The sequence below is a fragment of the Rhodanobacter sp. OR87 genome (assembly GCF_000473345.1).
Lineage (GTDB): Bacteria > Pseudomonadota > Gammaproteobacteria > Xanthomonadales > Rhodanobacteraceae > Rhodanobacter > Rhodanobacter denitrificans.
The window spans coordinates 220722-276191 of sequence record NZ_AXBJ01000003.1 but is presented as its reverse complement, the minus strand read 5'-3'; the positions used below and the strand labels follow the sequence as shown (position 1 = coordinate 276191).

The following is a 55470-nucleotide window of genomic DNA, read 5'->3' as shown; positions in this document are numbered from 1 at the left end:
CGGATGAAGCGAGGCTTCATCGAAGAGTGCGGCCATGGATGGCCGCTTCTTGATCTTCGCATTCACGGACGAATGCACAAGCATCACCGCACAAATACCGCTATGGATTCGACGTGCGAGGTATGCGGGAACATATCCATGACGCCGGCCGAGGCCAGCCTGAAGCCATGCCGCTCGACCAGGATGCCGGCGTCGCGCGCCAGCGAGGCGGGATGGCAGGAGACGTAGACGATACGCCGCGTCTGCTTGTGCGGCAGGTATTCCAGCACCTTGTCCGCGCCGGCACGCGGCGGATCGAGCAGCAGCTTGTCCCATGGCTGCTTCGCCCAGTCGGCGGCGCGCTGGTCCTCGAACAGGTTCGCCACGTGGAAGCGCGCGTTGCCGATGCCGTTGCGCACGGCGTTCTGCGCGGCGCGCTCGACCAGGCCGTGCTCGCCTTCCACGCCGACCACCTCGGCCACGCGGCGGGCGATCGGCAGGGTGAAGTTGCCGAGGCCGCAGAACAGGTCCAGCACGCGGTCGCCCGGCTGCGGGTCGAGCAGTTCCAGCGCGCGCGCCATCATCAGCTGGTTCATGCCGGCGTTGACCTGCACGAAGTCGAGCGGCTGGAACTCCAGTTCGACGTCGGCAAAACGCGCGTCGCCGCTGGCGATGCGGAACGCCAGCCGCGGGTTCTCCGGCCACAGCGGATGCACGCTGCTGGTGCCGCCCGGCTGCAGGTAGATCGCGAAACCGTGCTGCCCGCCGAACGCGATCAGTGCGGCACGGTCGCGCTCGCTCAGCGGCTGCATGTGGCGGAACACCAGCGCCATCAGGTCGTCGCCGGCGGCGAACTCGATCTGCGGGATGTCGTTGACCGCGTCCATCGTGCCGAGCAGGTCGGCGAGCAGGCCGACCTTGGGGCCGAGCGCCGGGTGCATCACCTCGCATTGCCGGATCTCGGTGACGAAGCGCGGGTTCTGTTCCTCGCGGAAACCCACCAGCACGCGCTCCTTCTTGGCCACATGGCGCACCGACAGCCGGCCCTTGCGCCGGTAGCCCCACGGCTCGGCCGTGAGCGGCGGCAGCCATGCCTGCGGCGCGACCTTGCCGATGCGCTCGAAGTTTTCCGCCAGCACGCGCTGCTTGGTCTCGATCTGGGTGGCGGCGTCCAGGTGCTGCAGCGAGCAGCCGCTGCACTCGGCGAAGTGGCGGCAGCGAGGCTCCACCCGGTGCGGCGAGGCAACGATCACCTCGACCACGTCCGCCTCGTCGAAGTGGCGGTGGCGCTTGCGCAGCTTCGCCGTCACCTGCTCGCCGAGCAGGGCGCCGCTGATGAACACCGCCTTGCCGTCGACCCGCGCCACGCCACGGCCGTCGTGGCCGAGATCGGTGATGTGGGCTTCGAAAAGCGTCGACGGAACGGAGTTGGATCGGGACATGGGGTGCGGATCGTGAGGCTGGCTCCCGATTATCCCAGATCAGTCCTCGCTGCGCCTGCGGGAGCGCACCCTGTGCGCGATGCTTGCCGTGACGTGACGCAAGGCATCGCGCGCAGGGTTGCATTCATTTTTTCTGCCAGGCGCCGGAGGCGTCCTGGTAGTACCAGCCTGCGTGCGCCTTCTCGATCCAGCTCTTGGCGAAGGTGGTGCGGATCTGCGCCTCCCACTCCGGATGGTTGTTGGCGTTGGCGATTTCGCGGTACAGCGCGGTGCGGTCGCGGTTCTCGTCGGCCACGGTGGCATTTGCCTGCGCGCGCTGGCTCAGCGGCACCTTGGCGGCGTCGCGCATGGCCACCATGCCGTCGCGGGTGAAGCCCACCGCGCCGCTGTCGAGCAGTTCGCCCAGCGCGCCCTGGAAGCGGCCCTGCATGCGGCCACGGATCGCCTCGGTGGCGGCGGTCTGGATGCGGATGTCCGGCGTGTCGGCGGCATGCGCGGCCGGCACCAGCAGGTCGAGCAGCATCGCCGACGGCTGCGCGCCGCCATCCTTCGCCGCCGGCTGCTGCACCTTCGGTGCCGGCTTGGCGGGCGCCGCCTGGTTCAGCACGTTGCCGATGAACTGGTCGGCGGCCTTCTGCGCGGCGGCCTCGGGAAAGTACACGTTGATGGTGACGCAGCCGACCAGCGCCACGGCCAGCGAGGTCAGAATGACGTAGACGAGCTTGCGCATGACGAACTCCTGTCGTTGAAAGGGGTGGAAGAGCCGCCATCCGCAGCTGGGTTCAGCGGATCTGCGGCGCTCCTCCGTGGATCGCATCCTGCAGGCGCCGCACCAGGGTCGGCCAGTCGACCTGGGTCTGGTGACCGACCACCTGCAACCGCGGCAAGCCGCTGCCTTCGACGATAGTGTAGCCGTCGTCGGTGGCCTCCAGACCGCTCATCCGGCACAACGTGCCCTGCAGCGTGCAGTTGAGGCCGATGCGCTTGTAGCCGAAGGTCTTGAACAGCTTCAGCACGGCGCCCTGCAGGCCGGCCGCCATGCCGCCGCCACCGACCGCAGTGAGGTTGTTCACCGCGCGCTGGCTGATCCGGCCGCCCTCGCCTGCCAGCAGGCTGGCCTTGAACGCGACCGGGCTCCAGTTGACCAGGCGCAGATCCTCGATCGAACCGTCCAGCGGGCCGGTGATGCCGCCGAAGTCGAACACGCTGGTGATCGCGGCCAGGTCCAGCTGCTTCAGGGTGATGTTACCCGTCAGTACCGGGGTGGCGCCGAACGGCTGTTGCAGCGAGAGATCGGTGATGTCGACGAAGCCGCCGAACAGGCTGGCCGACAGGCCGCCGTCCAGCTCGAAACGGTCGTCGACCCAGCGCAGCGACGGAATCGCCCCGCCGAGCGTGCCGGGAAACGCCGGCCAGCCCATCGCCTGGCTGAAGGCGGCCATGTCGACGCCGGTCAGCGCCAGCGAGGCCGCCAGCCGCTGTCCCTTGGCCGCTGCCGGGCGCCAGTCCAGCTGGCCAATGCGCAACTGGCCCTGCAGCACCGGCACCAGCAGCGGCTGCTGCAGGCTGAGCATGCCGGCGCGGCTCCGCCACTGCGATTGCGCGGCGCCGTTCGCTATCCGGTGGAACTGCAGCTTGTGCCAGCTCAGCGTGGTAGCCGGCCGTTCGCCGTCGATCGCCCAATCCAGCCCGCCATGCAGGCCATCGACCGCCAGCCGGCCATCGGCGTCGGCCAGGTCCAGCCCGTCGGTGTCGAACGCGAAGCCGTGCGGGCCATCCGCACGCAGGTCCAGCCTGCCACTCAGCTGGCCGGTGATGCGCATGTCGCGCAGGCCCAGCGTGCTCAGCCACGCCTCGCCGTAGCGCTGGTAGGCCGCCGGGAAGTTCGCGCGCAGGCGGTCCAGCCGCAGGCTCTTCAGCGTGCCGTTCGCGTCGAAGGCCAGCGCGCCGTCGAGCTGCAGCGCGTCGGCATCGTTCAGGCGCAGGTGGCTCAGTTCGAAGGCGCCGTTCTGCGCATTCGCATGCAGGGCCAGCTGGACCGGATGACCCGGCAGCTTCGCGTAGATCGGCCCCAGCAGCAGCTCGCCGCCACGCAGGCTGGCATCCAGCTCGATCCGCGCCGGGCCGGCGGTGGTGTCGAGGCTGAAGCGCCCGCTGCCGTCCAGTCCCTGCCCGGCCAGGGTGCCGCTTGGGGTGTCGAAGCCCAGCTTGACCAGGGTGAACTGCCCGGACGACTGCAGGCCGGGATCGCGCAGGTCCAGCGCCAGTTCGGCATCCAGCCGGCCGCCAGTGGGACGCCCCGACCAGACCGTGCCGAGCAGGCCCTGCAGCCAGCCGACGGGGAGATTGTCCAGGCTGATCTGCGCATGCGTGGGCTGGTCCAGCGGCAACGCGGTGCTGGCATGGGCCTTGCCCTGCACGATATCGACGAGCAGGGTGTTGGCCGCTTCGCTGAGCACGATGTTCACGTGGGCGTCGCTGAGCGCACCGCCCGGCGCACCGGCCAGGTGCACGTTGCCGTCGAGGCTCCAGCGCAGGCGGGCGTCCCGTTGCAGGTTGCCATCGAGGCTCAGGCCCAGCCGCCGCCAGCCCATCGCCGGCACGTCGGCCTGCTCCGCGCTCAGTTGCAGCCGCAGTCCGCCGGCGGCATCTTCGCCGAGGCGCAGGCTGACCGCCTGCAGGCGGGCGCCGGGCACGCTGATCGACTTCGCCGCCAACAGCACCTCCGCCCGCGCAGGCAGCGTCCAGCCGAACCCCAGCAGCAGGCAGCAGCACAGCAGGACGTGGCTTGAAGTCGGGCGCATGTCAGGCCATTCTGCCAAATCAAGATGAACGATATGGATTTCGTCATGAACAGCCCCCTTGCCAACACCGATTCCGACCCGATCGGCACTGCCCGTGCCCACGTACTGGTGGCCGACGACGATCCCGGCAGTTGCCGTTTCCTGTGCGACGGGCTGGACTCGATGGGCGCTCGGACCGAAGCCTGCATGGACGGCATGGCGGCCCTGCAACGGGCACGCGCCGAACCGTTCGACCTGCTGCTGCTGGATTGCCGCATGCCCGGCGCCGGCGCGCTGCAGATCCTGACCGCGCTGCGCGCGGACCAGCGGGCGTGCTCGGCGGAAAGCATCGCGGTGGCCACCACGGCCGAGCTGGAACCCGGCGGCCGCCAGTCGCTGCTCGACGCGGGCTTCAGCCAGATCCTGCTGAAGCCCTGTGGCCTGGCCGAGCTGCAGCAGGTGCTGGCACTGGTGCAGCCGGGTCGTCACCCCGCCGGCATGCTGGACGACCGGGCCGCGCTGACCGCCACCGGCGATGCCACCACCATGCGCGCGCTGCGCCTGCTGCTGCGCGAGGAGCTGGCCCTGCTGCACCAGGAGCTGGATGCGCTGAGCCGCGACCGTGCCGGTTTCAGCGAGCGCCTGCACCGGCTGCGTTCGTCCTGCGGTTTCTGCGGCGCGACCGCGCTGTCGGCACAGACCGTGCTGCTGCAGCAGCAACTGCTGCAGCGCGGCGCCACGCCGATCGCGCTGGCACGCTTCCGCCAGGCCCTGCTGGCGACGCTGCAGGCGCTGGACAGCTAATCAGGCGTTGCCCTGCGCCCCGAGACCGCCGTCGCCAGCACCCGCCAGGCGCGCAGCTCGCCGCCGCCCAGGTGGAAGCGGATCACCTCACGCATCATGTCGCGCAAGGCCTTGAGGCCACGGGCGTCGGGCACCCGGTCCTGGCCGAGTGCCAGCAGGTCGCTGCCGCGCAGCGCATGCGGGCGGTCGGCGGCGCAGCGCACCGCCCCCTGCTCGACCAGGTAGCGGTAGCTGGCCGCCGCCGCCAGCGGTTCGCCGGAGTCCGAGTCGTGCTGCAGTTGCAGGCCGTAGCCAATCGCCTCCAGCAGGTCGCGCTCGAAGCGGCGCAGGCTCCAGGCCAGCGATTCACCGGCAGCCAGCCGCGCCAGGGTGCCGGCATAGGCGTCGAACAGCCGCGGGTACGGGTCCTGCCGGCCGGTCAGGCGCACCACCAGCTCGTTGAGATACAGCCCGGCCAGGCCGGCGTCGCCCGGCAGGCGCAACGGCGTGCCTACCGTTTCGACTCCGGTCAGCGTGGCCATCTCGCCGCGCAGCAGCAGGTCCATTGCCAACGGCTGGAACGGTTCCAGCTGGGCCCGGCGCAGGCGCGAGCGTTCGCCGCGCACGCCGCGCGCCACCACGCCGAGCCGGCCATGCTCACGGGTCAGGCATTCGAGCAGCAGCGACGTCTCGCGATAGGGGCGCGCATGCAGGACGTAGCTGGGTTGCTGTTCGAGGCGCATGGCTGGTGGGCAGGGAATAGGAAATCGAGCATGGGGAACAGGAACAAAGCCGCGATCCCGACGATTCCCGATGCCCTCAATCGGTATAGCCGAACTTCTTCAGCATGTTCTCGTCGTCGACCCAGCCTTCGCGTACCTTCACCCACAGCTTGAGGAACACCTTGCGCTCGAACATGCGTTCCATGTGACGCCGCGCGCCCGTGCCGATCGCCTTGAGCTGGGCGCCGCCGTTGCCGATCACGATCGCCTTCTGGCCGGCGCGCTCGACCCAGATGATCGCGTGGATCTCGGCGATGCCGTCGGGACGGTCGTTGAACTGCTCGATCTCCACCGTGGTGGCGTACGGCAGCTCCTGGTCGAGCCGCAGCATCAGCTGCTCGCGCACCATCTCGGCAGCGAGGAAGCGCTCGCTGCGGTCGGTGACCTCGTCCTCGCCGAACACCGGTGGGCGCACCGGCAGGCGCTGCAGGATCGCCTGCTCCAGTTCCTGCAGGCCCTGCCCCTTGAGCGCGCTGACGTAGTGGATCTCGTCGTAGCTGTGCTTCGCCACCAGTTCGGCCACGAACGGCAGCATCACCGTCTTGTCCTTGTTGAGGTCGACCTTGTTGATCACCAGCAGGCGCGGCGACGACTGCTCGACCAGGGCGGCGTACAACGCCTCGTCCTCGTCGGTCCAGCGGCCGGCCTCGATCACCTGCACCACCAGGTCGACATCGCTGATCGCCGAGCGCGCGGCGCGGTTCAGGCTGCGGTTCATCGCACGCTTGGCGCCGCGATGCAGCCCAGGCGTGTCGACGTACATGATCTGCCCGGCCTCGCTGGTGTTGATGCCGAGGATGCGGTGGCGGGTGGTCTGCGGCCGCGGGCTGGTGATCGACAGGCGAAAACCGATCAGCGCGTTGAGCAGGGTGGACTTGCCCACGTTGGGACGCCCGGCCAGCGCGACCGTGCCGCAGCGGAAGTTATCGTGCGGCAGGCTGCCGGCGGCGGAGTCCAGTTCTTGGTTCATGACGCGGGTTGCTCGACGGGTCGGATGGCAAGTGTAGTGCTTCGCCGGAAGCGGCAGGCGGGCGGTTCAGGTGGCGAGGCGGCGACGTCAGGCGTCGCGCTGCTGCTCCAGCAGCTGGTTGAGCACGGCCTCGGCCGCGTCCTGCTCCGCGGCGCGGCGGCTGCCGCCATGGGCTTCGGCGGTGAATGCGATCGGCTCGCCGATGCTGCAGCTGACCTCGAAGGTCTTGGCGTGGTCCTCGCCGTGGCTGGCCACCAGTTCGTAGTGCGGCAGCGGCAGACCCTTGGCCTGCAGCCACTCCTGCAACCGCGTCTTGGCATCCTTGGAGGAGCGGCGCAAGGCGGCGATGCGCTCGGCGAACAGCCCGCGCACGAACTCGCGGCAGGCATCGAAGCCGCCATCCTGGTAGACCGCGGCGACCATCGCCTCGAACGCGTCGGCGAGGATCGAATCGCGTCGGAAGCCGCCGCTCTTCAATTCGCCCGGGCCGAGCTTCAGCCCGTCGCCCAGGTCCAATTCGCGGGCCACCACGGCCAGCGCCTGGCCATTGACCAGTTGCGCGCGCAGCCGCGACAGCTCGCCTTCGCTGGCCCGGGGATGCGCTTCGTAAAGCATCTCGGCGACGATCGCGCCGAGCAGCGCATCACCGAGGAACTCCAGCCGCTCGTTGTTCGGTTTGCCGACGCTGCGGTGGGTCAGTGCCAGCTGCGCCAGCGTCGGGTCGCGAAAACGGTAGTTCGGTTCCAAATTTACTCGCCCACGTTGCCCTGCAGCGGCACGCTCTTGTCGAAGTGCAGCAGGAAGTCGATGTTGTACATGAACGGAATCTGCTTGTCGTAGGCCACGCGCAGCTGGTTGGCGCCGCCGCTGTTGCGCACGATGGTGATGTTCGCCGGCTTGATGGTGGCGTCGTCGACGTACTGGAAGCCCATCTTGAACATCAGGCCACGGCGAATATCGTCCAGCGACTTGCCGTTGGTGCCCTCGGTGGCGACCTGGTTCATCGCCTTGACCACGCCCATGTACTCCGAGTAGGACGGCAGCAACTTCATGCTCATGTAGGCCAGGAAGCCAACGATGGCCATGATGATCAGGAACCCGATCAGGGTGACGCCGGACTGCTTCGATTTCATAGTCCCCTCGCTATGCCGCCTGTTCGGCGTGCCTGTCTGTGAATGGTGATCCGGGCATGGCGACCGTGGCCGCCCCCGCCGGCGTGCCGATTATGCCTGCGGATTCTCGCACTGTCGGCGGCCGCGCGTGCGCAGCGGTTCGATCCCGTCACGCTTTCGCCCACCGGCCGGCCGCGGCCGGCCTCAGTGGATCACCGTGCCGATGCGCGAGAAGTCCACGCCGCCGGTGCCCCAGCCCTTCCAGCTCATCCAGATCAGGAACGCCTTGCCGGCCAGGTTCTGCTCCGGCATGCAGCCCCACCAGCGGCTGTCCAGGCTGTCGTAGCGGTTGTCGCCCATCACCAGGTAGCAGCCCGGCGGCACCTTCGAGGGCACCCGGTCGTTCGGGATCGAATTGGGCGTGGTGTAGGCCGGCATGCGCGCGATCATGTGGCTGACCTTGCCCAGGTGCTCGGTCCATACCGTGGCGCCCATGTTCAGCATGATCTGGTCCACGCTGCGCTGCGGGTTGCCCACGTACGGGCCGATCTCCTCGGCGTTCACCCGCTGGCCGTTGACCCACAGCTCGGCACCGTGCACCTCGATGCTGTCGCCCGGCAGGCCGATCACCCGCTTGATCCAGTTCTGCGCCGGTACCGGCGCATGCGGGTCGTTGCAGCTCATGTCGCCGCTGCGCACCAGCGTGTCGCCGTCCTGGCACAGGTAGCCGGGGAAGCGGAACACCACCACGTCGCCGCGCTGCGGCTCGCCGAGGTCGACCAGCTTGTTGTTGAACGCCGGCATGCGCAGGCCGTAGGCGAACTTGTTGACCAGGATGAAGTCGCCCACGTCCAGCGTCGGCATCATCGAGCCGGACGGGATGCGAAAGGGTTCTGCCACGAACGAGCGCAGCAGCAGCACCGCCAGCACCACCGGGAACAGCGAGCGCGACCAGTCCACCGGCATCGGGTCGCGGTATTCCTCGCCGGCCGCCTCCAGCCGCGCCTTGCGCTTCTTGTACAGGAACAGGCGGTCCAGACCCCACACCACGCCGAACAGCACGGTGAGGCCAAGCAGAATCGCCGAGAAATCGAATTCCATGCCTTAACTCCAGGTTGCCTGACGGATCATCGCTGATCGCACTTGTTATTTGTCGACCTTCAGTACAGCCAGGAACGCTTCCTGCGGAATCTCCACGCGACCGACCTGCTTCATGCGCTTCTTGCCTTCCTTCTGCTTTTCCAGAAGCTTCTTCTTGCGGCTGACGTCGCCGCCGTAGCACTTGGCCAGAACATTCTTGCGCAGGGCTTTCACCGTGGAGCGCGCGATAATTTGGGCACCCACGGCGGCCTGGATCGCCACGTCGAACTGCTGGCGTGGAATCAGATCCTTCATCCGCTCGACCAGGTCGCGTCCGCGGCGGTCGGCGTGGCTGCGGTGCACGATCAGCGACAGCGCGTCGACGCGATCGCCGTTGATCAGCACGTCCACGCGCACGAACGGGCCGGCATCGAAACGCTCGAAGTGGTAGTCCATCGAGGCATAGCCGCGCGAAACGGATTTCAGCCGGTCGAAGAAGTCCATCACCACTTCGGCCAGCGGCATTTCGTAGCTGATCTGCACCTGGGTCGCCAGGTACTGGATCGAACGCTGCACGCCGCGCTTTTCCTCGCACAAGGTGATCACGTTGCCGATGTAGTCCGGCGGGGTGAGGATGTTGGCGACGATGATCGGTTCGCGGATTTCCTGCACCAGGCTGGAATTCGTCGGCAACTTGGCCGGGTTGTCCAGCATCATCGTCGAACCGTCGGTCTTGAGCACCTCGTACACCACGGTCGGCGCGGTGGTGATCAGGTCAAGGTCGTACTCGCGTTCCAGCCGCTCCTGCACGATTTCCATGTGCAGCATGCCGAGGAAGCCGCAGCGGAAGCCGAAACCCATCGCCTCGGAGGATTCCGGCTCGAAGAACAGCGCGGCGTCGTTCAGGCGCAGCTTGTCCAGCGCCTCGCGCATCGCCGGGAAGTCGTCCGACGAGACCGGGAACAGGCCGGCGAACACCCGCGGCTGCATGGTCTGGAAACCGGGCAGCGCCTTGTCGGCCGGCTTGCCGGCCAAGGTCAGCGTGTCGCCGACGGGCGCGCCGTGCACGTCCTTGATCGAGGCATTGATCCAGCCCACCTCGCCGGCGCCGAGCTTGTCCAGCTTCTTGCGCTTGGGCGTGAACACGCCGACGTCGTCCACCTCGTGGGTGCGCCCGGTGGACATCACCAGCAGCTTGTCGCCGGGCTTGATCTCGCCCTGCATCACGCGCACCAGCGAGACCACGCCCAGGTAGTTGTCGAACCACGAGTCGATGATCAGCGCCTGCAGCCGGTCGGTGTCGCGCGGCTTGGGCGGCGGGATGCGCGCCACGATCGCCTCCAGCACCTCGACCACGTTGAGGCCGGTCTTGGCGCTGATCGCCACCGCATCGGTGGCGTCGATGCCGATCACCGCCTCGATCTCGCCCTTCACCTTCTCGATGTCGGCCGTCGGCAGGTCGATCTTGTTCAGCACCGGCACCACTTCCAGCCCCATCTCCACCGCGGTGTAGCAGTTGGCGACGGACTGCGCCTCCACGCCCTGGGCGGCATCCACCACCAGCAGCGCGCCTTCGCAGGCGGCCAGCGAGCGGCTGACCTCGTAGGAGAAGTCGACGTGGCCGGGGGTGTCGATGAAGTTGAGCTGATAGGTCTTGCCGTCGCGCGCGGTGTACGGCAGCGACACCGATTGCGCCTTGATGGTGATGCCGCGCTCGCGCTCGATCGGATTGTTGTCCAGCACCTGCGCCTCCATCTCGCGGTCGGCCAGGCCGCCGCAGAGGTGGATGATGCGATCGGCCAGGGTCGACTTGCCGTGGTCGATGTGGGCGATGATGGAGAAGTTGCGGATCAATTCCATGGAGCGCGGGCGGCCTGTCGGGCTTGGGCTTGCCGCCACGCACCATGCGTGGCGGCGCATCGGCATGAAGCGATGCTAACCCGGTATTGTCGCACGGAACCCGCCAGCGCCAAGCACGCCCCCCGCGGCGCGGGGTACCCCGCGGGGTGTCATGCGAACCGCGGTTCGATCACTTGTCATCCGGCACGGTCAGGCCGACGAAGTTGCTCTGCTCGCCGCGGCGCACCAGCAGCAGCACCGTGCTGCCAGCCTTCACGCCCTTGGTGGCCGCCTCGAACTCGGCCACGCTGCCGATCTTCTGCTGGTTGACCATCAGGATCACGTCGCCCGCACGCAGCCCGGCCTGTGCCGCCACCGGCCCGGCGATGTCGCCGATCACCACGCCCTGACCCGGCTTCAGTCCGAGCTGCGTGCGGGTGCCGTCGTCGATCGACTGCACGGTCAGGCCCAGCGCGGCCGAGCCGCTGTGTGCCAGCGACGGGGCGGTGCCCTGGCCGTTCACCGCGTTGCGGTCGCGCGCGGCCTCGCTGATGGTGACTTGAAGCGTCTGCTTCCTGCCGTTGCGCAGGATTTCCACCGGCACCTTGCTGCCCGGCTTGGTCATGCCCACCAGCGGCGGCAGGTCCGAGGCCTGCTGCAGCGTGCGCCCGTCGTAGGCCAGGATGACGTCGCCGGACTGGATGCCGGCCCTGGCCGCACCGCTGTTCGCCGTGACGTCGACCACCGCGGCGCCCACACCGTTGTCCAGGCCGAACGCCTTGACCATGTCGTCGTCGACCGGCTGCACCGTCACCCCGAGCATGCCGCGCGACACGTAGCCCTTGCTCTTGAGCTGCTGCACCGCGTTCATCGCCACGTCGATCGGGATCGAAAACGCCACCCCGGAGTAGGTGCCGGTGTTGGAATAGATCTGCGAGTTGATGCCGACCACCCGGCCCTGCAGGTCGAACAGCGGACCGCCGGAATTGCCGCGGTTGATCGGCACGTCGGTCTGGATGAACGAGGTGTACGGCTGGTCGCGCTGGCCCAGGTTGCGGCCCACCGCGCTGACGATGCCCTGGGTCACGGTGTAGTCGAAACCGAACGGCGAGCCGATCGCCAGCACCCACTGGCCGGGCTTCAGGCTGCGCGAATCGCCGAGGGTCACCGCCGGCAGGCTGCCGCCGGCATCCACCTTGAGCAGGGCGATGTCGTAGGTCGGGTCGGTGCCGATCACCCTGGCCGTCAGCGTACGCCGGTCCTGCAGGCGCACGGTGACCTTGTCGGCATGGTCGACCACGTGATTGTTGGTGAGGATGTAGCCGTCGCCCGAGATGATGAAGCCCGAACCCAGCGAGGTGTGCCGCTGCTCCTGCGGCGACGGCATCATCGGCATGCCGAAGAAGCGCCGCAGGATCTCCGCCTGCGGGTCGTCCGGCATGCCTTGGCCGGGCATCATCTGCCCGCCTATGCTGCGGCTGCTGCCCTGCCGCTCGCCGTTGTAGCGGGCCTCGACGTGCACCACGGCCGGCGCGTTCTTCTGCACGATGCCGGTGAAGTCCGGCAGCGCCGCTGCGGCCGGCGCCTGCGCCTGCACTGTGCCGGCAGCGGCGATGCCCAGCAGCGCGCAGCACGCCAGGCTGCGCAAGATGGAATGGTTCATGACTCCTCCTTGGTTGATTTCGGTCGACACGCTTCAAGTGGATGGATGACTCCGGCGGCGCCGTGCCCGCTCCGCACGCGCACCACCGATCGACCCGGGCGGCGGGTCGATGGAGGCGGGAACAGCGAGAACGAGCCGCGGGCAATCACACGCGGACCCGTGTCATTGCGCGACGGCGGAAGCCCGGCGCGAGGTATCCGGGGCCACCGGTTGCTCCGGCTCGAGCAGCAGCAGGTAGCTGCCGTCGTTGTTGTCGAGCGTGCGGTAGCGGGGCATCGAAGGGTAACCGGACAGGCGCCGCGCATACGCCGACTGGCTCTGGCCGAACGGCGTACCGAAGGTCGCCGAGGCCTGCTGGCTGAGCAGTCCGGCGGAATTGCCGCTGAGCCATGGCGGCACGGCGGCCGGAGCGACCGGCTTGTTCGCCGGCGCGGCGGCAACTGCACTGGCCTGCCGGGCGGTCGACGCGGTCAGGCGTTCGGCATCGCCGGTCGGCTGGCCGATCATCAGGGCGGCGGCGGCCACGCTGGCGGCGATCGCGCCGCCGGTGGACCAGCGCAGCCAGTGGCTGCGCTGGGGCGACGTCGCGGCCGGCGACGACTCCTGTTCGATCGCCAGCATCACCCGCGCGGCAAAACCGGCCCCGGCCAGCGGCGGCAACTGCTGGTGCAGGCTGTCGCGGGCGATGTGGTAACGGGTCCAGGCCTGCTGCAGCGAAGCGTCATGGTCGAGCCGGCGCAGCAGGAAACGCAGCTGCTCCCTCGACAATTCGCCATCGATGCCCGCGGAAAGGCTTTCCCGGGTGTCCTGATTCATGCCTGCCTGCTTCATGTCTGATCCTCGCGGTCCGACAACAGGGGCCGCAGCTTCTCGTCGATCGCCTCGCGCGCCCGGAAGATGCGCGAACGCACCGTACCGATCGGGCAGCCCATCGCTTCGGCGATTTCATCGTAGCTGAGGCCATCCACCTCGCGCAGCGTGATGGCGGTCCGCAGCTCTTCGGGCAAGGCTTGGACAGTGGAAAACACGGATTGTTCAATTTCCTGGCGCATCAGCTCGCGCTCGGGCGTGGCGCTGTCGTGCATGCGTTCGGCGCCGGCCATGAACTCCGCGTCATCGGCATCGATGTCGCCGGCCGGCGGCCGCCGGCCCATCGCCACCAGGTGGTTCTTGGCCGTGTTCACCGCGATCTTGTACAGCCAGGTGTAGAACGCGCTGTCGCCGCGGAACGAGCCGATCGCCCGCCACGCACGGATGAACGACTCCTGCGCGATGTCCTCGCATTCGGCGTGGCTGCGCACGTAGCGCGAGACCAGTCCGATCACCTTGTGCTGGTACTTGCGCACCAGCAGGTCGAAGGCCCGCTTGTCCCCCTGCTGGACCCGCTCGACCAGCAGGCGATCCAGTTCGTTTTCGCCCGTCCGGGCCGTATCCGTCGTCAATGCCGTCTTCCGCTGCGGGAGCTGTTTTGAACTGAACGCGGCGCTCAGACCACGATCCGGCGCCCGAGTTCAGCATGCACCGGGTCTCGCCTCCACCACAACGTACAGCCTGTCGACTGCCTGTCGTGCCTGGCCCGCGCCCCGGACCCGTGCCGGGTCGGCTTAGTTATGGGGACGCCTGCCGCCGGCTCAAGCCGGTTCGGCCACGCGCGCCTCCAGCAGGCGTTGGCGCTCGGCCAGCAACTTGTCGAAACTGACCGGCGGCAGCGGACGGCAGAACAGGTAGCCCTGCAACTCGTCGCAACCGTGCTGGCGCAGGAACTGCAGGTGCTGCTCGATCTCCACGCCTTCGGCCACCACGGCACGCTTCAGCCGGTGTGCCATTTCGACGGTGGCACGCACGATCGCCTCGTCGTCGGGGTCCACCCCGATGTTGCGCACGAAGCTCTGGTCGATCTTGATGCGGTCGGCCGGCAGCCGGCGCAGGTAGTCCAGCGAGGCCGCGCCGGTGCCGAAATCGTCGATCGCGATGTGGCAGCCCAGCCGGTGCAGCGCATGCAGGTTCTCGACCAGGTTCGGCGCCTCCTTGATGCTGATGCTCTCGGTGACCTCCATCTCCAGCAGGGTGGGGTCCAGCCCGGTTTCGCGCAGCACGGCCGCCACGGTGTCCAGCAGCTGCGGCTCCATCAGCTGCACCGCGGACAGGTTCACGCCCAGCCGCAGGCGCAAGCCGTAGCGTTGCTCCCATTCCTTCGCCTGGCGACAGGCGGTGCGCATCACCCACTCGCCGATCGAGACGATCAGGCCGCTTTCCTCGGCCAGCGGGATGAACACCGCCGGGCTGATCATGCCCAGTTCGGGATGCTCCCAGCGCACCAGCGCCTCCATCCCCATGATGTCCTCGGTCTCGGTGTTGACCTGCGGCTGGTAGACCACGCGCAGTTCGCCGTTGCCCTCAGCGTGGCGCAGGCGGGTCTTCAGCGCGATGCCGTGCTGCTGGGCGTACTCCGGACTCACCTCGTAGATCTGGAACGTGTTGCGGCCCTGGTGCTTGGCCGCGTACATCGCCTCGTCGGCATGCTTGAGCAGGGTCTGCGCGTCGCCGGCGTCGTCCGGGAAGAAGCTCAGGCCCATCGAGGCGGTGACCTGCAACTCGGTGCCGTCCTCCAGGAACAGCGGCGTCTCCATCACCTGCACGATCTTCTCGGCCACGCGCAGCACGTCGTCGTTCTTCACGATATGGCGCAGCACGACGGTGAACTCGTCGCCGGCATAGCGGGCCACCGTGTCGGACGCGCGAATGCTGCCGCACAGGCGCTGGGTGACCGAGCGCAGCACCTGGTCGCCGGCGGCATGGCCGTAGGTGTCGTTGATCGCCTTGAAGCGGTCGAGGTCGACGAACAGCACTGCGAAGCACTCGCCGTTGCGGGTTGCCTCGCGGATGATGGTGTCCAGCCGGTCGTTGAACAGCAGCCGGTTCGGCAGGCCGGTCAGGGCGTCCACCAGGCCCTCTGCACGACCCTGCTCGCGGGTGCGGCCCAGTTCCAGCATCTGCGCGAAGCGTGCCGCGGCGCAGCGCAGTACCGGTTCGATGATGCCCATCTTGCCGAAACCGCGCCGGCTGCCGGCCAGCATCGCGCCGAGTACGGTGTGACGCTCGTCGTACAGCGGCAGTCCGGCAAACCCGGCCAGGTCGAGCTGCTGCAGCAGCGGGTCGACCGACGCCAGCCGTTTCGCATCGGTGCGATACAGGATCGGCTTGCCGCCCAGCACCAGCTGCAGCGAACTCTGCAGCTGCGCCGGCGGCCACGCCGGGGCATCGCCGTTCCACAGCTGCAGCATCTGGGCCGGCGCGTCGGCGCCGTCCTGGCGCGCCGACCATACAGCGAGGTAATCCAGCCCCAGCTCGTCGAACAGCAAGCGACCGGAGGCAGTCTGCGCGTCGACGCCGCTGGTCGAGGCGAAGATGCGCGACAGCAACGACAGGGCGGCTTCCGCCCGCAGGTCGGCGCGATCGCTGCGGAACATCAAGGCCAGCGCCTCGCGCCCGGCGTGCCGGATGCGCCGCACGCTGGCCTGGCCGGTGTCGGCACCCTGCGCCGACTTGCGCTGGCAGGGATACCAGCCGCGGTTGGCCTCGGCCAGCACCTGGTCGATCGTGATGCCCTCGAAACGCAGCACTTCAGCCAGCGGCAGGCCCTCCCACTGGCTGGCGTGCATGCGGCTGTGCCGTGCCACCGTGGGACTGACCTCGAGCAGGCGGCCGGTTTGCGCATCGGCGATCAGCCACTCGCTGTCGCCCTCCTCGAACACGTAGCGGTAGTCCTCGTGCGCACTGCCGTCGGACGTGGCGGCCAGCGGGCGCGGCCGCTGGCCGTTGCCGGCCTGCCAGCGCCGCCAGCGCGGCACCAGTTCGCTGCCGATCTGCGCGGCCGAAAGCCAGTCGGCGATGTCGGCAGGCAGGTCGGCCGCACTCAGCGTGGCATCCTCGCCCAACACCACGATCAGCGGCGTGTCCGTGCCGCCCGGCAGACGATGCAGTTGCTCGCAACTGATGCGCGCCTGCTGTTCGTCGCCGGACAGCACCGCCACGATCAGCTGCAGCGGCGGCAACGATGCGCGGCCCTCGAGCAGGATGGCTGCGTGCGATACGTCGCGCGCACTGTGGATCTGCGGATAACCCGCCTGGTCGAGCGCATCGAACAGGCTGCGGCGCAGTTCGCGCTGGGCGGCAACCACCAGAATGCCGGAACTCATCTGCGTGTCGGCCTCAGACCAGCCAGCGGCCGTCGCGCAGGCGCAGGCGGCGCGGCTGGCTGTCTTCGCTGCCCACGTGCGCCGCCAGTTCGCCAAGGTGCTCGACCAGCGCCACCGGCGCGTCGATCAGCACGACACGGCGCAGATGACCCTTCGGCGCGCGTGCAAGCTGGCGCAGCAAGGTGGCGTCCATCGCCGACAGCGGCAGCTCCAGCCCGAGCAGGAAGTAAACGCCGAAATGCATGCTCTGCTGCATGTAGCGCAAGGCGTTGCCCAGCCGCTGACAGTCCGGCACCCGGACCTGCGCATCGCGCAGGCTGCCGAGGCCGGTATCGGGTTGCCACAGGTACACCGCCTGCCCGGTGTGCCGGGCGATCGCGCGGAACTGGTCGATCAGGACGTGCACGTCCTTGCAGTCCAGCACCACCAGGCCGCTGGGTGCCGCCAGGATACGCTCGAAAATCTCGGCGCCGGCTTGTGGCGGAACGGAGGCCAGTACTGAGGTCATTGCGTCTCCGTCCTGCCGTGTCGGCGATAGTGCACTGGTGAATCCGGCCCGCTGGCAACCACCCGTGGCTCAGCCCATCGAACCATGCGTGGCCCATTGAACCACGACGGATGGCTCCGCGGTCCGACGGTCCCGCGCTGCGCCGTGACACGATCGGCCCGCCGCACCGCCCGGCTGGCCACGACAGGCGGTTTCCCCGAAGAAGGCTCGATTTCACACCGGCGCCGGTACAGGGTCAAGCAAGCACGTCACATCTCGCAATCACGGCGGCGGGACGGTATGGTTCAGGCCTCGACCACCACGCCTGTACGCCCATGTTCGAAGGATTGCGTTTCAACCACTGGAAGACCAGCCAAGGCGACGACGGCGTCGTCACGCTGACCCTCGACCGCGCCGACAGCAGCGTCAATGCGATCTCCCGTGCAGTGCTGGACGAGCTCGAACAGATCGTCGAGCGGCTGGCGATCGACAAGCCGGCCGGCGTCATCGTGCATTCGGCCAAATCCTCGGGGTTTGCCGTCGGTGCCGACGTGAAGGAATTCATCGAGTACGCGAAGCACGACAGCGTGCTGGAGAACATCGAGCACGGCCAGCGCGTCTACGAGGCACTGGCGCGACTGCCCTGCCCCACCGTGGCCGCCGTGCACGGTGCCTGCATGGGCGGCGGCACCGAGCTGATCCTGGCCTGCCGCCAGCGCATCGCCGCCGACGACGAGAGGACCCGGATCGCCCTGCCCGAGGTGATGTTGGGCATCCACCCCGGCTGGGGCGGCACCGCGCGCCTGCCGCGACTGATCGGCGCCACCGAGGCGCTGCCGCTGATGCTGACCGGCAAGTCGCTGTCGGCGAAACGCGCGCTGGGCCTGGGCGTGGTCGATCGGCTGGCCCGCGCCGACGAACTGCTGGCCGAAGCGAAACTGCTGCTGCGCCATCCCGCCTCGCGCCCGTTCGCCCGGCGCGCCAGGGCCTGGGCCAGCAACACCTGGCTGGCGCGGCAGATCCTGGCGCCGATGGTGTTCAAGCAGACTGCCGCGAAGGTGCGCAAGGAACATTACCCCGCGCCGTTCGCGATGATCGACGTATGGAAGCGCGGCGGCTCGGCCATCCAGCAGCGGCTGAAACTCGAGGCGCGCTCGGTGGCGAAGCTGGCGCAGACGCCGACCGCGCAGAACCTGATCCGCATCTTCTTCCTGCAGGAACGGCTGAAGGGCCAGGGCGGCGGCATCGAGCACGGCATCAAGCACGTGCACGTGGTCGGCGCCGGCGTGATGGGCGGCGACATCGCCGCATGGGCTGCGCTCAAGGGTTTCGAGGTGACCTTGCAGGACCGCGAGATGAAATTCGTCCAGCCCGCGCTGGACCGCGCCCGGGCGCTGTACGAGAAGAAGCTGAAGGCGCCTGAGAAGGTCGAGGTGGCCATGCGGCGCCTGCGTGTGGACGTCGAAGGCAGCGGCGTGGCTTCGGCCGACCTGGCGATCGAGGCGATCTACGAGAACGCGCGGGCGAAGGAAGCGCTGTACGCCGGCATCGAGCCGCAGTTCCAGGCCGACGAAATCCTCGCCAGCAACACCTCCAGCATTCCGCTGGACGAGCTGCGCAAGAACCTTGCCGCGCCGCAGCGCTTCCTCGGCCTGCACTTCTTCAACCCGGTGGCGCAGATGCCGCTGGTCGAGGTGGTGCGCCACGACCGGCTCGACCCGGCCATCGAAAAACGCGCGTTGGCGTTCTGCAAGGCGATCGGCAAGCTGCCGGTGGCGGTCAAGGGCACCCCGGGCTTCCTGGTCAACCGCATCCTGATGCCATACCTGCTGGAAGCCATGCGGCTATACAGCGAAGGCGTACCCGGCCCGGTGCTCGATCGCGAGGCGAAGAAGTTCGGCATGCCGATGGGCCCGATCGAACTGGCCGACACGGTAGGCCTGGATGTCTGCGCCTCGGTCGGCAAGGAACTGGCGCCATTCCTTGGGCTGGAAGTGCCGCCCGGACTGGACGAAAAACTCGCGGCCGGCAAGCGCGGCAAGAAGGACGGCCAGGGCCTGTACGTGTGGCAGGACGGCAAGCCGCAGAAGCCCGAGATCGACAAGGATTACGTGACGCCGCCGGACGTGCAGGAGCGCATGATCCTGCCGATGGTCAACGAGGCGATCGCCTGCCTCGCCGACGGCGTGGTCGACGATGCCGACCTGCTCGACGCCGGCGTGATCTTCGGCACCGGCTTCGCGCCGTTCCGCGGCGGCCCGATCCAGTACACGCGCAGCGAAGGCGCCGACAAGCTCAAGGCCAGGCTCGAACAGCTGGCGCAGCGCTACGGCGACCGGTTCAAGCCGAAGCACGGCTGGGAGCTTCCGGCGCTGGCGCAGCGTGGTTTCGGGTTGCCGGCCGCTTCCGCCGACTGACCGGTTTGCGATGACCGGCGTGAAAACGCCCGGCACGGCCGGGCGTTTCCGTTGACGCAGACCGGCATCACCACATCAGGTCGTCGGGCACGCCGTCATCGCCCGCGCCGGCGGCATTCGGGTCGACCAGCAGCGCCAGCTGGTGCGGATCGATGTCGCGTACCTGCTCGGCAATCTCGCGACTGACCAACAGATAGCGACCGCCCTGCTGCACCACGCCCAGTTCGCCGGCATTGAGGGCCGCCAGTTGCGCGGCATCCACGTGCACGCGGCGGATCTTGCCGCCGTATTCGAAATTGCGCGGCTGGTCGGCATCGGCCTTGTTCAACGCCTTGCCGTCCAGCAACTGCTGGATCTTCTGCTTGCGCTCGCGCCGCAGCCTGGACTGTTCGGCGGCCTCCCGCTCGACCCGCTGGCGTTCGCGGGCTTCGGTTTGTGCGCGCAACGCGTACGCCTTGGCCAGGTCGATGTCCTGCTGGCTCTGCCCCGACGGTCGTGCGGCGTGCGACGCGGCATGTGGCTTGCCGCCCTTGCGCACGGGCTTGCCGGACGACGGCGCAGCCGGGCGTTTCGGCTCGCGCGCCCGGTCCTGTTGGACCTGTTTGACGATGCCGCTCTTGAGCAGCTGATCGCGCAGGGAATCGGCCATGCGGGGGTTCCGTGATCGGTGGGCTGGATGGATCGGATCAGTAATGCGGCGGCGGCGGTTCGTCGTGCGGATCGTCGCCCTGCGCGATGCGCATCGACGCCATCTCGCCGCGCAGGTCGCGCAACGCGCGCTCCAGCGCGGCAATCCGCTGCGACTGGTCGGCATCCGCCGTGGTCAACGCCTGCACCGCCTCATCGATGAAGGTCAGCTTGACCTCCATCTCGTCGAGCCGCCGGGCAAGCATGTCGTTCGAGTCGTTCATCGCGATACTTGCAGGCTGCGGCCGCGGCCGATGCCGTAATAGGCCAGGCCCGCCTCCTCCACCACGAGCGGGTCGTACAGGTTGCGCCCGTCGAAGATCGCCGGCACCGCCAGCGTGGCGCGGATGGCCCTGAAATCCGGGCTGCGAAAGGCCTTCCACTCGGTGACCACCGCCAGCACGTCCGCGCCTTGCAGGGCATCCATGGCGTGCTCGCACAGCACCAGGTCATCGCGATCGCCATAGAGCCGCTGCGCTTCTCCGCGTGCCTCCGGATCGAACGCGCGCACCTTCGCGCCGGCTTCCCACAGCTGTTCCATCAGGCGCCGGCTGGAGGCCTCGCGCATGTCGTCGGTATTCGGTTTGAACGCCAGGCCCCACAGCGCAATCGTGCGGCCGGCCAGCCGGCCGTCGAAATGCCGCGAGATCAGCTCGAACAGCTTGCCCTTCTGCTGCCGGTTGACCGCCTCGACCGCACCGAGCAGGCGCGCCTCGTAGCCGTGCGCGTGCGCGGTGCGCTCCAGCGCCTGCACGTCCTTGGGGAAGCACGAACCGCCGTACCCGGCGCCTGGATAGATGAAGCTGTAGCCGATGCGCGGATCCGAGCCGATGCCCTGGCGCACCAGTTCCACGTCGGCGCCCACCCGCTCGGCGATGTTCGCGATCTCGTTCATGAAACTGATCTTGGTCGCCAGCATCGCGTTGGCGGCGTACTTGGTCAGCTCGGCCGAACGCTCGTCCATCACCACCATGCGGTCGTGGTTGCGGTTGAACGGTGCATACAGCTTGCGCAGCAGCGCCACCGCGCGCGTGCTGGACGTTCCCACCACGATGCGATCGGGACGCAGGCAGTCCTCCACCGCGGCGCCTTCCTTCAGGAACTCCGGATTCGACACCACGTCGAACTCCACCGTGGCCTGGCGCACTGCCAGCTCGGCCGCAATCGCCTCGCGCACGCGGTCGGCGGTGCCCACCGGCACGGTCGACTTGTTCACCACCACGGCGTAACGCTGCAGGTGCCGGCCGATCGTGCCGGCCACCTTCTGCACGTACTGCAGGTCGGCACTGCCGTCTTCGTCCGGCGGTGTGCCGACGGCGATGAAGATCAGCTCGCCGTGGGCGATCGCCGGTGCCGCCTCGGTGGTGAAATCGAGCCTGCCACTGGCGTGGTTGCTCTGCACGATCGATTCCAGACCCGGTTCGTAGATCGGGATCTCGCCACGCTTCAGCCGATCGACCTTGCCCGCGTCGATGTCGACGCAGACCACGTGGTTGCCCATCTCCGCCAGGCAGGCACCGGTGACCAGGCCGACGTAGCCGGTACCGAAAATGGTGACTTTCATCATCGTCGCAGCAATCCCTTGAAAACCGAGCCGTCTATTCTAACCGCTCAAACGCACCGCACGGCACCGCGCCGCCATCGGCGAAAACGCAGAAGGGCGCGAATCGCTTCGCGCCCTTCTGCTTGGTCAACGCCGCACAACGGCGATGGACTTCTGATTACTTGTCGGCCGGAGCCGCACCAGCCGGCGTCGGACCGGTCTTGACCAGGGTCACGTCGAAGATCAGCGTGGCATTCGGCGGCATCGGCGGCTGCGGCTCGGCGCCATAGGCCAGCGCTGCCGGGATGAACAGCTTGTAATGACCGCCCACCTGCATCAGCTGCAGGCCTTCGCGGAAGCCGGGGATCACGCCGGCCAGCGGGATCTTGGCCGCGCCCGGCGGATTGTGCTTGGCGGAGGCATCGAACACCTGGCCATCGACGAAGGTACCGGTGTAGTTGATCTCGACGGTATCGTTCGGGCCCGGGCGAGCGCCGGTGCCTTGGCTGATCACCTGGTACTGCAGGCCCGAGGCGGTCGTCTTCACGCCCGGCGCAGTCTTGTTCTTGGCCAGGAAGGCGTCGCCCTCGGCCTTGTTCTTGGCCGCCAGCTTGGTCATCTCGGCCTGGTACTTGGCCTGGATCTTGGCCATGAAGGCCTCATGCACCTGCTTGGCTTCGGTTTCGCTCATGGTCGGCTTCTGGCCGGACAGCGCCGCCTTCACCGCGTTGGCCACCGCATTCGGATCCAGTTCGTCGCGCATGATCGGCGGAACCTGGGAAGCAATCTCCCAGCCCACAACGTAGCTGGCCTTCGCCTTGTCGACGGTACCGGCAGCGCCGGCCGTCTGGGCGGCAGCGCCAGCCGTCATGCCCAGCGCAACGGCCATCGCCACCGCCGTCAGCGTGGGACGCAGAAAGTGCTTCATTCGTAACTCCCTCATGTATGGATATGCCGGCGTTGCCGGCCGGGCCCCCCCGATGGGGGCAGGCCTCGCATTGTGCGGTGCTTGTCCGGTCTTGGCAACGATTCAGGGTTCAGACCGTCAGTCGGGATAAAGGTTCACGCCACTGCCGGCCGGCCCCGCCGATCAGCCCGCGCCGCCCCCGGAAGGGCCCGGCTTCTCCAAGGTCTCCTTCAGCGCCGCCTGCAGACGCGCATGCATCTTTACCAGGCCGCGCCACAACACCACCGCCACCACCACGCCCAGCACGATCAGGGACAGCGCGATACCGCGGGGCGGCAGAATCGCCGAACTGAGCCCACTCACCAGCAACGCCAGCGCCAGCAGCGTCGCCAGCGGGATGACCCTGGCCAGCACGTTGCGGATGGCCAGGGTATACGAACCGGCAAACCGCTCGCGTATGCCGATCTCCGCCAGCAGCATGCCCAGCGCCTCGGCCTTGCGGTAGACCGCGATCAGCATGGGCAGGGACAGGAACAGCGCACCGGCCCAGATCAGCGTATGGCGCAGGTTCCGGTCGATGCCGAGCATCGAGAACCAGCTCCAGTTGTGCGTATTGATGTAGGCGCCAATGACGAACAGCGCCACCACCAGCAGCACGTTGATGCCGATATGCCAGAGCAGGCGCCGGAACATGGCGGCGATCGCCGCGTTCTCGTTGACCGGTTTGAGGTTTTCCAGCCAACCGCTGTAGCTGGTCGCCAGCAGCCTCAACGAGCGCGGCGTCACCCGGCGCAAGCCGTTCGCCAACCCGTCGGCCGAACGATTCATGTACGGCGAGGCGGCCATGCACAGCACCGAAACCGCCACCGCAATCGGATAGATGAAATCGCTGATCACGCCAAGCGAAAGCCCGAGCGTGGCGATGACGAAGGAGAACTCGCCGATCTGCGCCATGCCCAGCCCCGAGCGCAGCGCCGTGCGCGCGTCGTGCCCGACCACGAAGATGCCCAGGCTGCACGCCAGCGTCTTGCCGACGATGACGACCGCCGCGATGAGCAGCGCCGGCAGTGCGTACTGCAGCAACATCGCCGGATCGATCTTCAGGCCGATCGCCACGAAGAACAGCGCCGCGAACATGTCGCGCAGCGGTTCCACCAGGTGCAGCACGCGCCCCACGCTGCGCGACTCGGCCACCACCGCGCCCGCCAGGAAGGCGCCCAGCGCCACGCTGAAACCCATCCAGGCCGCGAGCAGGCTGGTGCCGAAACAGATGCCGAGCACGCTGACCAGCAGCGTTTCGTCGCGATCGAAGCCAGCCACGTAATCCACCAGCCGCGGCAGCAACAACAGGCCGAGGATCATCCCGACAATCACGAACAGGCCCAGGTGACCGACCAGGGTGAACGCGGTCTCCGCCTGCACCGAGCCGCCGATCGCCACCGCCGTGAGCAAGGTCAGCATGACGATGGCCAGCATGTCCTCGGCCACCAGCAGCCCCACCACCAGTTGGGCGAACGGTTGATGCCGCTGCCCGCTCTCCGCCAGCGTGCGGGTGGCCACCATCGTGGACGAGAGCGAGATGATCGCGCCAAGGAACAGCGCGTCCATGCCGGTCCAGCCGAACAGGCCGCCGATGCCGTAGCCGATCCACAGCATCAGCCCGACTTCGGCCACGGCTGCGGCCAGCACGCCGATGCCGACCTCGCGCAGCTTGCGCACGCTGAATTCAAGGCCCAGCGTGAACATCAGCAACACCACGCCGAGATTGGAGATGTCGTCGATCGTGCGCGGATCGCCGACCAGCACGCCCGGCGTGTGCGGCCCGATCAGCACGCCAGCCAGGATGTAGCCCAGCAACACCGGCTGGCGCATCCGCTGGAACAGTATCGTGGTGGCGCCTGCCACGATCATCACCACGGCAAGGTCGCGAATGAAGCCGATTTCGTGCATTCGTCAACTCTTCGAAACGACGCAAGTCGCTGCAGCTTAAACGAAGCACGGCAGTACCCGGCCGGCCGTCGAACGAGGCGATGGGCGACGGATGATTCCTGCGCCGGGATGCTGAAAAAAAGCTTGACGGATATGTGGCCCGCACCTATTCTTCTCGGCTTCCAGCGGCGGGGCCATAGCTCAGCTGGGAGAGCGCCTGCATGGCATGCAGGAGGTCGGCGGTTCGATCCCGCCTGGCTCCACCATTGATTCAGTGCAAGTGTCCTTTGCGAGAACCCGCACTTCCATGTGCGGACTTTTCGAAAAAGCAACGTCCCCATCGTCTAGAGGCCTAGGACATCACCCTTTCACGGTGGCGACCGGGGTTCGAATCCCCGTGGGGACGCCACTTTAACCCGGCAGTCGACGTTGGCTGTCGAGGTCAAATGGCAAGTTGGTTGAGACGCTGGAAGATGCTGCAAATGCGGAGTGGTAGTTCAGTCGGTTAGAATGCTGGCCTGTCACGCCGGAGGTCGCGGGTTCGAGTCCCGTCCACTCCGCCACTATTCAAGTAGAAAGCCCGCCTTGCGCGGGCTTTTTGCTGCGGTGTATTTGTGCGCTCATCCATGTGCGCAAAGATCAAGAAGCAGCCATCCATGGCTGCACTTGCTGTACTTGTGCGCTCATCCCTGAGCGCGAGAAAGTCAAAAGGCGGCCATCCCTGGCCGCACTTTCAAACGAGGCCGCCGCTTTCTGATTGTCCCGGTTGCGGCTCCAGCGTACCGATGGAATGCCCCTGCTCGGCCAGGTACTCCAGCCAGCGCGACAGGAATCCGTTCATGCGCAGGCGATGCTGGAACACGGTGTGTGCCGGCGAGAACGGCCCCAGCACCTGCCACAGGTGCCGACCGGGATGGCAGTGCAAGGCTTCCGCCACATGCGCATCGGTATACATGCGCAATTGCGCCGAGGGCGCGCGCTGACCGGTGTGCGCGTCCACGAAGTCGTAGGTGAGTTCCAGTTCCAGCGTGTACGGATGGCATTCCTGCACGTGCAGGTGCACGTCCAGTCCGTCGCCCACGTCGGACACGTATCGGCCTGGCGCCAGCTGCTGCGGCGCGAACAACCGCGCCAGCCGGTGGTAGTTTTCCGCATACAGCCCCATCAGGAACTCGAAGCGTCCGGGCAGCAGGCTGTGGCGGTTGTCCAGTACGACGCTCATGCGGAGTGCAGGCTCCAATCAGAACATGGTCCGCTCGATGCCGAAGCGGTCGAAGATCTTGCTGGCGATTTCCTCGATCGACACGTGCGTGGTGTTGAGGCTGGGGATGCCGGCCTGGCGCATCAACCGGTCGGCCTGCTCCAGTTCCCAGCGGCACTGCTGCAGGGTGGCGTAGCGGCTGCCGGCGCGACGCTGTTCGCGGATCTGCGCCAGCCGCACCGGGTCGATGGTCAGGCCATACAGCCGGTCCCGGTACGGCCCCAGGCGCGCCGGCAGTTCGAGTTTCTCGAGGTCCTCGTCGGTAAGCGGATAATTGGCGGCGCGTACGCCGTAATGCAAGGCCATGTAGAGGCAGGTCGGCGTCTTGCCCGAACGCGATACGCCAACCAGGATCAGGTCGGCCTCGGCATAGTTCACGTCGATGCCGTCGTCATGCGTGAGTGCATAGTTGGTGGCGTTGATGCGCGCCTCGTACTTGTCGAAATCGACCAGGCCGTGCGAGCGGTTCACCAGGCCGGTGCGCTTGCTTCCCAGCTCGTCCTCCAGCGGGCCGATGAACGGCGCAAACACGTCCAGCATCAACGCGCCGCTGGCGGCGACGATCTCGCACAGCGCACGGTCGGCCATGGTGTTGACCACGATCGGCCGCTGCCCGCTCTGCGCATAGTTGGTCTTGATCCGCAGCGCAGCGGCTTCCGCCTTGTGCGCGTTGTCGGTGAACGGCAGCCGGTGCTTGTCGAACCGCACGCCCTCGAACTGCGCCAGGATGCTGTTGCCGATCGTCTCCGCGGTGATGCCGGTGGAGTCGGAGATGAAGAAAACCGTTCGCTGCATACAAGGTCCTGGTTCGTGGAAAGAGCCGTTTGCCGGCACCTTAGCGCAAGCACGAAATCCACCGCCAGCTGACTGGTATGGCGTTGGAATGACATCGGTCGGCAATGGTCTTCTTGTGCCGCGCACCATCCGCAGCGGACAATACCAGTTCTTTGCAACCCGCTCCGGGCCTTCGTGCCGCGCCCATTCCACTTATCCGCGTTTTCCCTGAGGAGACACCCTTGAACGACCTGGTGCTTTGGCTCGACCAACTGCGCATGACCGACCTGGGCAAGGTCGGCGGCAAGAACGCCTCGCTCGGCGAGATGATCGGCAACCTCGCCAAGCTCGGCGTGTCGGTGCCCGGCGGCTTCGCCACCACCGCCAGCGCGTTCCAGCAGTACCTGGAAAAGAGCGGCCTGGCCCGGCGCATCCAGGACCGGCTGGCCACGCTCGACGTCGATGACGTCGACGCGCTGGTCGCCGCCGGCAGGGAAATCCGCAGCTGGATCATCGACACCGCGCTGCCGGCCGAGCTCGAACAGGCGATCCGCGCGGCCTACCTCAAGCTGTGCAAGGACGCCGGTGCCGACGATATAGCCGTGGCCGTGCGTTCCTCGGCCACGGCCGAGGACCTGCCCGACGCCTCGTTCGCCGGCCAACAGGAAACCTTCCTCAACGTGGTCGGCATCGACGACGTGCTGCACAAGGTGAAGGAGGTCTTCGCCTCGCTGTACAACGACCGCGCGATCGCCTACCGCGTGCACCAGGGCTTCAAGCACGAGGAGGTGTTCCTCTCCGCCGGCGTGCAGCTGATGGTGCGCTCGGACGTGGGCGCCTCCGGCGTGCTGTTCACGCTGGACACCGAGTCGGGCTTCCGTGACGTGGTGTTCGTCACCGGCAGCTACGGCCTGGGCGAGATGGTCGTGCAGGGTGCGGTGAATCCCGACGAATTCTACGTGTTCAAGCCCACGCTGAAGGCCGGCAAGCCCGCCCTGCTGCGCCGCAGTCTCGGCGCCAAGCAGCAGCGCATGGTGTATTCAGGCGCACCGGGCGAGCGGGTCAGGATCGAGGAGACCCCGGCCGAGTTGCGCCGCACGTTCTGCGTCAGCGATGCCGATGTGCAGGAGCTGGCCAAGCAGGCGCTGGTCATCGAACAGCACTACGGCCGGCCGATGGACATCGAGTGGGCGAAGGACGGCCACACCGGCAAGCTGTACATCGTGCAGGCACGTCCCGAGACGGTGAAGTCGCGCGCACACGCCACCCAGCTGGAGCGCTTCAGTCTCGGCGAAAAAGGCAAAGTACTGGCCGAGGGCCGCTCGATCGGCCAGAAGATCGGCGCCGGCAAGGCCCGCGTGATCCGTTCGCTGGCCGATATGAACAAGGTGCAGGTCGGCGACGTGCTGGTCGCGGACATGACCGACCCCGACTGGGAGCCGGTGATGAAGCGTGCCTCGGCGATCGTCACCAACCGCGGCGGCCGCACCTGCCACGCAGCGATCATCGCGCGCGAGCTGGGCGTGCCGGCGGTGGTCGGCACCGGCAACGCGCTGGAGCTGATTCCGGACGGCGCCGACGTCACCGTGTCCTGCGCCGAAGGCGACACCGGCACGATCTACGAGGGCATCCTGAAGTTCGAGCGCATCACCGCCGACCTTGGCGCGATGCCCGAGGCGCCGCTGAAGATCATGATGAACGTGGCCAACCCCGAGCGCGCGTTCGACTTCGGCATGCTGCCGAACGCCGGCATCGGCCTGGCCCGGCTGGAGATGATCATCGCCAGCCACATCGGCGTGCATCCGAAGGCGTTGCTGGAATATGCCGAACAGGACGCCGAGACCAGGGCGAAGATCGACGAGCGCATGGCCGGCTACGCCGATCCGGTGTCGTTCTACGTCGAGCGCCTGGCCGAAGGGATCGCCACGATCGCCGCCTCGGTCTACCCCAAGCCGGTGATCGTGCGCCTGTCCGACTTCAAGTCGAACGAGTACGCCGGCCTGATCGGCGGCTCGCGCTACGAACCGCGCGAGGAAAATCCGATGATCGGCTTCCGCGGCGCGAGTCGCTACGTCGACCCGAGTTTCGCCGAGGCGTTCGCGCTGGAGTGCAAGGCGGTCAAGCACGTGCGCGAGGTGATGGGCCTGACCAACGTGTGGGTGATGATCCCGTTCGTGCGCACGCTCGGCGAAGGCCGCAAGGTGATCGAGGTGCTGGCGAAGAACGGCCTCAAGCAGGGCGAGCACGAACTCAAGGTCATCATGATGTGCGAGGTGCCATCCAATGCCCTGCTCGCCGACGAGTTCCTCGATATCTTCGACGGCTTCTCGATCGGCTCCAACGATCTCACCCAGCTCACCCTGGGCCTCGACCGCGATTCGGGCATCGTCGCCAGCCTGTTCGACGAGCGTGACCCGGCCGTGAAGAAACTGCTGGCGATGGCGATCAAGACCGCCCGCGCCAGGGGCAAGTACATCGGCATCTGCGGCCAGGGTCCCAGCGACCATCCGGACCTGGCCGAATGGCTGATGGAACAGGGCATCGAATCGGTATCGCTGAACCCGGACACCGTCGTCGACACCTGGCTGCGGCTGGCGAAAAAGAAGGCCGGCTGAACCGACGGACCCCGCATTCGCCCCACCGATCGACCAAAGGGCCGGAATCATCCGGCCCTTTTTGGTGACGGACGGCGCGTGGCCGGGTTCAGCTGGAACGCACGAGCAACACCGTGACGTTGTCGTCGCCGCCGCTGTCGAGCGCACTCAGCAGCAACTGGTCCACGCACTCCTGGGCGGCCAGGTCGGTGCGTGCCACCACACGCGCGATCGAGGCGTCGCTGACGCCCTCGGTCAGTCCGTCGCTGCATAGCAGGAAGCCCATGCCCGGCTCCAATTGCCCCCGCGCCATGCCGACATGCAACTGCTCGATGGCGGTCACGCCCAGCGCCTGGGTCAACACATTGCGCTGCGGATGCTGGGCAACCTGCGCCGGATCGAGCTGGCCGGCCTCGACCAGCGCCTGTACCAGCGAGTGGTCGTGGCTGATCTGCCGCAGTTCCTTCTTCCACAGGTAGATCCGGCTGTCGCCGACCCAGGCGACCTCATAGCCCTCGCCGCTGATCCGCAGCGCGGCGATGGTCGTGCCCATCGGCAGCACGTCGAAACTGGGCCGGGTATGCGCCAGCAGCCGTTCGGCGGCAGCGTGCACGGCTTCGATCAGGCCGTGCCCCTTGCCGACCAGCTCGACCACCCCGTCGCGCACCAGCGCCGACGCCACCTCCCCATGCTGGTGCCCGCCCATGCCGTCGGCCACCAGGAACAGGCCCAGTGAGGCATCAGCGTAATAGGTGTCCTCATTGCGCGTGCGGCGCAAGCCGACATGCGTTCCGTGTCCGAATTCGATCATGGGTTTTCAGTAGGTGCGAGCCGTTGCAGCATGCCGGAAGACCGGGTTGTTGTCACGGCAAGTTCGCTCGCGTATGATTCCCGGCTCGCATGCGCCACCATGCACCGCACCGGAGAGGTGGCAGAGTGGTCGAATGTACCTGACTCGAAATCAGGCGTACGTGCAAGCGTACCGTGGGTTCGAATCCCACCCTCTCCGCCAGAAAGGCAAAACGCCCCCATGTGGGGCGTTTTGCCTTTCTGGCGGTGATGGCTGGGTGAGAACCCACCCAGGTTATTCGACGCATCCTATGCCTCACCCTTCGGGCCGTCGGCTTCGCCGGGTTCGCTCCGGCATCCTGCCTCCGCAGTCGACAAATTCGTCAGGAACAAATCTGGACAGCCGCAGGCTGGCCCCGCAGCGCCCAGCGCGGAGAGGTTCGGCCCAAGGATGGGCCGAACAATCTCGCCAGCAACCCCGCGGTACCCGCCCTCCTGCCCTTCTGACCACCACGGTCGTCGCCAAGCACCGGCGCCGCACCACCTCACAACCGCCGCCACACGCTCTGCCCATCCGCACTGCTCTTGTCCAGCGCGGCCAGGCGCTGCTCGTGCGCCGATATCTCCTCTGCCGATGCACGCAGCACACGTGGCCGCGCATGCAGCACCGCCGGTACCATCACCATCACATCGCGCTGCTCGGCGGCGCCCTCGAAGCCCAGGTCGAACGCCACCTGCCCCGAAGTCATCGCCAGGTACACGTCGGCCAGCAGTTGCGCGTCGATCAGGCCCCCGTGCAAATCGCGCCGCGAGTTGTCCACACCCAACCGCTTGCACAGGGCATCGAGGCTGTTGCGCTGCCCCGGGTAGCGCTCGCGCGCCATCGCCAGGGTATCCAGCACGCTGCAGCGGTCGCCGATCCGGCCCGCGGCATTGCCCAGTCGGGCCAGTTCGGCGTCGAGGAAGCCGATGTCGAAGCTGGCGTTGTGGATGATCAGCTCGGCGCCGTCGATGAAGGCCAGGAACTCCTCCGCCACCTCGGCAAAGCGCGGCTTGTCGAGCAGGAATTCGTCTTCGATGCCGGTGACCAGCCGGGCGCCCTCGTCGATCGCCCGATCCGGGTTCAGGTAGGTCTGGTAGTGCCGGCCGGTAAGCCGGCGCTCGACCAGTTCGACACAGGCGATTTCCACCAGGCGGTGGCCCTGGCGCACTTCCAGGCCGGTGGTTTCGGTATCGAGAACGATCTGCCTCATGCCCTGCCCTTCATCAGCTCGGCCTGTTTGCGCGCGGCCTGGTCGACCTGCTCGTTTTCGATGTGGCCGTTGTGGCCCTTCACCCACTTCCAGCGCACCTGATGGGCGCCGACCGCATCGGACAGCCGTTGCCACAGGTCCTGGTTCTTCACCGGCTTCCGGTCGGCGGTACGCCAGCCATTCGCGCGCCACTTCGGCATCCACTGCTCGATGCCCTGCATCACGTAGCGCGAGTCGGTGGTGAGCGTCACCCGACACGGCCGCTTCAATGCTTCCAGCGCGCCGATCGCCGCCATCAGCTCCATCCGGTTGTTGGTGGTGGCCGGCTCGCCACCGGACACCATGCGCTCGCTACCCTGCGCCCGCAACAGGGCGGCCCAACCGCCAGGGCCCGGATTGCCGAGGCAGGCACCGTCGGTAAATGCTTCCACTTCGCTCATCGTTGCTCACGTATTCCATTGGAAATCACGGCGCCGCACTGCGCCGGGTACCCGGCGACAACCGGCCGTTCGCCGGCACGCGTACCGGTACCGGCGCAAGCCGCAGCGGCATGGCCGGACGCCGACGCTTGCGTGCCACCAGCACGTAGCCGCCACCGAAAGCACCGGCCAATGCGCCCCACGGTGCCTTCCGCCCCGGCCACACACCACCTACCCGCTGCAACTGCTCGACAGTCAGACCAGCCCGTTCGAGTTGATGCCGGAGCCGCCACGGCATCTGCAATGCCGGCGGCTTGCGGCGTGCATGCCAGTAGCACCACGGCGACCAGCCGCCGAGCGGATGCACGCCGGTCAACGCCAGCACGCCACCGGGTGCCAGCACGCGCATCGCTTCGTCGAGCAGGCTCGAAGGCAGCGGCGCCACCTCCAGCGCATGCCGCAACAGCACCAGCTCGAACGCGTCGTCGATGAAGGGCAACGGCTCGTCCGCGGCGGCCCGCAGATCGCCCTGGTAACGCCCTTCCCGCAGCTGCAAGCAGGTCCAGCAGCCGAACATCGGCAACGCCGGTGGCGCATCGTCACGGGAAGCGCCCAACAACAGGGCGTGGGTGCCGAAGCAGCGCTGCAGGACCGGCTTCAACGCGCACGTCTGCGCATCCAGCAAGCGGCGCAATGGCGCGCTGGCATAGATGTCGTCACCCCGTTGCTGCTTGCGGTCGACCCGGTCATTCATCTGTATCGAGAGTGTAGCGGCTGACGACAACGGGCAGCAGTTCGAAGGCGGAGCGGAACTGCCGCACGCGGCTGAACAGCCGCCCGGCGTGTTAACGTTCTGCTAACGAGCCGGCACCGGCGCCCCTTTATATTCGACCGCCTCATGCGCGCCCCGGACGGTTGCGTCTGTCGTTCCCCAGGAAAGGCACCCGGCCTGCCGGGTGCTCCTCAAACGCAGCGGAGCCCGCCTTGCACCTCATCCCGTTACCGGCATTGGCCGACAACTACATCTGGCTGCTGCACGATGACCATGGCAACGCTGTCGTGGTCGACCCGGGCGATGCTGCGGTCGTCGAGCAGGCGCTGGTCGCGCATCGGCTGCAACTGCGCGCGATCCTGCTGACTCATCACCACCACGATCACATTGGCGGCGTGCCGGCCCTGCGTGCGCACCACGACGTACCGGTTCATGCGCCGGACGACGAGCGCATCGGCGAAGCGACTGCGCGAGTGCGCGATGGCGACCGGGTCGAGTTGGCCGAGCCCTCCGTGCAATTCGAGGTGATTGCGGTTCCCGGTCACACGCTCAGTCATGTGGCCTACGTCGGCGCCGGTATTCTGCTGTGCGGCGATACCTTGTTCAGCCTCGGCTGCGGCCGCCTGTTCGAGGGCACGCCGGCGCAGATGCTCGCCTCGCTGGATCGCCTCGCCCAATTGCCGGGGGACACCCTGGTATGCGGCGGCCACGAGTACACCGAGGCGAACGGACGTTTTGCACGCACCATCGAGCCGGCCAATGCCGATTTGCAGCAGCGGCTGCAGGAAGTCGCCGCGCTGCGCGCGCGCCTTCAACCCACCCTGCCGGTACTGCTCGCCAGCGAGTGGGCGACCAATCCGTTCCTGCGCGTCGACACCGACGCCGTCATCGCCTGGTGCGAACGGCAAGGCGCTGGCAACGACCGGGTCGCCCGCTTTGCTGCCGTACGCCGTGCCAAGGACGGGTTTCGCGCATGAGACGGTACGCTCGATTCCTGCCGCTACTGCTGTCGATGTTGCTCGCTGCCTGTGCCGGCATGCCATCGCACGGCCCACGGCCACCCTCCGTCGAGAGCTTGCCGGCACCGACAGCCTCCCCCGAAGCCGCACCGCCACCCGCCGAACCAGGGGCGCCCTCTCCCGCAGCCGACGTCTGGGAGCGACTGCGCAGCAGCTTCGCCATGCCCGGCTGCGACGCCGATCCCGCCGTGCTGGCCTGGGCCAGGCACTACACGCGCCACCCCCGGCAGTTCGAAAGCCAGCTGCAGGCGGTGATGCCGCGCCTGGTCTACGTGCAGCAAGTGGCGGACCGCTACGATGTCGCCGGCGAATTCGTGCTGTTGCCATGGGTGGAAAGCCACTTCCAGCCGGTACCCGCCCGCAAGCGCCGGCCGGCCGGCATGTGGCAGATCATGCCGGTGACGGCCGGCGCGATGGGGCTGCGTGTCGATGGCCACTACGACGGCCGGCTCGACGTACCCGCCGCCGCCAACGCGGTGATGAAACTGCTTGAGCAGTACCACGAACAGTTCCACGACTGGCGCGTGGCCGACTACGCCTACAACGCCGGCGAATTCACGATACGCAAAATGGTTCAGGCGCACGGCATGCCGGCGGCGCAGCCAGCGATTCCCCAATGGCCGGTGCGCAAGGTGACGCGCGAACACCTGGCCAAGCTGCTCGGCATGGCTTGTGTGGTGCGCGAGCCGGAGCGCTTCAACGTCAGCTTGCCCACGCTGCCGGACGAGCAGCAGCTGGTGCAGACCGGGATCTCCCACTCGATGCCGATCGCGCGGGCAGCCGATCACGCCGGCATGTCGGTGGAGGCGCTGAAACATCTCAACCCGGCATTCCGCAACAACACGATCGATACCAGCGCCGCCCCCTACCTGATCCTGCCTGCCCGGCATGCCCGGCAGTTCCGCGATGCCCTGCTGGAACAGGCCGACAGCTCCGGCGGCGATCTGCTGGCCAGCGCAAGCCGCGGCGACACTGCGCCCAGCCCGATGCCGGCCGCGAGCCCGCCGTGGAAGGTCCACACCGTGAGGCGCGGCGACAGTCTGTGGCAGATCGCGCGCAAATACTCGGTCGGCGTCAGCCAGTTGCGGCACTGGAACCACCTGAACGGCCACGCGCTGAAGCCCGGCCAGACGTTGACGGTAGGCGCCCCGGACTAGTTTCGTTGCCCGAACGGCGGGCGCCCGGCCGCGCCCCCGCCTCACCCGCAGCGTCGACCTTCATGGCGTCGCCCGGCAAGCCATCCGCCACACACGAAAAGGGGCAGCCCAAGGATGGCCACCCCTTCCTGCGCGGCGTCGGCCGTGCCCGACCGCCAGCGCCTACAATCGCTGCTGGTTGATCTTGATCTTGGTCTTCGCCTTGAGCTGGTCGATCAGCTCGCGCGTCGTCTCATAGCCGTAGGCCTGGGCCATCTGCTGGCGCAACGACTCGCGCTGCTCCGGCGGCACCTTGGACCGGTCGCCAGGCTGCACCTTGTCCACGGCCAGCAGCACATAGCTGCCGTCCAGCATGTCCACGGCGGCGAACTGCGGCTTGCCCTCCGTCGGGTGCGGCAGCAGGAACGCCTGCGTCAGCAGCGGCGCCGGGATCTGCGCGCGCCTTACCACCTCGTTCGCGGTGGTGATGCTGGCGCCCAGCGACTTGGCCACGGCGTCCATCGACTCGCCCTTGCGCAGGCGCGCCAACGCTTCGTCGGCCTGCTTCTTCTCGATGGCGGCGACGCGCGCGTCGAGGATTTTCTGCTGCACGTCGGCCCGCACCTCGGCCAGCGGCTTGGCCGCCGCCGGCACATGCCGGTCGACATGGATCACCACGGAGTGGTTGTTGCCAAGATCGATCAAACCGGAGTTGTTACCCTGTACCAGCACGTCATCGCTGAACGCTGCCGCGACCACCTTCGGATTCGCGGCCACGCCTTCGCCGCCCTTGCGCGTGAACAGGGCCGTGGTCTTGATCGGCAGCTTCAACGCAACCGACGCCGGCTCCAGCGAAGTCGGATTCTGGTAGGTGTTGTCGGACATCTTGCCGGCGACTTCGTTGTACGTGCGGTCGCGATCGGCCGTCGTCGCCTCCTTGACCAGCTGCTCGCGCACTTCCTCGAACGGCTTGGATTCGCCGCTGCGGATGTCGCGCAGCCAGATAATGTGGTAGCCGTCGGACGACAGCACCGGCTTGGAAATCTGGCCCTTCTGCATCGCGAACAGGGCCGAATCGAAGGCTTCGTTGGTCACGCCTTTTTCCAGCCAGCCGAGGTCGCCACCCAGGCGGCGGGAACCCAGATCCTGCGAATCCTGTTCGGCCAGCTTGGCGAAGTCGCCCGGATCGGCTTGCGCGGCGATCTTCTCGGCCTGGGCCAGGGCCGTCTTCTGCTGCTCCGGCGTGGCGTTGGCTGGCACGTTGATCAGGATGTGCGAGACGAGCCGCTGCTCCGGCTGGACGAAACGCTGCTTCTCGCTCGCGTAGCGCTTCCTCAGGTCCTGGTCGCTCGGCTCGGCAGCCAGCGGCAGATCCGCACCAACGACCTCGACGTACTTCACCGAGACCTGCTCCGGATTCATGTAGTCGGCCTGGTGCGCCTTGTACCAGGCCTCGATCTCGGCATCGCTGACCGTGCTGTTGTCCAACGCGGGACGCGGCAGCTGGAAATAGCGCAAGTCGCGGCGCTGGCCCAACAGCTTCAGGAAGCTGTCGAGCTGGGCATCGCTGGCGCCAGTGCTGGCATTGATCGCGGCCGGCAGCAACTGGGTAGCCAGCGACGTGCGGATCTCGTTCTCGAACATTTCCGGCGTCTTGTACTGGCTGGTGAGCCACGAGCGGTAGCTGGTGCCGTCGAACTGGCCGTTGACCTGGAACGCGGGGATCGAGGCGATGTAATCGCGCATGGCCAGATCCGATACCCGCAGCCCCCAGTCCCCGTTGGCCTGCAGCAGCAATTGCTCGTCGATCATCCCGTCGAGAATGCGCAGCTTCGTCTCGTTCTTCTCGAAGGCGCTGGAGTCGAACTGCTCGCCCTGCTGTTCGGCTGCCTGCTGCCGCAGCTGGTTCACGCGATCCTGGTAGGCGCGCTGGTCGATCTCGTGCTTGCCGACCTTCGCCACGAAGGCGTCGTCGTTCGACATGAAGTAGCTCTCCATGCCGAACAGCGACATCGCCAGGACGGCGAGGCCAAGCACAATGATGGACGGCCATCCGTGCATCTTGTTACGCATTGCCTGCAGCATTGAAATCTTCCCGCAAGGTGGTGAAAGCGCGTGGCGCGCGGATGGCACAAGCCGCCGTGCCGACGTGCCGACGTGCGTCCGACAACGGTACGGACGCTCATCGCTCAAATGACAAGGGCGCCACACGGGCGCCCTTGCGAACTGTGGCGGAGTGGACGGGACTCGAACCCGCGACCTCCGGCGTGACAGGCCAGCATTCTAACCGACTGAACTACCACTCCGCATTTTTCTGGTGGGTGCTGTAGGGATCGAACCTACGACCACCGCCTTGTAAGGGCGACGCTCTACCGCTGAGCTAAGCACCCGAAACCAAGCGTTAGCCGCTTAGTTTAGGGCATCCTTGAGGGTCTTGCCAGCCTTGAAGGCAGGCACCTTCGAGGCCTTGATCTTGATCGCTTCGTTGGTGCGGGGATTGCGACCGGTACGGGCTGCGCGCTTGCGCACGGTGAACGTACCGAAGCCAACCACCGAGACATCCTCGCCTTTCTTCAACGACTTCTGCACGGTCTCGAAGAAGGCTTCGAGAGCACGACCAGCGTCGGCCTTGGTCAGCTCGGCCTTCTCGGCGATGGCATTGATCAGATCGGTTTTATTCATTGAAAAACTCCCTTGTTCGGATTTCGTCAGTGCGGTCTGCCCGGAGACGGGACAGCAACGACATGGATGGTTGGCTCTTGCCTGGGCCGTAACGCAACCCCGCATCGCTGCGCTGACCTACAACGCCGGGACTGCGGTATCGCCTTTATACCAGCGCCTTGCCGGACTCCGCAACACAAGCCACAGCAACGTTTCCGCAAGATTCGCGACTTGCGGAAACGCTTGCAAAACCGACTCCGGGGGACTAGGGGAAATTTCGTCGACCGACGGCGAAAAACAAAAAGGTGCCCTGCACGGCAGGGCACTTCGAAGGGAGCACGGCAGGATGAAGCGGAGCCGGCGAATCAGTGCGTCAGCGAGTGCCCTTCCGCCGGCTCGCCGGCAACCGCCGCAGGAGCCGCCTCTTTGGCCGGATTCGGCTGCAGCGGGCGCTCCAGGGCGATATCCAGCACCTCATCGATCCAGCGCACCGGATGAATCTCCAGCGACGAGGTGATGTTCGCCGGCATGTCCACCAGGTCCTTCTTGTTGTCCTCCGGGATGATCACCGTGGTGATCCCGCCGCGATGGGCCGCCAGCAGTTTCTCCTTGAGGCCGCCGATCGGCAGCACGCGACCGCGAAGGGTAATCTCGCCGGTCATCGCCACTTCGGAGCGCACCGGCACCCTGGTCAGCGCGGACACCAGCGCAGTGCACATGCCGATGCCAGCGCTGGGGCCATCCTTCGGCGTGGCGCCCTCGGGCACATGGATATGCACGTCGAGCTTCTGATGGAACTCCGGATCGATGCCCAACTGGTCGGCGCGCGCACGCACCACCGAAAGCGCCGCCTGGATCGATTCTTTCATCACGTCGCCAAGCTGGCCGGTATGCACCAGCCGGCCCTTGCCCGCCACCACCGAGGCCTCGATGCTGAGCAGCTCGCCGCCGACCTGGGTCCAGGCCAGGCCGGTGACCAGGCCTACTTCGTTCTGCAGTTCCTTGCGACCGAAATCGAACCGGCGCACGCCCAGGTACTGGTCCAGGTTGGATGAATCCACCTTGATCCTGTCGGGGCTGGCCTTCGCCCTGCCCTTGGTTGCCTTCGCGGGCGAGGCTTTCGCCCGCGCCTTCTTCACCTGGCCCAGGGTCAGCTCCTTGACCACCTTGCGGCAGATCTTGGAGATCTCGCGCTCGAGGTTGCGCACACCCGACTCACGCGTGTAGTAGCGCACGATGTCGCGCAAGGCGTCCTCGGTGACGCTGAGTTCCTCCGGCTTCAAGCCATTCGCCTTGAGCTGCTTGGACAGGAGATACTTCTGCGCAATGCCCAGCTTCTCGTCCTCGGTGTAGCCGGGGATGCGGATGACTTCCATGCGGTCGAGCAGCGGGCCGGGGATGTTCAGCGAATTGGCGGTAGCGATCCACATCACCTCGGAAAGGTCCAGGTCGACCTCCAGGTAATGATCGTTGAATGCATGGTTCTGCTCCGGATCGAGCACCTCCAGCAGCGCCGACGACGGGTCGCCGCGGAAATCCATCGACATCTTGTCGATCTCGTCCAGCACGAACAGCGGGTTCTTGGTGCCCACCTTGTTGATGTTCTGCACGATGCGGCCAGGCATCGAACCGATATAGGTGCGCCGATGACCACGAATCTCGGCTTCGTCGCGCACACCGCCCAGGCTCATGCGCACGAACTTCCGGTTGGTCGCCTTGGCGATCGACTGACCCAGCGAGGTCTTGCCCACACCGGGCGGGCCGACCAGGCACAGGATCGGCCCCTTCATCACGGATACGCGCTGTTGCACGGCGAGGTATTCGAGGATGCGGTCCTTGACCTTCTCCAGGCCGAAGTGATCGGCGTCGAGCACCTCCTGCGCCAGTTGCAGGTCCTTGCGCACCTTGCTGCGCTTCTTCCACGGCACGCCAACCAGCCAGTCGAGGTAGTTGCGCACCACGGTGGCCTCGGCCGACATCGGCGACATCTGCTTGAGCTTGCCAAACTCCTGCCGCGCCTTGGCCAGCACGGCCTTGGGCATGCCGGAACCTTCGATCTTCTTCTGCAGTTCCTCGATCTCGTTGGGGCCGTCCTCGCCGTCGCCGAGCTCCTTCTGGATCGCCTTCATCTGCTCGTTGAGGTAGTACTCGCGCTGGCTCTTCTCCATCTGCGACTTGACCCGGCCGCGGATGCGCTTCTCCACCTGCTGCAGGTCCATCTCGCCATCGACCAGGCCGATCAGCAACTCCAGCCGCTGGCCGACGTCGGCGGTCTCCAGCACCTTCTGCTTGTCGGCCATGCGCACGGACAGGTGCGCGGCGATGGAATCGGCCACGCGCGAGGGGTCGTCGATACCGGACAGGCTCGCCAACACTTCCGGCGGCAGCTTGCGGCTCTGCTTGACCAGTTGCTCGAACAATGAGATCAGCGTGCGCGAGACCACGTCGAGCTCACGTTCCTTGGCGTTGTAGACCGGCTCGATCACGCGCGAACGGGCGGTCAGCATGCCGTCTTCTTCCTTGAAGCCCTCGACCGACACGCGCGACTGGCCCTCGACCAGCACCTTGACCGTGCCATCGGGCAATTTCAGCAGTTGCAGCACGCCAGCCAGCGTGCCGACCTGGTGCAGGTCGGTGATCTCCGGGTCGTCGATATCCGGACTCTTCTGCGCGACCAGCAGGATCTGCCGCTCGCCTTCCATCGCGCGCTCAAGTGCGCGCATGGACTTGTCGCGGCCGACAAACAGCGGAATGACCATGTGCGGATAGACCACCACGTCGCGCAACGGCAACACCGGCAGAGCGTCCAGCGCAACAGGAAGGGGGGCGTTCTTGGCCATGAAAGAGGGGTCCCTCGGGTTCAGATCTGGTTTCGTCCCGACACTGCGCCGGGCCCGTCAACTCGTCAAGTGGAGGCGACCGGGAGTCTACTCAAGGCGGGCTGGCCGCAAAAAACAGAACGGCCCCGGCGAAATCACCGGAGCCGTCGTCGCCGCAGACAGGGCTTGCAGGGGTCAGGCAGCGTCGCCGCCGTCACCGGCAACCCGTTGCTGCAGGTTGCCGCGATAGATCAGATAGGGCTCGGCCTGGCCCTGGATCACAGCATCATCCACCACCACCTTGCTGACGTGCTCCAGTGACGGCAACTCGTACATCGTGTCCAGCAGCACCTGCTCCAGGATGGTGCGCAGGCCGCGGGCGCCGGTCTTGCGCTTGAGCGCCTTGCGCGCGATCGCCTGCAGTGCCTCGGGGCGGAATTCCAGCTCCACCTCCTCCATCTCGAACAGCCGTTTGAACTGTTTGGTGACCGCATTCTTCGGCTCGGTGAGAATCTTCACCAGCGCCGCCTCGTCCAGTTCGTCCAGCGTGGCCACCACCGGTAGGCGCCCGACGAACTCCGGAATCAGGCCAAAGCGCACCAGGTCGGCCGGTTCCACGTCGGCCAGTACCTTGCCCAGGTTCTCGGTGCGCTCCTTGCTGCGTACCTCGGCCGAAAAGCCGATGCTGGTGTTCTCGGAGCGCTGCTGGATGACCTTTTCCAGGCCGGCGAACGCGCCGCCGCAGATGAACAGGATGTTCTTGGTGTCGACCTGCAGGAATTCCTGCTGCGGATGCTTGCGCCCGCCCTGCGGCGGCACCGAGGCCAGCGTGCCCTCGATCAGCTTCAGCAGCGCCTGCTGCACGCCTTCGCCGGATACGTCGCGGGTGATCGACGGGTTCTCGCTCTTGCGCGAGATCTTGTCGATCTCGTCGATGTAGACGATGCCCGACTGCGCCTTCTCGACGTCGTAGTCACACTTCTGCAGCAGTTTCTGGATAATGTTCTCGACATCCTCGCCCACGTAGCCGGCTTCGGTCAGCGTGGTGGCGTCGGCGATCGTGAACGGCACGTTGAGCAGGCGCGCCAGCGTTTCGGCCAGCAGCGTCTTGCCCGAACCAGTCGGGCCGATCAGCAGGATGTTGGACTTGCCCAGTTCGATATCGTCGCTCTTCTGGCGCGACTCGATCCGCTTGTAGTGGTTGTATACCGCCACTGCCAGCGCCTTCTTGGCGCGGGTCTGGCCGACCACGTACTGATCCAGCGATTCGCGGATCTCCTTGGGCTTGGGCAACTGGGTGCGGCCGGAAGCCGCCTTTTCCTCCAATTCCTCGCGAATGATGTCGTTGCACAATTCCACGCATTCGTCGCAGATGAACACGGACGGACCCGCGATCAGCTTGCGCACTTCATGCTGGCTCTTGCCGCAGAAAGAGCAATAGAGAATCTTGCCGCTGTCGCTGGAACGCCCCTGCCGGTCGTCGCTCATACTCTCGATCCCGCTGGTAAATCTGAATGCGTCGCGAGAATAACACAGGGCCCCGCGTCTGCCTGCAGACGCAGAGCCCATCCCGCGACCCTGGGGTAAAACCTCGAAATCAGGCCGATTTCACCGTTTCGCCGGCGCGCTTGTCGAGCACCTCGTCGATCAGGCCATAGGCCTTGGCGTCGGCAGCGCTCATGAAGCGGTCGCGCTCCATGTCCAACTCGATCTTCTCCAGCGTCTGTCCGGTGTGCTGGACATACAGCTTGTTCAGGCGCTCGCGGATATACAGGATTTCGCGCGCCTGGATCTCGATGTCGGTGGCCTGGCCCTGCGCGCCGCCGGAAGGCTGGTGAATCATGACGCGCGAGTTAGGCAAGGCGAAACGCTTGCCCTTGGCGCCGGCCATCAACAGGAACGAACCCATGCTGCAGGCCTGGCCGATGCACATCGTGCTGACGTTCGGCTTGATGAACTGCATGGTGTCGTAGATCGCCAGGCCGGCGGTCACCGCACCGCCTGGACTGTTGATGTAGAAGTTGATGTCCTTGTCCGGGTTCTCCGACTCCAGAAACAGCATCTGCGCAACGATCAGGTTGGCGACCTGGTCATTGACCTCGCCCACCAGGAAGATCACCCGCTCCTTCAACAGGCGCGAGTAAATGTCATAGGAGCGCTCGCCGCGAGCGGTCTGCTCGACGACCATCGGCACCAAATTGAGGTTCTGGATCGGATCCATGGCCATGTTTGCAGCTCTCCGCTCGATGGGCCCGATTGCTCAGGCGTTGGCTGGGCGCATCACGTCGTCGAAGCTCAGGTCCAGCTGAGTGGTCTTGGCGTGCTCGGCCACCCATTCGGCCACCTGATCTTCCATCACGCGATTCTGCAGCCCGGACATCAGTTGGGGGTCGCCGTTGTAGAGTTCAATGACCTTTTCCGGCTCCTCGTAGGTGGAGGCGATCGCCGCCAGCTGCTCGGCCACGCGCTTGCGGTCGATCTTGATCTCCTGCTTGCGCGCGATCTCGCCCATCAGCAGGCCGGCGATCACCCGCTGGCGCGCGATCGGCATGGCGGCCTCGATCAGCTGCGGCGGTGGCTGCTGGCCCTGCGGCACGCTGCCGGCAGCCATGTTGCGCGCCTCGGACTGCACCATCAGCTTCGGCACGTCCAGTCCGGCATGCGCCAGGGACAGTTTCTCCGCCACCTCGGACTTCAGGCGCGCCATCAGCGCCGCCTTCAGTTCGCGTTCGAGGTTCGCACGGACTTCCTTGCGGAACGTTTCCAGGTCGCCATCGGCGATACCGAACAACTTGGCGAATTCGGCATCGATCTCGGGCAGCTTCGGCTCCTGCACCTTGAGGATGCTGAAGCTGACCTGGGCGTTCTTGCCCGCCAGCTGCGCATTGCGGAAGTCTTCCGGGAAAGCAATCCCGGTCTCGAAACTGTCACCCATCTTGCGGCCAATCAGCGCCTCGTCCAGCGCTTTGAACAAGGTGCCCGAGCCCAGCACGCTGCCGGCACGCTCCAGGCCCTCGGTCGGGAAGCGGTAGTCGCCAGCCTCGGCCGAGTACTCGAACATCACGAAGTCGCCCTCGGCGGAGGCGCGATCCACCTCGTCGAAGCTGCGGCGCTGCTGGCGCAGGGTCTCCAGCATCTTGTCGATATCGGCGTCGGTCACCACCGCCATCGGCCGGCTGATCTCGAGCGCGGCCACTTCAACCACCGGGAACTCCGGCATGATCTCAAACGTCGCGGTATACGCGATTTCACCGTTTTCCGGCTCGCCGGTGGTGTCGATCGCCGGATTCGCGATCGGCTGCAGCTTTTCCTGCGCCACCGCCTCGCGCAGCGTGCTGCCGATCAGGTCGGACAACACCTCGCCGCGGACCTGGTCGCCGAACCGCTGCTTGATCACCGTCGTCGGCACCTTGCCCGGACGGAAACCTTTCAGGCGAACCGTACGGCCCATCTCCGCGATGCGCGCGCTCACCTGCGTCTCGAACCGCTCCGCGGGGAATTTCACCGTGAGCTTGCGCTCGAGCGTGCCGATGTTCTCAACCGAAACCTGCATGACGTCTCCTGGTACTACCTGATGTTGTGGGCCTGCCACAGGCGCCATGGCGGCCGTGCCGCCCGAAAACAAAGAAATCAACGGGGTATGGTGCGAAAGGGGGGACTCGAACCCCCACGGGGTTAACCGCCAGAACCTAAATCTGGTGCGTCTACCAATTCCGCCACTCTCGCCCTGCACCCTCGCCAAACGTGCGTAACCACCGGATTCTGAAACCGATTGTCACTTGCCGGAGCAACTCCGCAAGCGCCTCATCCCCATGGCCACGCCTGCCTAAGTCGATGATTCCCTTATACGAAAGCAGACCATTTTACGGTCGCGCGACCTTGCAGCACAAGCGCTGGCGGCTGCGAACGCGCCATCGCCGACGTGTCGCAACGTTCCGGCTGCGCAAAGCAAAACGCCGATCGCAAGCGATCGGCGTTTTGTCGATTGGTGGGCCGTGAAGGATTCGAACCTTCGACCAATTGATTAAGAGTCAACTGCTCTACCAACTGAGCTAACGGCCCAGGAAACCTGGGTTGAAACTGGGGTGGATGATGGGATTCGAACCCACGACAACCGGAATCACAATCCGGGACTCTAACCAGCTGAGCTACATCCACCATCGACCGATACTGGTGCGCCAGACAGGACTCGAACCTGCAACCGTCGGCTTAGAAGGCCGATGCTCTATCCGGTTGAGCTACAGGCGCAGTCGCTGCAGGTAGAACGTTTCGCTGGTCGGGGTAGAGGGATTCGAACCCCCGACTTTTGCGTCCCAAACGCAACGCTCTACCAGACTGAGCTATACCCCGCTTTCGAATCACCGGCCGTGCCACCACCGGAGCCTTGAAATGTTACGGGTGCCGCCTCGCTCAGTCAATCCGTATCGAAGCACACCTTGTGTTTCTTGATCATCCTTTTCGCGGAGAACCGTACAGCTTCCCGTTGAAAACAAAACGGGGCGCAAGCACCCCGTCTCGCAGAATAAAAATGGTGCGCCCGGAGAGATTCGAACTCCCGACCACCTAGTTCGTAGCCAGGTACTCTATCCAACTGAGCTACGGGCGCACTAAAAAAACCTTTGCCTTGCAGCTTTCGATGTCTGGACACCGAGGCGGTGAAGCAAGGAGCGGAATTATTCAGGCTCCGCCCGCTTGCGTCAACCCTTTTCGTGAAATTTCTTCTCTGGTTTATTCACATCCGGCAGGTGACGGCTTGCGGCGCGCCACGCCTCCAGGCAGCACCTGCACACAGGCGCCACAAAAAACGCCCGTACACGAAAGAGGGCAACCACTCGCTGCCCTCTTTCGTTGCATCGTATGGCCGTCCAAACCGCGCTCAGCCGTCCAGGCCAATCCGACTCTGCGGTGCCGGGTCGCCGACCTTGCCGACGGCCGAGTCGGCGCCACCCTTCGGCGGAGGAGGCGGCGGCGTAGCGCCAGTCGATGCGTTCTTCGTCCAGTCGGACGGCGGCCCGGGTACGCGCCCGGCCATGATGTCGTCGATCTGGTGAGCGTCGATCGTCTCGTACTGCAGCAGGGCTTCGGCCATGGCATGCAGCTTGTCGAGGTTCGCGGTCAGCAACTCCTTGCTGCGTGCATAGGCACGATCGAGGATGCCGCGCACCACTTCGTCGATCTTGCTGGCGGTCTCGTTGGAGATGCTCTTGTGCTGGGTCACCGAACGGCCGAGGAACACCTCGTCCTCGTCCTCGCCGTAGGTGATCGGCCCCAGTTCGTCGGAGAGCCCCCACTTGGTCGCCATGTTGCGCGCCATCTTGGTCGCCCGCTCGATGTCGTTGGAGGCGCCGGTGGTGACCTTGTCGGCGCCGAAGATCAGCTCCTCGGCCACCCGCCCGCCGTACAGCGAGCACAGCTGCGACTGGATCGCCACGCGGTTGATGCTGTACTTGTCGCCCTCGGGCAGGTACATGGTGACGCCCAGCGCACGCCCGCGCGGGATGATGGTGACCTTGTAGACCGGGTCGTGCTCGGGCACCAGCCGACCGACGATGGCGTGGCCGGCCTCGTGATAGGCGGTAAGCTTCTTCTCGTCCTCGCTCATCGCCATCGAGCGGCGCTCGGTGCCCATCAGGATCTTGTCGCGCGCCTTGTCCAGGTGGCTCATGCGCACTTCGCGCGCGTTCTCGCGCGCGGCGAACAGCGCCGCCTCGTTGACCAGGTTGGCCAGGTCGGCGCCGGAGAAGCCGGGCGTGCCGCGTGCGATGGTCATCGCATTGACGTCGCTGGCGGTCGGCACCTTGCGCATGTGCACCTTGAGGATCTGCTCGCGGCCTCGCACGTCGGGCAGGCCCACCACGACCTGGCGGTCGAAGCGGCCCGGGCGCAGCAGCGCCGGATCCAGCACATCGGGGCGATTGGTCGCGGCGATCACGATGATGCCTTCGGTGCCCTCGAAGCCGTCCATCTCGACCAGCAACTGGTTCAGGGTCTGCTCGCGTTCGTCGTGACCGCCGCCCAGGCCGGCGCCGCGATGGCGGCCGACCGCGTCGATCTCGTCGATGAAGATGATGCACGGCGCGTGCTTCTTGGCCTGCTCGAACATGTCGCGCACGCGGCTGGCGCCGACACCGACGAACATCTCGACAAAGTCGGAACCGGAGATCGCGAAGAACGGCACCTTGGCCTCGCCCGCGATGGCTTTCGCCAGCAAGGTCTTGCCGGTGCCGGGCGGGCCGACCATCAGCACGCCGCGCGGAATCTTGCCGCCAAGCTTCTGGAAACGGCCCGGGTCACGCAGGAACTCGACCAGTTCGCCGACCTCCTCCTTCGCCTCGTCGCAACCGGCGACGTCGCTGAAGTTGACCTTGATCTGGTCCTCGCCCTGCAGCTTGGCGCGCGAACGGCCGAAGCTCATCGCGCCACGCCCGCCGCCGCCGGACTGCATCTGGCGCATGAACCAGATGAACACGCCCACGATCAGCAGCACCGGCAGCCAGCTGACCAGCAAGCCGATCAGCGAGAAGCCCTCGGACGGATCCTGGCGGACCTCGACGCCCTTGTCCTGCATCTGCTTGACCACCTCGTTGGTGGAGAAGCCGAGCATCGGCGCGACCGTGCGGAACGGGCTGCCATCCTTCAGCTTGCCGCTGATGGTGGCCGGCTGGTCGGCGCTGATCGTGGCATTGGCGACGTTGCCGTTGTCCACGCTTTGCACGAACGAGCTGTAAGGCAGGTCGGACGAGGTCGCGCCGCGCGGATTGAAGCTCTGGAACACGGTGAACAGGACCACCGCGATGATCACCCAGAGCAACACGTTTTTCGCTGTTTCATTCATGCACGGTTCTCGCCCGGTGACACCGGGGCGGGCTTGCGGCCCACCGCCAGTGCGTACACCTCACGCGAACGTGCGCGGGAGGCCTTAGGTTTACGCATGGTTACGCGGGTGAAGTCCGCGCGCAAGCTGCGCAAGTAATCGTCAAAGCCGACGCCCTGGAACAATTTGATCAGGAACGAGCCGCCCGGCTTCAGCCACTGCCGGCCGAAATCCAGCGCCAATTCGGCCAGATCCATGGCGCGGATCTGGTCGGCCAGTGCCACGCCACTCATATTGGGGGCCATGTCGCACAGTACAAGATCCACCTTGAGCCCTGCCAGGCGCGATTCCAGCTCGTGCAGCACCGCTTCCTCGCGAAAATCGCCCTGCAGGAAGTCCACCCCGGCGATGCTCTGCATCGGCAGGATGTCCAGCGCGAACACCTTGCCGCTGTCGCCCAGCCGGTTGCGCACCAGCTGCGACCAGCTACCCGGCGCGGCGCCGAGGTCGACCACGTTGATGCCCGGCTTCAGCAGGCGGTCGCGCTCGATCAGCTCCTCCAGCTTGTACACCGCACGCGAACGCAGGCCCTCGGACTGGGCTTTCTTCACGTATTCGTCGTTGAAGTGTTCGCGCAGCCAGACTGCGCTGCTCTTGCTGCGGGCCATGTCGTCACGGTCGCCGATTGGGGAACGGGTTGGCGCATGATACCCTTTGCCGTTCATTGACCGCGAATCGAGCACTGCCGCATGGCCCTTTCCCCCTCGCAGATCCGCTACCTGCGCAGCCTCGCCCATGACCTGAGCCCGGTCGTCCTGCTCGGCAACAAGGGTGCCAGTGACGCCGTGGTGAAGGAACTGGGCCAGGCGCTGGATATCCACGAGCTGGTCAAGGTGAAGCTGTCAGGCGGCGACAAGGACGAGCGGCAGGCCCAGATCGACGTACTGACCCATGGCACCGGGGCCGAGCCGATCCACCAGATCGGCCACGTTGTGGTGCTGTTCCGGCGCAACGCCGACGAGCCGAAGATCGCCCTGCCACGCTGATGGACCTGTCGCTCGAACGCCCCGAAGGCTATATCTACGTGCGTCGTGTCGGCGCACGCGGCATCACCCTGATCGACCGCGAGATCACCCGCAGCTTCCTGCTGGCGCCGGACCGGGCCGTCGAGGACTGGCCGGTCACCGCCGTCGAGGCGCTCGACGCCAGCCACGTGGAAGCCGTGCTGGCATTGCGGCCCGAACTGGTGGTGCTGGGCACCGGCGAACGCCAGGCGTTCCCGGCCGCGGCCTTCATGGCCGGTTTCCTGCGCAAGGGCATCGGCATCGAAGTGATGGACAACGCTGCCGCCGCACGCACCTACAACCTGCTGGCCGGCGAAGGGCGACGGGTGATCGCCGCGTTCATTCTTTAGCGCTCGTCCCTGATCGCGAAAATCACACGGGCGGCCATCCATGGCCGCACTATTCACAAAGAGCTTACCTTCCTGGCAGATAGCCCAGTGGGTCGACCGGATTGCCGTCCTTGCGGATCTGGAATTCCAGCTCGTTGCGGGTAGTCCCGGTCGACCCCATCTCGGCGATCTGCTGACCCATGCTGACCCGTTGGCCTTCCTTGACCAGGCGCTTGCTGTTGTGGCCATAGGCGGACAGGAAGCTGTCGCTGTGCTTGATGATCACCAGCTCGCCGTAGCCGACCAGGCCGTTGCCGCTGTACACCACCACGCCATCGGCGGCGGCACGCACCGGGTCGCCGGACTTGCCGGCGATCTCGATGCCGGGGATCGCGTCGCCACTCTGGAAACGCCCCACCAGGCTGCCGTCGGCCGGCCAGCGCCATTGCACGTGGCTGACCACGCGTGACACTCCGGCGGCTGCGGGCGCCGGCGGCGGCATGCTTGCCGGCGCGGCGGTCGGCACGCCCGCCACCGGCACGACGGACGTCGCTGTGACGGCGGGCGCGACCGGCCTTGGCGGCACGTTCGCCGTGGCGGTGCCCGGCACCTCCACGGACGGGGCCGCGGAGGGAGAAGCCGGCGCCGCCACCGGCTCGAATACCGGCGCCGACGTCGCCGGCGCACTCGACACGGATGCGCCGGCGGCACGCACGGATGCGCCACCGGCATGCACGGGCGCGGCTGCCGGCGGTGCGGCGGCACGTCCTGCCGGCGGCGAAAGCGTCAGCCGCTGCCCCGGCCAGATCGTGTACGGTGCGGCGATCCCGTTCCATTGCGCCAGGTCGCGGAAATCCACGCCCTTGCGGAACGCGATCGAATACAGCGTGTCGCCCTTGGCCACGGCATAGCTGCCGCCGGGAATCGGGGTACGGGCCGGTGTCGACGCGACAGGTCGGTGCTCGTCGTAGCCGCCAGCCACCGGTTCCACCACGACCGAGCTGCGCATGGTGCCGCAAGCGGCAAGCAGCAGGGTCACGGCCAGGGTTGCGCAGCACGAAAGATATCGGTCCATGCGCACCAGCATAGCGAGGCGGACGGCCTTTTTCATGCGACGCTGCCCTCCGCGCCGCGGCTGCTCAATGCAACCAGAACCACCACACCAGCAGCAGCAGGGCCAGCAGCACCAGCGCGGCCCAGCCGATCCGTTCGATGTGTTCGTGCAGGATCCGCTCGGCACGCTCGCCGACCAGGCGGATCAGCAACGCCAGCAACCACACGCGCTTGCCGCGGCCAACACCGATGCAGGCCAGGAACGGCAGGATCGGCACGCCGATGATGCCGCACGCCCAGGTGACGAACTTCATCGGCACCACCGGTTGCAGCGCGGCCAGGATCAGCACGCCGTACATGCCCCAGCGATGCTCGACCATCTGTCGGCTCAAGGTCGCCACGCCCTGCTCGATCGGTGCCAGCAGGTGCAGCGCATCGAGCACCGGCCGCAAGGCATGGAACGCCCAATGGCCCAGCACGTAGCCGACCAGCGCCCCCAGCAGCGAGAACAGCAGGCTGACGTTGGCGAAGAAGAACGCCTTGTGCCGCTTGCCCAGCATCATCGGTGCCAGCATCACTTCCGGCGGAATCGGGAAGATGAACGATTCGACGAAGCTCAGCCCGGACAGGTAATACAGCGCCCGCGGCTCGCGCGCCCAAGTCAGTGCACGCGCATAAAGTGCCCCGAACAGACGCATTAGCCGATCCCGCCCAGCAGCGGCACGAAACTGACTGCGCCCAGTTCCTCCTGGATGAAGTCGCCCTTGCCGTCGCCACGCATGCGGATCAGGGTCTGCCGGCTCGGCGAGCCGACCGGCGCCACCAAGACGCCGGTGGGACTGAGCTGGTCGAGGATGCGGGTCGGAATGGTGTCGCCGGCGGCAGTGAGGATGATCGCGTCGAACGGCGCCTCGTCCGGCCAGCCGAGCTTGCCATCGTCGTAGCGCGAACGCAGGTTGGCCAGGCCAAGCTGGCGGAAGCGCCGGCGTGCCTGGCGCAGCAGCGCCTCGATCCGCTCCACGGTGAACACCTGCGGCACCAGCGCGGCCAGCACCGCCGCCTGGTAGCCGGAGCCGGTGCCGATCTCCAGCACCTTCTGCGGCACACCGAACTCGAGCAGCGCCTCGGTCATGCGCGCCACCACCCAAGGCTGAGAAATGGTCTGGCCGTGGCCGATCGGCAGCGCGTCGTTCTCGTAAGCGCGCGAATGCAGCGCCTGGTCGATGAAGTGGTGGCGCGGCAGGTTGCGGATCACCTCGATCACGCGCAGATCGCGGATGCCGCCATCCTTCAGGGTCGCCGCAAGGCGATCGCGCGCGCGCTGCGAGGTCATCCCCTCGCCTTTCAGGTCCGCGGCAGGCAATGGATACGTGGTCATGGCTCAGGCCGCCTCGTCGTTGCTGGTCCGGCCTACCGCCATCGCGTCGCTCAGCGGCTGCATCCAGCTGCTGACCTTCTCCAGCGCCTGGAAGCGGGTCAGGTCGACATGGATCGGCGTGACCGAAACAAAGCCGCGCCGCACGGCATTGAAATCGGTGCCGGGACCGGCATCGTCCACCTCGCCGGCCGGACCGATCCACCAGATCGGCCGGCCGCGCGGATCGGTCTGCGCGATGCACGGCGCGGCGCGATGGCGGCGACCGAGGCGGGTCACCTCGAAGCCCTCGATTTCCGCCCACAGCCGATCCGGCACGTTGACGTTGAGGATGGTATCGGCCGGCAGCGGATCGACCAGCAGCCGCTGCATCAGCAGCAGCACCGCCTTCGCCGCCGAGTCGTAGTGCACGCCCTTGTGGTCATGGCTGACCAGCGACACCGCGATTGCCGGCAGTCCCAGGAAGCGCCCTTCCATCGCCGCCGACACCGTGCCGGAATAGATCACGTCGTCGCCGAGGTTCGCCGAGTTGTTGATGCCGGAGACGACCATGTCGGGCTCTTCGTCCAGCAGTCCGGCCAGCGCCAGATGCACGCAATCGGTCGGCGTGCCGGCGACGCGGTAGTAGCCGTTGCCCATCGGCAGCACGCGCAGCGGCGCATCGAGCGTGAGCGAATTGCTGGCGCCGGAACGATCGCGGTCGGGCGCCACCACCGTCACCTGGGCCACTTCGCCGAGGCGCTCGGCAAGCACGTGGATGCCAGGTGCATCCACGCCATCGTCGTTGCTGACCAGAACTCGCATGATGCTCCGTCGAAAGCTGACTGCGGACACGCTGGTCCATGACCTCACGGCGCGCGCCACACCCGTCGAGTTTACCGGAGCGCGGCATGGGTTTCACATCGTCCGGGCATCCGCTGCGCGCTTTGACTTAGCATGCCGACATGAAGCGCCGCCCACCTGCACGGGTCAACGACGACGACAGCCGCCTGTTCCGCGAGGCGATCGGCGACGTGCGCCCGCTCGACCCGGTGGCGCCGCCACCAGCGGCGGCGAAGCCCGCGCCGCATCCGCACATGCTGGACGCGGACGAAGCCGCCGTGCCCGGCGAACTGCTGGACATGGCGTTTGACCCGGCCCTGCTCGAAGTCGGCGAGGAACTGGGCTACTTGCGCGATGGCTACCCGCCGAAGCTGCTGCGCCAGCTCAAGCGTGGCCAGTTCAGCGTGCAGGACGACCTCGACTTGCACCAGATGAACGCCGCCGCCGCGCAGGCCAGCATCGTCGCCTTCCTGGCCGAGGCGAAACAGCACGGCCTGCGCTGCGTGCGCATCGTGCACGGCAAGGGCCTGCGCTCGAAAGCCGCCGGACCGGTACTGAAAGGCCTCACCGACCGCCTGCTGCGCCGACGCGACGACGTGATCGCATTCGCCTCGGCACGACCGGCGCTGGGCGGCACCGGCGCGGTGATCGTCCTGCTCAGGGGCTGACTGCAGGAGCGCGTCCGGTGCGCGAATGCTCTTCCCGATGCGAGATCAAAAGCATCGCACGCGATGAAGGAAGTCCCTTGCGGACAGGCTGCGCTCCTACGCGATCGAGGCCACTTCGCGCACGACCACCGTGGCGTACGCGCCGGCCGGCAGCTCGAACGACAGTTCCAGCGCGTCGTCGCCCAGCCAGCGCCAGCGCAGGTCCTTCGGCAGCAGCCGCAGCGGGCGGCGTTCCTGGTCCATCCGCGCCGCCGCCAGGCCGGCGGCCAGGTCGTCGTTCGCCGCGCCGATCTCGCGCTCCAGCGCGCCCGCCTCGCCCTGGCTCGGCGGCTCGCCCTGCCCCCACAACGGGCCGGACGGATGGATGTCGGCGCGGGCCAGCCGTTCGGCCAGCACCGCGTTGAACGGTTCCGGCCCGAACCACGAGCGCGAGCCGGCCAGCGACCAGATCTCGCCATCCAGCGGGCTGTCCCAGGCGCCGCGTTCGACCCGTGCCGCCAGCACGCTGTTGAAGATCTGCGAACGCGCCGCGGACAACAGGAACGAGCGCTGGTCGCGATCCACGCGACGCCCGCCGAACATCGCCCGCGCCTGCGCCACGTTGCCGCCCTCGCGGCCGAAGCGCTGTTCGCCGAAATAGTTCGGCACGCCGCGCGCGGCGATCTGCTGCAGCGCCTGTTCCGCCGCGCCGCGGTCGCCCTGCACCTCGCGCAGCACAAGCACGAAGCGGTTGCCGCGCAATGCGCCGCGCTTCAGTTTGCGCGAATGCCGCGTCGCCGCCAGCACCTTCACTTCCGCGTGCGGGAACGCCGACCAGTCCGGGTCGGGCTTGCCCGCCAGCTGCACGGAGAAGGTCTGCCGGGTCACCGCGTGGCGATCCTTCAGCCCTGCGTAGCCCACCGCGACTGGCGGCACGCCGGCGAACTTCGCCAGTTCTCGCGCCACCCAGTCGGTATTCGCGCCGCGCTTCTCCACCCACAGCAGGGCGTGTTCGCCGGCACCGTCGGCGTCGTAGCCGAGGATCTCCTCGACCTGGAAGTCCTCCGGCGCGCTGCGCAGTCGGGCGGTCAGTGGCGGTTCGCCGAAGGCGTGGGGAAGTTCTTGCACGTCGAAAGGTCCGGTCAGTTTTGTAGGAGCCCACTCGCGGGCGATGCTCTGCTCTGAATCTCCACCGAAGTACCTAGAGCAAAAGCATCGCCCGCAAGCGGGCTCCTACATCAAGAAGATGGTGGCGAGGCCAAGAAAAATGAAGAAACCGCCGCTGTCGGTCATCGCGGTGATCAGTACGCTGGAGCCCAGCGCCGGATCGCGGCCGAACTTCGTCATCAGCACCGGGATGCCGACGCCGGCGAACGCGGCCAGCAGCAGGTTCAGCGTCATCGCCGCGGTCATCACCAGGCCCAGCGAGGCGCTGTCGTACAGCAGCCACGCGACGACGCCGATCACCCCGCCCCAGACCAGCCCGTTCAGCAGCGACACGGTCAGTTCCTTGCGCCATAGCCGCTTCGCGCTCTCGGTGGTGATCTGGTTCAGCGCCAGCGCGCGCACGATCATGGTGATGGTCTGGTTGCCGGAGTTGCCGCCGATGCCGGCCACGATCGGCATCAGCGCGGCCAGCGCCACCAGCCGCTCGATCGAGCCTTCGAACAGGCCGATCACGCGCGAGGCGATGAACGCGGTGACCAGGTTGATCGCCAGCCACGCCCAGCGGTTCTTCAGCGAGGCCCATACCGAGGCGAAGATGTCCTCCTCCTCGCGCAGGCCGCCGCGGCTGAGCGCTTCGCTCTCGCTTTCCTCGCGGATCACGTCGACCATCGCGTCGATGGTGATGCGGTCGATCAGGTGGCCGCTCTCGTCGACCACCGGCGCGGTCACCAGGTCGTAGCGCTCGAACGCCTGCGCCACGTCGTACGCATCGTCGGTGGGGTGGAAGGTGTTGACGTCCGGCGCCATCACCGCACTGACCATTTTTTCCGGCGGGTTCACCAGCAGCCAGTGCAGCGGCAGCACGCCGGTGAGCAGGTTGTCGTGGTTGATCACGAACAACTTGTCGGTCTGCGCCGGCAGCTCGTCCCAGCGGCGCAGGTAGCGCAACACCACTTCCAGGCTCACATCCTCGCGGATGGTGACCATCTCGAAGTCCATCAGCGCGCCGACCTGGTCGTCCCCGTAGGACAGCGCCGACTGCACCTGCTGGCGCTGCTGCGTGTCCAGGCTCGCCATCAGCTCCGGCAGCATCGCGGTCGGCAGATCCTCGACCAGGTCGGCCAGCTCGTCCGCGTCCAGCGGCTCGACCGCGGCGAGGATCTCCTGGCGGTCCATGTCCGCGATCAGCGATTCGCGCACCGCATCGGATACTTCCAGCAGGATCTCGCCGTCGCGGTCGGCCTTGACCAGCTGCCAGACCGCCAGGCGGTCGTCCAGCGGCAGCGATTCGAGGATGAAGGCGATGTCGGCCGGGTGCAGTTCGTCCAGTTGCCGGCGCAATTCGGCCTGCGATCCGGCCGGCAGCGGGCCTTCGTCGTCATGCCGGCGCAGCACCTCGACGATGGCTTCGAGCTGGTCGTGCAGCCGGCTGGTGGCGCTGCGGGCCTCTACTTCGGTCACGCGCGCTCCAGCAGGACGCACGCCTGCGCAGCGATCCCCTCGCCGCGGCCGCAGAAGCCGAGTCTTTCGGTGGTGGTGGCCTTGACGCTAATGCGGCCGACCTCGCTGTCCAGGTCGACAGCGAGGTTCTCGCGCATCGCCTGCGCGTGCGGGCCGATCTTCGGCGCCTCGCCGATCACGGTGATGTCGGCATTGCCCAGCGTGTAGCCATGCTGCGCCATCAGCATCGCCGCATGGCGCAGGAACTGGCGGCTGTCGGCATCGCGCCAGCGCTCGTCCGAGGGCGGGAAATGCCGGCCGATGTCGCCCAGCGCCAGTGCACCGAAGATCGCGTCGCACAGCGCATGGATCACCACGTCGCCGTCCGAATGCGCCACCACGCCGCGACGATGCGGTACGCGCACGCCACCCAGGGTGACGTGGTCGCCCTCGCCGAATGCATGCACGTCGAAGCCCTGTCCGATCCTCATGGGGCGGCCCTCATGCGACTGTCCTTGCAAGCAGGAACTCGGCCAGCGCGAAATCCGCTGCCGTGGTCACCTTGATGTTGTCCTCGGCGCCCTCGACCAGCAACGGCGCGAAGCCGGCCAGCTCCATCGCCATCGCCTCGTCGCTGACGTTCACGCCGCGCCGTGCGGC

General features: G+C 66.7%; 49 protein-coding genes and 12 tRNA genes (1 of these 61 cut by a window edge). 12 read left to right on the top strand and 49 right to left on the bottom strand.

What is annotated here, in order from left to right:
* Positions 1-83: 83 nt before the first annotated feature.
* The 3 genes from rlmD to RHOOR87_RS0104480 form a co-directional block, all read right to left on the bottom strand.
* Complete coding sequence (rlmD, locus tag RHOOR87_RS0104490; RefSeq protein WP_007511296.1) at positions 84-1421, bottom strand: 23S rRNA (uracil(1939)-C(5))-methyltransferase RlmD; 1338 nt, start codon at positions 1419-1421, stop codon at positions 84-86.
* Between the two features lie 124 nt (positions 1422-1545).
* Complete coding sequence (locus RHOOR87_RS0104485; RefSeq protein WP_007511294.1) at positions 1546-2151, bottom strand: YdbL family protein; 606 nt, start codon at positions 2149-2151, stop codon at positions 1546-1548.
* Between the two features lie 52 nt (positions 2152-2203).
* Positions 2204-4225, bottom strand: a complete 2022-nt coding sequence (locus RHOOR87_RS0104480; RefSeq protein ID WP_027484359.1) for a hypothetical protein — start codon at positions 4223-4225, stop codon at positions 2204-2206.
* Positions 4226-4270: 45 nt separating this feature from the next.
* Here RHOOR87_RS0104480 and RHOOR87_RS0104475 point away from each other — a divergent pair, with 45 nt between their 5' ends.
* A complete protein-coding gene (locus RHOOR87_RS0104475) occupies positions 4271-5008 on the top strand; it encodes a response regulator (protein WP_345775218.1) in 738 nt (245 codons plus the stop codon).
* Here the strand turns inward: RHOOR87_RS0104475 and recO are convergent.
* From recO to RHOOR87_RS0104415, 11 genes are all read right to left on the bottom strand, one after another.
* Entirely contained in the window at positions 5005-5730 is a 726-nt protein-coding gene (gene recO, locus RHOOR87_RS0104470) for a DNA repair protein RecO (protein WP_027484357.1), read from the bottom strand. The two genes, RHOOR87_RS0104475 and recO, sit on opposite strands and share 4 nt — an antisense overlap.
* A 76-nt stretch (positions 5731-5806) precedes the next feature.
* Complete coding sequence (gene era / locus RHOOR87_RS0104465; protein WP_007511287.1) at positions 5807-6739, bottom strand: GTPase Era; 933 nt, start codon at positions 6737-6739, stop codon at positions 5807-5809.
* Positions 6740-6826: 87 nt separating this feature from the next.
* A complete protein-coding gene (rnc, locus tag RHOOR87_RS0104460; protein ID WP_015447999.1) occupies positions 6827-7486 on the bottom strand; it encodes a ribonuclease III in 660 nt (219 codons plus the stop codon).
* 2 nt (positions 7487-7488) lie between these two features.
* Entirely contained in the window at positions 7489-7872 is a 384-nt protein-coding gene (locus RHOOR87_RS0104455) for a DUF4845 domain-containing protein (protein WP_027484356.1), read from the bottom strand.
* Between the two features lie 183 nt (positions 7873-8055).
* Positions 8056-8952: a signal peptidase I gene (lepB, locus tag RHOOR87_RS0104450; protein WP_027484355.1), complete on the bottom strand. Its 897-nt coding sequence runs from the start codon at positions 8950-8952 to the stop codon at positions 8056-8058.
* Positions 8953-8997: 45 nt separating this feature from the next.
* Positions 8998-10791: a translation elongation factor 4 gene (gene lepA / locus RHOOR87_RS0104445; RefSeq protein ID WP_007511281.1), complete on the bottom strand. Its 1794-nt coding sequence runs from the start codon at positions 10789-10791 to the stop codon at positions 8998-9000.
* 169 nt (positions 10792-10960) lie between these two features.
* On the bottom strand, positions 10961-12433 hold the full coding sequence (locus RHOOR87_RS0104440) for a Do family serine endopeptidase (protein ID WP_027484354.1): 1473 nt from the start codon (positions 12431-12433) through the stop codon (positions 10961-10963).
* Between the two features lie 162 nt (positions 12434-12595).
* Complete coding sequence (locus RHOOR87_RS0104430) at positions 12596-13264, bottom strand: sigma-E factor negative regulatory protein (RefSeq protein ID WP_007511279.1); 669 nt, start codon at positions 13262-13264, stop codon at positions 12596-12598.
* Complete coding sequence (gene rpoE, locus RHOOR87_RS0104425; protein ID WP_007511277.1) at positions 13261-13875, bottom strand: RNA polymerase sigma factor RpoE; 615 nt, start codon at positions 13873-13875, stop codon at positions 13261-13263. Before rpoE ends, RHOOR87_RS0104430 begins: the two co-directional genes overlap by 4 nt.
* A 189-nt stretch (positions 13876-14064) precedes the next feature.
* Positions 14065-16632, bottom strand: coding sequence for a bifunctional diguanylate cyclase/phosphodiesterase (locus RHOOR87_RS0104420; protein ID WP_027484353.1), 2568 nt, complete (start codon positions 16630-16632; stop codon positions 14065-14067).
* A 13-nt stretch (positions 16633-16645) separates the two neighbouring features.
* The gene (locus RHOOR87_RS0104415) at positions 16646-17140 is read right to left on the bottom strand and encodes a hypothetical protein (RefSeq protein WP_007511273.1); all 495 of its coding nucleotides are present in this window, start codon (positions 17138-17140) and stop codon (positions 16646-16648) included.
* Positions 17141-17454: 314 nt separating this feature from the next.
* On the opposite strand from RHOOR87_RS0104415, the gene RHOOR87_RS0104410 reads away from it, so the two are divergent.
* Complete coding sequence (locus RHOOR87_RS0104410; RefSeq protein WP_027484352.1) at positions 17455-19536, top strand: 3-hydroxyacyl-CoA dehydrogenase NAD-binding domain-containing protein; 2082 nt, start codon at positions 17455-17457, stop codon at positions 19534-19536.
* A 67-nt stretch (positions 19537-19603) separates the two neighbouring features.
* Here the strand turns inward: RHOOR87_RS0104410 and RHOOR87_RS0104405 are convergent, their stop codons facing one another.
* From RHOOR87_RS0104405 to RHOOR87_RS0104385, 5 genes are all read right to left on the bottom strand, one after another.
* The gene (locus RHOOR87_RS0104405) at positions 19604-20185 is read right to left on the bottom strand and encodes a DUF2058 family protein (protein ID WP_007511269.1); all 582 of its coding nucleotides are present in this window, start codon (positions 20183-20185) and stop codon (positions 19604-19606) included.
* Between the two features lie 37 nt (positions 20186-20222).
* Positions 20223-20447 carry a SlyX family protein gene (locus RHOOR87_RS0104400; RefSeq protein ID WP_007511267.1) on the bottom strand — a complete coding sequence of 75 codons (225 nt, stop codon included), beginning with the start codon at positions 20445-20447 and terminating at the stop codon, positions 20223-20225.
* Positions 20444-21787 (bottom strand): UDP-glucose/GDP-mannose dehydrogenase family protein, encoded by a 1344-nt coding sequence (locus RHOOR87_RS0104395; RefSeq protein WP_027484351.1) that lies wholly within the window; start codon positions 21785-21787, stop codon positions 20444-20446. The genes RHOOR87_RS0104400 and RHOOR87_RS0104395 overlap by 4 nt, the downstream gene beginning before the upstream one ends.
* A gap of 157 nt (positions 21788-21944) precedes the next feature.
* On the bottom strand, positions 21945-22694 hold the full coding sequence (locus tag RHOOR87_RS0104390) for an FKBP-type peptidyl-prolyl cis-trans isomerase (RefSeq protein WP_007511264.1): 750 nt from the start codon (positions 22692-22694) through the stop codon (positions 21945-21947).
* Positions 22695-22856: 162 nt separating this feature from the next.
* Positions 22857-24623: a cation:proton antiporter gene (locus tag RHOOR87_RS0104385; RefSeq protein WP_027484350.1), complete on the bottom strand. Its 1767-nt coding sequence runs from the start codon at positions 24621-24623 to the stop codon at positions 22857-22859.
* 169 nt (positions 24624-24792) lie between these two features.
* On the opposite strand from RHOOR87_RS0104385, the gene RHOOR87_RS0104380 reads away from it, so the two are divergent.
* The 3 genes from RHOOR87_RS0104380 (at position 24793) to RHOOR87_RS0104370 (ending at position 25165) form a co-directional block, all read left to right on the top strand.
* Positions 24793-24868 (top strand) — tRNA-Ala (locus RHOOR87_RS0104380).
* Between the two features lie 67 nt (positions 24869-24935).
* Positions 24936-25011, top strand: a tRNA-Glu gene (locus tag RHOOR87_RS0104375).
* Positions 25012-25088: 77 nt separating this feature from the next.
* Positions 25089-25165: transfer RNA gene (locus RHOOR87_RS0104370), tRNA-Asp, on the top strand.
* A 170-nt stretch (positions 25166-25335) separates the two neighbouring features.
* Here RHOOR87_RS0104370 and RHOOR87_RS0104365 read toward each other — a convergent pair.
* Positions 25336-25824 carry a DUF1249 domain-containing protein gene (locus RHOOR87_RS0104365; RefSeq protein WP_007511260.1) on the bottom strand — a complete coding sequence of 163 codons (489 nt, stop codon included), beginning with the start codon at positions 25822-25824 and terminating at the stop codon, positions 25336-25338.
* An 18-nt stretch (positions 25825-25842) separates the two neighbouring features.
* Complete coding sequence (locus tag RHOOR87_RS0104360; protein ID WP_007511258.1) at positions 25843-26658, bottom strand: pyruvate, water dikinase regulatory protein; 816 nt, start codon at positions 26656-26658, stop codon at positions 25843-25845.
* A 221-nt stretch (positions 26659-26879) separates the two neighbouring features.
* Here RHOOR87_RS0104360 and ppsA point away from each other — a divergent pair, with 221 nt between their 5' ends.
* Positions 26880-29252: a phosphoenolpyruvate synthase gene (gene ppsA / locus RHOOR87_RS0104355; RefSeq protein ID WP_027484349.1), complete on the top strand. Its 2373-nt coding sequence runs from the start codon at positions 26880-26882 to the stop codon at positions 29250-29252.
* 88 nt (positions 29253-29340) lie between these two features.
* On the opposite strand, the gene RHOOR87_RS0104350 is transcribed toward ppsA, so the two are convergent.
* Positions 29341-30042 (bottom strand): protein phosphatase 2C domain-containing protein, encoded by a 702-nt coding sequence (locus RHOOR87_RS0104350; RefSeq protein WP_027484348.1) that lies wholly within the window; start codon positions 30040-30042, stop codon positions 29341-29343.
* A gap of 111 nt (positions 30043-30153) precedes the next feature.
* Here RHOOR87_RS0104350 and RHOOR87_RS0104345 point away from each other — a divergent pair.
* Positions 30154-30243: transfer RNA gene (locus RHOOR87_RS0104345), tRNA-Ser, on the top strand.
* Positions 30244-30565: 322 nt separating this feature from the next.
* Here the strand turns inward: RHOOR87_RS0104345 and dnaQ are convergent.
* Genes dnaQ through RHOOR87_RS0104330 form a run of 3 tightly spaced genes read right to left on the bottom strand, consistent with a single transcriptional unit; the run spans position 30566 to position 32446 of the window.
* Positions 30566-31273 (bottom strand): DNA polymerase III subunit epsilon, encoded by a 708-nt coding sequence (gene dnaQ, locus RHOOR87_RS0104340; protein ID WP_007511251.1) that lies wholly within the window; start codon positions 31271-31273, stop codon positions 30566-30568.
* Positions 31270-31713: a ribonuclease HI gene (gene rnhA / locus RHOOR87_RS0104335; protein ID WP_007511249.1), complete on the bottom strand. Its 444-nt coding sequence runs from the start codon at positions 31711-31713 to the stop codon at positions 31270-31272. Before rnhA ends, dnaQ begins: the two co-directional genes overlap by 4 nt.
* Positions 31714-31738: 25 nt before the next feature.
* Entirely contained in the window at positions 31739-32446 is a 708-nt protein-coding gene (locus tag RHOOR87_RS0104330; protein WP_027484347.1) for a methyltransferase domain-containing protein, read from the bottom strand.
* A 230-nt stretch (positions 32447-32676) separates the two neighbouring features.
* Here RHOOR87_RS0104330 and gloB point away from each other — a divergent pair, with 230 nt between their 5' ends.
* Together gloB and RHOOR87_RS0104320 are read left to right on the top strand one after the other, a co-directional pair.
* A complete protein-coding gene (gene gloB / locus RHOOR87_RS0104325; RefSeq protein WP_027484346.1) occupies positions 32677-33441 on the top strand; it encodes a hydroxyacylglutathione hydrolase in 765 nt (254 codons plus the stop codon).
* Between the two features lie 203 nt (positions 33442-33644).
* Entirely contained in the window at positions 33645-34640 is a 996-nt protein-coding gene (locus tag RHOOR87_RS0104320) for a transglycosylase SLT domain-containing protein (RefSeq protein ID WP_027484345.1), read from the top strand.
* A gap of 162 nt (positions 34641-34802) precedes the next feature.
* Here RHOOR87_RS0104320 and RHOOR87_RS0104315 read toward each other — a convergent pair whose 3' ends face one another.
* The 16 genes from RHOOR87_RS0104315 to rlmE form a co-directional block, all read right to left on the bottom strand.
* The gene (locus tag RHOOR87_RS0104315; RefSeq protein ID WP_027484344.1) at positions 34803-36704 is read right to left on the bottom strand and encodes a SurA N-terminal domain-containing protein; all 1902 of its coding nucleotides are present in this window, start codon (positions 36702-36704) and stop codon (positions 34803-34805) included.
* Between the two features lie 144 nt (positions 36705-36848).
* Positions 36849-36925: transfer RNA gene (locus tag RHOOR87_RS0104310), tRNA-Asp, on the bottom strand.
* Between the two features lie 9 nt (positions 36926-36934).
* A tRNA-Val gene (locus tag RHOOR87_RS0104305) sits at positions 36935-37009 on the bottom strand.
* A 19-nt stretch (positions 37010-37028) separates the two neighbouring features.
* Positions 37029-37301, bottom strand: a complete 273-nt coding sequence (locus tag RHOOR87_RS0104300) for an HU family DNA-binding protein (protein WP_007511239.1) — start codon at positions 37299-37301, stop codon at positions 37029-37031.
* A 344-nt stretch (positions 37302-37645) separates the two neighbouring features.
* Positions 37646-40120 (bottom strand): endopeptidase La, encoded by a 2475-nt coding sequence (gene lon, locus RHOOR87_RS0104295; RefSeq protein ID WP_007511236.1) that lies wholly within the window; start codon positions 40118-40120, stop codon positions 37646-37648.
* 174 nt (positions 40121-40294) lie between these two features.
* Entirely contained in the window at positions 40295-41587 is a 1293-nt protein-coding gene (gene clpX / locus RHOOR87_RS0104290; RefSeq protein WP_007511234.1) for an ATP-dependent Clp protease ATP-binding subunit ClpX, read from the bottom strand.
* Between the two features lie 109 nt (positions 41588-41696).
* Entirely contained in the window at positions 41697-42326 is a 630-nt protein-coding gene (clpP, locus tag RHOOR87_RS0104285; RefSeq protein WP_007511232.1) for an ATP-dependent Clp endopeptidase proteolytic subunit ClpP, read from the bottom strand.
* 33 nt (positions 42327-42359) lie between these two features.
* Positions 42360-43652 (bottom strand): trigger factor, encoded by a 1293-nt coding sequence (gene tig / locus RHOOR87_RS0104280; RefSeq protein ID WP_027484343.1) that lies wholly within the window; start codon positions 43650-43652, stop codon positions 42360-42362.
* 88 nt (positions 43653-43740) lie between these two features.
* Positions 43741-43825: transfer RNA gene (locus tag RHOOR87_RS0104275), tRNA-Leu, on the bottom strand.
* A 260-nt stretch (positions 43826-44085) separates the two neighbouring features.
* Positions 44086-44161: transfer RNA gene (locus tag RHOOR87_RS0104270), tRNA-Lys, on the bottom strand.
* A gap of 19 nt (positions 44162-44180) precedes the next feature.
* Positions 44181-44257, bottom strand: a tRNA-His gene (locus RHOOR87_RS0104265).
* Between the two features lie 13 nt (positions 44258-44270).
* A tRNA-Arg gene (locus RHOOR87_RS0104260) sits at positions 44271-44347 on the bottom strand.
* A gap of 25 nt (positions 44348-44372) precedes the next feature.
* Positions 44373-44449, bottom strand: a tRNA-Pro gene (locus RHOOR87_RS0104255).
* 179 nt (positions 44450-44628) lie between these two features.
* A tRNA-Arg gene (locus tag RHOOR87_RS0104250) sits at positions 44629-44705 on the bottom strand.
* A 270-nt stretch (positions 44706-44975) separates the two neighbouring features.
* On the bottom strand, positions 44976-46934 hold the full coding sequence (gene ftsH, locus RHOOR87_RS0104245; RefSeq protein ID WP_015448010.1) for an ATP-dependent zinc metalloprotease FtsH: 1959 nt from the start codon (positions 46932-46934) through the stop codon (positions 44976-44978).
* The gene (rlmE, locus tag RHOOR87_RS0104240) at positions 46931-47581 is read right to left on the bottom strand and encodes a 23S rRNA (uridine(2552)-2'-O)-methyltransferase RlmE (RefSeq protein ID WP_007511227.1); all 651 of its coding nucleotides are present in this window, start codon (positions 47579-47581) and stop codon (positions 46931-46933) included. Before rlmE ends, ftsH begins: the two co-directional genes overlap by 4 nt.
* Before the next feature lie 81 nt (positions 47582-47662).
* Between rlmE and yhbY the strand changes: the two genes are divergently transcribed.
* Complete coding sequence (yhbY, locus tag RHOOR87_RS0104235) at positions 47663-47959, top strand: ribosome assembly RNA-binding protein YhbY (RefSeq protein ID WP_007511225.1); 297 nt, start codon at positions 47663-47665, stop codon at positions 47957-47959.
* Positions 47959-48327, top strand: coding sequence for an Mth938-like domain-containing protein (locus RHOOR87_RS0104230; protein ID WP_027484342.1), 369 nt, complete (start codon positions 47959-47961; stop codon positions 48325-48327). The genes yhbY and RHOOR87_RS0104230 overlap by 1 nt, the downstream gene beginning before the upstream one ends.
* A gap of 64 nt (positions 48328-48391) precedes the next feature.
* On the opposite strand, the gene RHOOR87_RS0104225 is transcribed toward RHOOR87_RS0104230, so the two are convergent.
* Genes RHOOR87_RS0104225 through surE form a run of 4 tightly spaced genes read right to left on the bottom strand, consistent with a single transcriptional unit; the run spans position 48392 to position 51538 of the window.
* Positions 48392-49393, bottom strand: coding sequence for a peptidoglycan DD-metalloendopeptidase family protein (locus RHOOR87_RS0104225; RefSeq protein WP_027484341.1), 1002 nt, complete (start codon positions 49391-49393; stop codon positions 48392-48394).
* A gap of 52 nt (positions 49394-49445) precedes the next feature.
* Positions 49446-50057: a VTT domain-containing protein gene (locus RHOOR87_RS0104220; RefSeq protein ID WP_007511219.1), complete on the bottom strand. Its 612-nt coding sequence runs from the start codon at positions 50055-50057 to the stop codon at positions 49446-49448.
* On the bottom strand, positions 50057-50737 hold the full coding sequence (locus tag RHOOR87_RS0104215) for a protein-L-isoaspartate(D-aspartate) O-methyltransferase (protein ID WP_007511217.1): 681 nt from the start codon (positions 50735-50737) through the stop codon (positions 50057-50059). Before RHOOR87_RS0104215 ends, RHOOR87_RS0104220 begins: the two co-directional genes overlap by 1 nt.
* Before the next feature lie 3 nt (positions 50738-50740).
* On the bottom strand, positions 50741-51538 hold the full coding sequence (gene surE, locus RHOOR87_RS0104210; protein ID WP_027484340.1) for a 5'/3'-nucleotidase SurE: 798 nt from the start codon (positions 51536-51538) through the stop codon (positions 50741-50743).
* A gap of 140 nt (positions 51539-51678) precedes the next feature.
* Between surE and RHOOR87_RS0104205 the strand changes: the two genes are divergently transcribed.
* Entirely contained in the window at positions 51679-52224 is a 546-nt protein-coding gene (locus RHOOR87_RS0104205; protein WP_027484339.1) for a Smr/MutS family protein, read from the top strand.
* 96 nt (positions 52225-52320) lie between these two features.
* Here the strand turns inward: RHOOR87_RS0104205 and truD are convergent, their stop codons facing one another.
* The 4 genes from truD to ispD form a co-directional block, all read right to left on the bottom strand.
* Positions 52321-53331 (bottom strand): tRNA pseudouridine(13) synthase TruD, encoded by a 1011-nt coding sequence (gene truD / locus RHOOR87_RS0104200; protein WP_027484338.1) that lies wholly within the window; start codon positions 53329-53331, stop codon positions 52321-52323.
* Positions 53332-53436: 105 nt separating this feature from the next.
* Positions 53437-54831, bottom strand: a complete 1395-nt coding sequence (gene mgtE / locus RHOOR87_RS0104195) for a magnesium transporter (RefSeq protein ID WP_027484337.1) — start codon at positions 54829-54831, stop codon at positions 53437-53439.
* Complete coding sequence (gene ispF, locus RHOOR87_RS0104190; RefSeq protein WP_007511174.1) at positions 54828-55301, bottom strand: 2-C-methyl-D-erythritol 2,4-cyclodiphosphate synthase; 474 nt, start codon at positions 55299-55301, stop codon at positions 54828-54830. The genes mgtE and ispF overlap by 4 nt, the downstream gene beginning before the upstream one ends.
* A 10-nt stretch (positions 55302-55311) precedes the next feature.
* Positions 55312-55470, bottom strand: partial view of a 2-C-methyl-D-erythritol 4-phosphate cytidylyltransferase gene (gene ispD, locus RHOOR87_RS0104185; protein WP_007511172.1) — the 3' end only. 540 nt of this gene lie beyond the right edge of the window; only the last 159 of its 699 coding nucleotides appear in the window; its start codon lies beyond the right edge, outside the window — the gene reads right to left on this strand; the stop codon is at positions 55312-55314.

Coding starts and splice junctions, on each gene's coding strand:
- lepA (WP_007511281.1), bottom strand. CDS start 10,791: ATGGAATTGATCCGCAACTTCTCCATCATCGCCCACATCGACCACGGC.
- RHOOR87_RS0104485 (WP_007511294.1), bottom strand. CDS start 2,151: ATGCGCAAGCTCGTCTACGTCATTCTGACCTCGCTGGCCGTGGCGCTG.
- RHOOR87_RS0104440 (WP_027484354.1), bottom strand. CDS start 12,433: ATGAACCATTCCATCTTGCGCAGCCTGGCGTGCTGCGCGCTGCTGGGC.
- RHOOR87_RS0104320 (WP_027484345.1), top strand. CDS start 33,645: ATGCCCGGCTGCGACGCCGATCCCGCCGTGCTGGCCTGGGCCAGGCAC.
- era (WP_007511287.1), bottom strand. CDS start 6,739: ATGAACCAAGAACTGGACTCCGCCGCCGGCAGCCTGCCGCACGATAAC.
- rlmE (WP_007511227.1), bottom strand. CDS start 47,581: ATGGCCCGCAGCAAGAGCAGCGCAGTCTGGCTGCGCGAACACTTCAAC.
- RHOOR87_RS0104475 (WP_345775218.1), top strand. CDS start 4,271: ATGAACAGCCCCCTTGCCAACACCGATTCCGACCCGATCGGCACTGCC.
- clpX (WP_007511234.1), bottom strand. CDS start 41,587: ATGAGCGACGACCGGCAGGGGCGTTCCAGCGACAGCGGCAAGATTCTC.
- RHOOR87_RS0104205 (WP_027484339.1), top strand. CDS start 51,679: ATGAAGCGCCGCCCACCTGCACGGGTCAACGACGACGACAGCCGCCTG.
- lon (WP_007511236.1), bottom strand. CDS start 40,120: ATGGCCAAGAACGCCCCCCTTCCTGTTGCGCTGGACGCTCTGCCGGTG.
- RHOOR87_RS0104420 (WP_027484353.1), bottom strand. CDS start 16,632: ATGAGTTCCGGCATTCTGGTGGTTGCCGCCCAGCGCGAACTGCGCCGC.
- recO (WP_027484357.1), bottom strand. CDS start 5,730: ATGCGCCTCGAACAGCAACCCAGCTACGTCCTGCATGCGCGCCCCTAT.
- ftsH (WP_015448010.1), bottom strand. CDS start 46,934: ATGAATGAAACAGCGAAAAACGTGTTGCTCTGGGTGATCATCGCGGTG.
- RHOOR87_RS0104360 (WP_007511258.1), bottom strand. CDS start 26,658: ATGCAGCGAACGGTTTTCTTCATCTCCGACTCCACCGGCATCACCGCG.
- surE (WP_027484340.1), bottom strand. CDS start 51,538: ATGCGAGTTCTGGTCAGCAACGACGATGGCGTGGATGCACCTGGCATC.
- rnhA (WP_007511249.1), bottom strand. CDS start 31,713: ATGAGCGAAGTGGAAGCATTTACCGACGGTGCCTGCCTCGGCAATCCG.
- dnaQ (WP_007511251.1), bottom strand. CDS start 31,273: ATGAGGCAGATCGTTCTCGATACCGAAACCACCGGCCTGGAAGTGCGC.
- RHOOR87_RS0104405 (WP_007511269.1), bottom strand. CDS start 20,185: ATGGCCGATTCCCTGCGCGATCAGCTGCTCAAGAGCGGCATCGTCAAA.
- RHOOR87_RS0104365 (WP_007511260.1), bottom strand. CDS start 25,824: ATGAGCGTCGTACTGGACAACCGCCACAGCCTGCTGCCCGGACGCTTC.
- RHOOR87_RS0104225 (WP_027484341.1), bottom strand. CDS start 49,393: ATGCTGGTGCGCATGGACCGATATCTTTCGTGCTGCGCAACCCTGGCC.
- RHOOR87_RS0104415 (WP_007511273.1), bottom strand. CDS start 17,140: ATGACCTCAGTACTGGCCTCCGTTCCGCCACAAGCCGGCGCCGAGATT.
- RHOOR87_RS0104395 (WP_027484351.1), bottom strand. CDS start 21,787: ATGAAAGTCACCATTTTCGGTACCGGCTACGTCGGCCTGGTCACCGGT.
- RHOOR87_RS0104300 (WP_007511239.1), bottom strand. CDS start 37,301: ATGAATAAAACCGATCTGATCAATGCCATCGCCGAGAAGGCCGAGCTG.
- RHOOR87_RS0104480 (WP_027484359.1), bottom strand. CDS start 4,225: ATGCGCCCGACTTCAAGCCACGTCCTGCTGTGCTGCTGCCTGCTGCTG.
- RHOOR87_RS0104400 (WP_007511267.1), bottom strand. CDS start 20,447: ATGAACGACTCGAACGACATGCTTGCCCGGCGGCTCGACGAGATGGAG.
- RHOOR87_RS0104390 (WP_007511264.1), bottom strand. CDS start 22,694: ATGAAGCACTTTCTGCGTCCCACGCTGACGGCGGTGGCGATGGCCGTT.
- lepB (WP_027484355.1), bottom strand. CDS start 8,952: ATGGAATTCGATTTCTCGGCGATTCTGCTTGGCCTCACCGTGCTGTTC.
- RHOOR87_RS0104230 (WP_027484342.1), top strand. CDS start 47,959: ATGGACCTGTCGCTCGAACGCCCCGAAGGCTATATCTACGTGCGTCGT.
- RHOOR87_RS0104350 (WP_027484348.1), bottom strand. CDS start 30,042: ATGATCGAATTCGGACACGGAACGCATGTCGGCTTGCGCCGCACGCGC.
- clpP (WP_007511232.1), bottom strand. CDS start 42,326: ATGGCCATGGATCCGATCCAGAACCTCAATTTGGTGCCGATGGTCGTC.
- RHOOR87_RS0104315 (WP_027484344.1), bottom strand. CDS start 36,704: ATGCTGCAGGCAATGCGTAACAAGATGCACGGATGGCCGTCCATCATT.
- RHOOR87_RS0104455 (WP_027484356.1), bottom strand. CDS start 7,872: ATGAAATCGAAGCAGTCCGGCGTCACCCTGATCGGGTTCCTGATCATC.
- tig (WP_027484343.1), bottom strand. CDS start 43,652: ATGCAGGTTTCGGTTGAGAACATCGGCACGCTCGAGCGCAAGCTCACG.
- RHOOR87_RS0104330 (WP_027484347.1), bottom strand. CDS start 32,446: ATGAATGACCGGGTCGACCGCAAGCAGCAACGGGGTGACGACATCTAT.
- RHOOR87_RS0104385 (WP_027484350.1), bottom strand. CDS start 24,623: ATGCACGAAATCGGCTTCATTCGCGACCTTGCCGTGGTGATGATCGTG.
- ispF (WP_007511174.1), bottom strand. CDS start 55,301: ATGAGGATCGGACAGGGCTTCGACGTGCATGCATTCGGCGAGGGCGAC.
- RHOOR87_RS0104410 (WP_027484352.1), top strand. CDS start 17,455: ATGTTCGAAGGATTGCGTTTCAACCACTGGAAGACCAGCCAAGGCGAC.
- RHOOR87_RS0104215 (WP_007511217.1), bottom strand. CDS start 50,737: ATGACCACGTATCCATTGCCTGCCGCGGACCTGAAAGGCGAGGGGATG.
- rlmD (WP_007511296.1), bottom strand. CDS start 1,421: ATGTCCCGATCCAACTCCGTTCCGTCGACGCTTTTCGAAGCCCACATC.
- RHOOR87_RS0104430 (WP_007511279.1), bottom strand. CDS start 13,264: ATGAAGCAGGCAGGCATGAATCAGGACACCCGGGAAAGCCTTTCCGCG.
- RHOOR87_RS0104220 (WP_007511219.1), bottom strand. CDS start 50,057: ATGCGTCTGTTCGGGGCACTTTATGCGCGTGCACTGACTTGGGCGCGC.
- yhbY (WP_007511225.1), top strand. CDS start 47,663: ATGGCCCTTTCCCCCTCGCAGATCCGCTACCTGCGCAGCCTCGCCCAT.